Origin of the sequence: Sphingopyxis granuli NBRC 100800, from assembly GCF_001591045.1 — a bacterium.
In the GTDB taxonomy this organism is placed as follows: domain Bacteria; phylum Pseudomonadota; class Alphaproteobacteria; order Sphingomonadales; family Sphingomonadaceae; genus Sphingopyxis; species Sphingopyxis granuli.
Window position 1 is genome coordinate 112460 of record NZ_BCUA01000001.1, and the last position, 57354, is coordinate 169813.

The following is a 57354-nucleotide window of genomic DNA, read 5'->3' on the forward strand; positions in this document are numbered from 1 at the left end:
CAGGAAATTTATTAGCTTTCTTGCTGGGATCGGATCAATAATATCCCGATCGGGTAAATTGTGGGTTGAAATTGCATCCAGGACTTAATATTTCCCGACCGGGAAAGTGAGGGGTCGTGCTGGACGCAACAACGATCGGGCAGATCGTCCGGAATGAGCGCAAGGAGCTTGGACTTCGCCAGGATGAGCTGGCAGCCGCTAGCGGAGTTGGACTGCGCTTCGTCGTCGATCTCGAGCGGGGCAAGGCGACTGCGCAGATCGGCAAGGTCATCACAGTCCTCGCCGCGCTGGGATGTGAGCTGCAGATCCGGCGGCCGGACGGGGTCGTGCTTGTAGGCCGGCCGGCATGACCCCCGATATCGTCGATCGCCTTGTCATCTGGTCGGATCAGCGCATTGCCGGGGAGCTTGCGCTCGATCGCGGCGGTGCGATGCATTTTACCTATGCTTCCGAATGGCTGGCGGATCAGATAGCAAAACCGCTCTCGCACGCTCTACCGAAGCAGGCGGAGTCGTTCGGCGACGCGCTATGCAAGGCTGTTTTTGGGGGACTGTTACCCGAGGAAGGGCAGCGAACCGCCATCGCGCGGGTGCTCGGCGTATCGCCTGACAATCCGTTTCGTCTGTTGGCGGCGCTTGGCGGTGATGTTGCCGGGGCACTTGCATTTCTCCCGGAAGGCGAGACGCCGCCCGCTGCACCCGCAGGTGAGCCCGCCCATCCGCTGGATGAGGTTGAGCTTGCGGCCTTGCTTGTTCGCTTGCCTCGTGTGCCGATGCTGGCTGGGGAAGGGGGCGCCCGGCTCAGCCTGGCCGGCGCCCAGGGTAAGTTGCCCGTCGTTCTGATCGATCGTGCCATCGCTATCCCCCGCATCGGCGAGCCATCGACCCATCTCATCAAACCAGAGCCTGACCGCTTTCCCGGCCTGGCAGCCAATGAGGCCTTCTGTCTGGCGCTGGCGCGGGCGGTGGGTCTCGACGCAGCCATGGCGGAATGGCGGGCCATCGCTGGCCAGCCCTATTTGCTCGTGACGCGCTATGATCGCCTTGAGGCCGATGTCGGCACCACTCGGTTGCATCAGGAAGATTTTGCCCAGGCGCTCGGCGTGCCGTCGAACCGCAAATATGCGAGTGAAGGCGGGCCAACTTTTCGCGATGGCTTCGCATTGGTGCGTCGGGCCACCACGCGGCCCGCACGCGAGGTGCTTAAGCTCGCCGATGCGGCGATCTTCAATCTGGTCATCGGCAATGCCGACGCCCATGCCAAGAATTACAGCCTGCTGCGCCGGGATAATGGCGAGGTGGTGCTGGCACCGCTTTATGATCTCGTGGCGACCCATATGTGGCCGGAGCTCTCAGCGAAGCTCGCCATGCGGTTCGGCCGTGCGGCGACCCTTGAGGACGTAGGGGCAGAGAGTTTCGAGCGCTTCGCCGAAGATGCGGGCCTGGCTCTTCCGTTCCTGCGCCGGCGTGCCGCGGCGATGGCCGCGGCTATCCGCGGCGCCATCGCCGATGGGATCGAGGTGCCAGGGCTTGAGGATGCGTCTCGTCTTGGTGAACTGCCGACGATTGTACGCGACCGTGCGGATCGGTTCGCGCTCAAGACCAAGCCGTGAAGGGCGAAAAATATAAGATATTGATATACAAGGATAAAAGATTGATAATATATCTTATGTTAAATTTTAGACGTGCGGCATGGTGGATGGCGGATGCATTAGTGTCCGCCATCCAAGTTTGCGCTGTTATGCCGTTGAAACAGCTCCGATACTTTTTAACATCTTGCTCAAATACTTCTCGGAGCCATCGTCCATGAAAAGCACATTGCGCGTCTCCAGATCCTCCTTTGAACCTGCAGTCCCGACGTTCAAGAGGTCGCTGTACTGAGTGTAAGACAGGATGAAGGCATTCAGGATTAGGTCCGGATCGTCTAGTTCCTTCTGACGTTCCTTGATCTCGGAATAGAGCCCTAGCTTCGGGTCGTTGAGGTCGAGGTTCCGGATGCCTTTCGGATCAACAAAGCTGAGCCACTGCTGGCCCGTCGCATCATCGACCAGCCATAGCAGAAAGTCGGGATAGAAATTACCGGCTCTTGCGAAGCCTAGGCCTTTCGCCTGAGTGTCTGCATTGCGCAGCAGATACAGGCTCCGCCCAGCAAGCAGCTCTTTGGCGACCGATGAATTGTAGAACGCTTCTAGATCGCGAACGAATTGAACCTCGCTGGGGGAATCGAAGGCCAGAGGACGCATCTTCAGAGGCAAGTTACCGGTCACGTCAGGTGCCATCAGCGGATAATATAGGTGGCGAGCAAAGCTGATCGCGACCATGTGAGGCGCATTCCACTTGCTCGCTTCGCCGATCTTGCTAGCGGCAACTAGGTCCTTGAGAACCTTTAGCTTGGCCTCGTATTCCCGACCATCGTCCGTGGCGTCAATCTCGAACTGATAGAGCTTTAGCATCGAGCCGTGATCGTCGGTGATGTAGGCGACGTCGTAGAACTGCCCCTCGTACCCGGCTTTCAATGCCTGATAGAAGCGATCGGTATATTCGGTCAGTAGCTGAACGAGAATGTCCTGCTGCTTGTTGACGTCGGCAAAGCCGTTTATGGCCAACTCTGCCTGGGGAATGAACAACGTGTACCAAGCGTCGCTGCCAGCGCAGAAGTCGATCAGGCGCTGCCGGTCTAGCCGAAGGTTGCTCCAGGCCTTCAATAGCTTGTATTCCTGCAATGCGAGAAACACCGCGTCCCAGTCGAACATGGCCATGGCGGCGTGATCAATCTTGCCCTTGTAACGCGCATCGGGCGCAACCTTGACGGCAGAATTGTCCTTCGTGCTGAGCGCTTCGATCCTCGGATAAAGGTCTAGCGTGGCATGCGGCAGCTTGATCTTGCCGACGAAATCCGCTGGCACTTCATACAGCCAAGGGAAGTGCGTGCGCTTGAAGCCCTTGATCTGATTGTCCTTGTAGCCGTCCTTCAGCTTGAGCGTCTTGAGGCGCTTGTCAGCCGGCAGGTTGGACCTCGTGGGGAAGTTCAGCTCGATTATCTCGTCGCTGGGCGTGATGCCCTCTTCCTTTAGGTAATCCTTGAAGGCGGCCATGTAGTTGGCCCGAACGCCGAAGATGTTGAGCGTTTCCAGCCGCTCCAGATGCACACCTTTGGGCCGTTCGTTCGGAAGCGAGCGTTTGAGTGACATGCCCCTGCCCTTCAGGCGCACGCCGCGCCCGAACAGCTGGATGATCTGCGAGCCTTCGCCTTGGCCCATGTTGAGCAGGCCCATGGTCGAGACGCGCCAGCTGGACCAGCCTTCGGTGAACTTGCGCGAACCGATCAAGACGTTGAGCTTGCTGCCCTCCTGATTGATCGTGCCGAACAGGCCGTCGCCGAAGTCGTCGGATTCGGTATCGAAGGCGTCGACATCCTCCGCCGTTTTGAAGAACCCGGCATCGTCGCCGATGTTGATGACGCCAAAGTGGGGCGCATTGCCGATGCGCAAGGCTAGTTCGCCCTTGCTGCCCTTGAGATTGACCAGCTTTAGCCGCTGGCGCGCTTCGGCGTTGAACAGGCGGCGCAGTACGTCGGCATATATCGTTTCGGCATCGCGCTGCATGAGGGGCGAGAATCGCCCGGCAAAAACGTCGTTACCCTTTGGATCCAGCAATCGCGCCTTGTCTGCGATCAGGTCGGCGATCCATTCGATGGACTGGGCGTCATCGTTCAGGAACGAGGCCAGGAACTCGAGCACCGACAGAACATCGCTGTCTTCGCCCGACACGGTATTGCCGACGAATACCCACAGCGGCTTGTCGATGTTGAATTCGGCAATCTGGTCACGGTGCGTGTCCCACAGCCAGAGCTGCTGGTAAAAGCTGAGCAGGCAGGCTGTGAAATAAAGCGCACCATGCTTGTCGTACCCGGCATCGTCCAGGTTCAGGATCAGCGACTCCTTCCCGTAGCCGTCGGCGTAGAAGTACTTGTAGCTGTAATCGATCAGCACGGCCTTGGCGTAAGCCTCGCGAACGCCTTCGATCCGCGCGCGGGCATGGTCGGCCGAAGTGAGCGCGACCTGCGCCTTCTCGCTCTCGTCGAGCTGCCGATAGGTCCTTGCAAACTGGCGCCGGGCCTTGGCGTTCAGAATGTCCTGCTCGGCCTTTTCGACCGTTGCGCCCTTGGCGACCGACTGACTGAAGGTGGCGCTGTATTCGAAGGCGAAGCCGCCGCGTACCAGCGCCGCGCGCCGTGCCATCCAAACGCCACCCGCCGTGCCGGCGCCGCGATGCCCTTCGTCGACTAGGACAAGGTTGTTGCCTTCGAAGGCACCCGTGGCGACGGTCTTGTCACCCATTTCCTCGGCCAGCTTTGTTACTTCGATGACATCGATCCAACCCTTGTAGAGGCTGTCAGACTGGTTCTTGTCGAACAGGTGGGCGTTGATACCGGAGAGCCGGAATTCCTCCAGATGCTGGCGCGACAGGCCTTCGTTCGGCGTCAGCAGGATGATCCGGTCGGGCCAGACGTTGCTTCGGCCGTTCTGGAAATAGTGCAGGTACTGGTGGATGTTGACGTGCAGCAGCAGCGTCTTGCCGCTGCCGGTGGCGTTCCAGAAAGCCAGCTTGTTTAGGTCGTCCGCCGTGTAGTCACGGAAATTCTCGGCGCCCGGCTCCAGCCGGTAGGCCGCCATCTGCTCGTTCAGGCCATCGAGCAATTGCTGGGGCCGGTTAAAATACCAGTCGAGATAGATTTCAGCAAAAAGCAGCGACAGGTACTGGAAGTACTTCAGCGTCAGGATCACACCATCGGTGGCGTTGCGGCGGTGGGTGATGGCCTGCCAGTGACGCACGATGTTGAGGTCATAGCGCCGCAGATCCGCCTCGCTGATCCGGTCCATGTTGAACAGGTTGCGGGTCAGCTCGTGGAAGAAGCGGGTCTGGCCGTCGTCGTCGATGCCTTCGTGCCGGTCTTCGCCCAGCCGTTCTTTAAGCGCGGAAAGCGATCCGCCCTTGAAATGGCTGAGCATCCAGCGGTTGAGCACCAGCTCCTGGTGGAACGTGCGCCGGGCACGCGCGGCGCGGGGAGTGCGAGCCATCAGAAACCACACGCCTTATCGATAATCGGCAGTGCCTCCCTTGAAACGAAAGAGAAGCTCTGTGGCGCGAAGTATTCAAGCATCTCGGTCAGCTCGGATATCTTCGCGGCCTTAGGAGCAATTTCGATACTTTCGAATTTGAAGAGGCCAATTGTGGGAGCATTGCCTACATAAGACAGGATGTCGCTCTTAGTCATTTCGAGATATTGGTGGTGCTCCGCAGCAAAAGTGGCAGAAACTCTCCCAATGGTACCGACTCTGCCCCGAGCGATTATCGCACTAACAGGGGCATTCACGTGGAAATAGACAAATTCAGGCTTCGTCACCAATGGCACACGCTTTCTGATAACCCACGTTGTCGCGCCACGTTTGATCGGATCAGCCCATTTCGCTCCGAACGACAAAATAACGGCATTAGACCTGTCGTCGGGATTGGCTGGTCGAACCGGGATCTGGTCCATATCAGGCCCCCTCTGCATTAGAGAACATGGCCTCCAGAAAAGCCGGTTCAATCTGGCGTAGCTTCAAGGCCTTAGTGACCTCCCCTTCAGCCTCGCTGGCGGTCAGCACCGATGGGATGTTGTGGTCGCCGTTGAGGTAGACAATCTCGTATTCACTGTCCGCCGGGTTGATCGCCAGCTTGTCGCACAAGCGGGTCAGGCCTTCGTAATCGAGCACTTCGCAATCGCGCCACAGGATCAGCGTCTTCTCGCCAGTCGGCAATGTCCCCTCGACCGTCACAAAGCCCTGCTTGTGCTGAATGTCGATGTGCCGAACGGTGAGGCCGATCAGGTAGTTGAAGGTCTCGACCAAATCGACCTTGCGCGGTTCATAGGCGCCCGCGCTGTCGACCGCGATGTTGAGCGTATAGTCGAACGGCTTGCGGAAATCCTCTACTGACAGCAGCGACCCGCGCGCTTCTACATTGAGCATGTAGCGCATCAGATAATCGTCGCGCGCCTGGTCGCTCATGGCATCGAGCAATGCACCCTGCCGGTCGTCGCGCCGTAGGTTCAGGTTGTTCAGCGTGTCCTCGTAGCTCTCGACCCTAAGGACCTTGAAGGTGTGGCTAACGCCGGTCTGGGGAGTCGTCGGATGCCCGTTATCCCATTCTTTCGAATAGACAGTCTTTTGAACACGAGGCTTCAGAACAGGGTCGAAGTACTCTCCTTGCTCAACAATTATATATTTGCGCCGACCACCATCTGACCGATTGAGTTCTATAATCGCGTGAGCTGTCGTGCCGGATCCTCCAAAATAATCCAGAGCAATTGCGTCCGACTTATTGCATCCGGAAATATAAATTGCGTCACGAACAGCATGAATAGATTTTGGATAAGAAAATACAGAGGTTCCAAATAGATCTTTAATTAGAGCGGTTCCATGCTCTGTTGCGGAGTACTTTGCATCATTCCAAGTCGAAACTGATACAACGCCGAGCTCGTGCGGTCGACGCTTCAAATAAGGATACAAGCGTCCAGATCGATCAGCGCGGACTTGGATTTGGTTGCCGGCTGCGCGGACTGTCTCAGACTCCCACCGCCACCTCTTTTCGTGACCGTCATCGTTCGTCGGCCACGCCACCTGCTCATCGTCGTTGGGTTGTTCTAGAATGGTCCACTCGTTGCGATCCGCGTTCCATTCCATTTGAGGTACGCGATAAGAATCGGACGTGAGATATATGGGGTAATACATGCGTGGGCGATCTCGACGGTTTGAGTCCGATCCCTCACGCCGCAAGTTTCGCCATTCGAATGGACCATCCGCATCAATTTGATTGAAGCGAGCCGTTTGGTCTGGCGTCGGTGGCAGTCGGCCAATCGTTGCCTGATCTGAAGCGCCAGCGGCGATCAAGTACTCATGAGAGATCGAGTAACCTGTTTGAGTTGGTCGGCCAGATGGATTTGCCCGAATGGAGAAGGTGCCAAGCAGGTTACCGGCAAAGACATCCTGGCAAATAAAGGAAAGCTCTCGGAATTGCACATCATCGATAGCGGCCATGAGGACGCCGTCACTGCGCATAAGCGGCGCACCTGCGGCTAGGCGACTTTGCAACAAGCACGCCCATGAAGAGGACTTGTAGCCATTCTTGTAGTTAATGGCCGACGCGTCGGTGTTGTAAGGCGGGTCAATGTAAGTGGCTTTGACGCATCCCCTGTATCGCTCGGTCAACAGCGTCAGTGCCTGGAAATTATCCCCATGTACCAATAGCCCGTCGGTGCTGGCATCCAAATCAGGAATGGCTTTCAGTAGATCGGCCCGGAACGCTGACTCGAACAATGCTGTGTCCACCATCAGATAAGGCGATGCCTTGAGGTCACTTATGCTGCCAGCCTCCGCGCTGTCGCGCATTCCCAGGTCATGCCACTGCGCCCATTGCGCCGGGTTTGCGGCAATTGCCGGATAAAGGTCCTCTGGCGTCCGGTCGAGCGTGACGCAGTAGTGCGCCGACACGACGAACTTCTTTTTCAGCCACAGCTTTTTTTGGAAATCCTCGATGCTGGCGAGGAACGTGATCAGGTGCAGTGCGATCGCGCGCAGGCACTGGATCATGCGCAGGTTCTTCTCGATCGCGCCGAACGCCGCTGCGTTTTGCACATCGTCGAGCTTCATGACCTCGTTCTTGATGTAGAAGTCCAGCTCCCGCCGCAGGAATCCGCCGAGATCCTTGTGAATGAAATAGTCGGCGGTGTTCTTCTGGGTGTAGTTGGTGAGGCACTTATCCAGAATGGTGCGCTGCGGGTTGCTTTCCGTCGGCGCACGCTCGGTCAGGCCCAGCCACTTTGCCTTGACTGTTTCGTCCGCCAGCACGGAGGCAACCGCCTGGCTGACCAGTGCGTCCTGTTTCGTGCCCTTTGGCATGGCCTTGTAATCGAAGCGGATCACCAGCGTGCCGTCTTCCTCGCTGACGGGGACGATGGTCTCGTCGTATTCCTCGCCGTCCTCGTCGATCCGGGTGACGGTGCGGGATTCGGCCAGGACGAACCGGCGCTCCTTGTCATTGTCCTTGCGATTGTCCTTCGCGGTGTCGGCCGCGACGAGCCTGAATTGCACCGACCGCCCGTCTTCGAGCTTGAAGCCGTAGTTGCTGAACGCTTCGCCGGACTTGGTGTAATACTGATCCTTGTTGGCCCAGTGCAGCACCACCTCTTCCCCGGAATAGGGGATGGCATAGGTATCGCCCTTGTACCGGCGCTGGCTGATGAAATCGCCCTTGTCGTAGTAGCGCGAGAAGAAGGTCAGCAGGTGGGAAAACACCTGATTTTCATGTTCTGACGCACCGGTGATGGCGGCAGCGATGGCCTCGCGGAGCTTCTGCACGGCAGGCACGGTGTCCGGATTGACGCCGTCGGCTTCATATTGAGCAATCTTGTCGGTCAGCTCCTTCGCCAGCGAGTCGGTGTTGGCGGCGGCACCTGAGGTAAACGCCTCTGCCACTTGCTCCTTGAGCCGGGTGGTCAGATAGGCATCGATCTCGCCGGCGCGGGCGTTGAGGATGCGATAGACGCCGAAATCCAGCTCGGGCCGGTCAATCTGGAAAATCTCACGTAGTTTGGTGACCAGCGCGTCGAAATTGTTCATTCTTTTGGTACTTCCCGGATTCTCTCAATGCATCCGCAGTCCTATACGACGGACCAGCGGATCGTGAACAAGGTTTCACTGGCTTGCGCACGCTGCATGCGTTTCTGTAGCCCGGCAATCAGCTCATCGCGTTTCTCGGCAATCTCGTCTTCCTGGACGAAGATATCCTGTCGCTGCTTGCGCTGGCGGCGCTCCAGCTCCTGGATCCGTGACTGGAAGCCGTGCTCCTCCTCGAGGGTGGTCGCCTGACGGGCCTCTCGGCGGAGCATTTTGATCTGCTCCTTGGTGTCCTTCAACGCCTTTTCCGCCGCGAAGATCTTGTCCTCCGCCCAGTGCTCCAGCCGATCGCGGGCGACTGCAAAATGCTTGTTGTTGGCCTCCAGCGAGCGATTGAGCGTGGCGCGAACGTGCTGATCGGCTTCGGCATTCAGCCGAGCGGACAAGTCTGGCGGCAGGATGGAACATTCGTGAACCGTCGCGGCGACGCCGAACAGTTTTGTGCAGGCCTCCTGGTCGATGGATCGCCCGGCATCGTCGATAGCGGAGAACAGCAGATATTCTTCAGTTTCGAACGCGGACACCGTCAGGCGCCGCAGGGTTAGCCAGCCGCTCCGTCCCTTCAGCGCTTCGACAACCGCGACCCGTCCCGGATGCGAGGAAATTTCAAAGCGCAACTCGGCTATGGGTGTTTCGGCTGCTTTGGCCTGCTCTATCACGCATTCGCCCAGCGGGTGCGAGAGACGGTAGAGGAAATAACCATGCTCGGCCGCGGGGCGGTGACCGGCGGCATTCCGGGATATCAGATGGTACCGGCCCTTGGGAATGTCCGCGGCGGGAGGTGACGTCAGTTCGAACGTCAGCGCCTCTTCATCAAAGCTGGCGCGGTCCTGCAGCACAAATTCGGTCAGGTTCCAGAAGGCGCGGCCTACCCGATCAAGCTGCTGGCGCGCATTTTCCAGCCGAAGTCGCAGCCTTGCGTGAACGTCCTCGTCGAAGTGCTCCAGCAGGGCCTTGCGGGTATCTTCCATGCGGGCGTTGATCTGTTCGTCGAGCTCGGCCTGCAGGGCATCGAACGCCGCAACGATTTCGTCTGGTGTACGGCAGTCCTGGTAGATCGCCAGGATCCGCTTCTCGAAATCAACGCCAGATTCGATCGAGCCAAGCACGTCGTCGGATGCACCGAAGACACCGTCGAACAGGTTGAACTTCTCGGTCAGCAGGGCGTGAACCCGCTGATCGGCATCGTTACGTTCGTTCAGGAAATTGATGACGATGACATCGTGGGTCTGTCCGTAGCGGTGGCAGCGGCCGATGCGCTGCTCGATCCGCTGCGGGTTCCAGGGCAAATCGTAATTGATGACCTGTGAGCAGAACTGCAGGTTCACACCTTCGGCCGCAGCCTCGGTGGCGATCATGATCGAGGCATGGTCTCGGAATTCGTCGATCAGGGCGCTGCGAAGGTCGATAGCGCGAGATCCCGTGACCCGGCCACTGTTGGCATTGGCCTTGACCCACTGGTCATAAATTTCGGCTGTGCGCGGACCGTTGTTGGTGCCGCTGAATGTGACGACCTGCCCGGCATATCCATGGGATTCGAGGAAAGCGTAGAGGTAATCCTGGGTGCGGCGGGATTCCGTGAAGATCAGAGCCTTGCGGGCGGCTCCCATCCGGCCCTGTTCGGCAAAACCGATGTCGAGTGCGGTAAGCAGGGCCTTGGACTTTGTGTCGGTGCCGATCGAGCGTGCCATTGCTGCCAGCGCGGCAATCTCGTCAATTTCGGAACGAAGCCGAGCTGGCTCGATGACGGTGGGTGACTGGTCGGCTTCATCTTCATCGGCAAGCCATTCGTCGAGCAATTCCTCCTCGATCTCCTCGGCTGTGATGATTTCATCAGTCCAGTTGTCATCTGGCTCGGCACCGTCGCGAAGATCGACCAGCCGCTGTTGCAACGTGGCCAGCGTGCCCGCGATGGCGTGGGAAGACGATGCCAGTAACTTGCGCAGGATCAGGACGGTCAGATGCCGCTGCCGCGTCGGGATCGCGTAGCTGTCCTCACGCTGCAGAAATTTGGAAATGGCGTCGTAAAGCGCCTGCTCGGCGTCCGTCGGGCAGAACGGCTGCGTGACGGCCCGGCGCTGGGTGTAGCGGACGTATTCCAAAACCTGCTTGCGCAGGGTGCGCTTGCAGAATGTCGCCAGCCGTTGGCGCAGACCAGGGATGTCGCCGCCAGCGTTTACGTATTTGGCGCGGAAGGCATTCGGGTCACCGAAAATGTTCTCGTCAATGAACGATGTCAGCCCGTAGAGTTCCATCAGGCTGTTTTGAAGCGGCGTGGCCGTGAGTAGGAGCTTTTTGCGGCCTTCAGTCCCCCAGCGCAGAGCCTGGCCAATACGATTGCTCGGGCGGTAGGCGTTGCGGAGCTTGTGGGCCTCGTCGATAACAACGAGGTCCCAGGCGATGTGACGAAGCTCGTCCTGCAGCTTGGCCGCGTAATGGTACGACAGGATGACCACGGCCTTTTGCTCCAGCGGCAAAGCGTGGCCTTCGCGTCGAAGTGATCGGTGCGTTTTGGCATCAATAACGACTGCCGGAAGGTTAAATTTCTCCGTCAGCTCGTTGGCCCATTGCTGCCGGATTGATGCTGGGCAAATGATTAGAAGTCGTCTTTTGCGCTCTGCCCATTTTTGGCAAAGTACGATCCCCGCTTCGATCGTCTTTCCTAGGCCGACTTCATCGGCAAGAATGGCCCCTTCTGAGATTGGTGATTGTAAAGCAAACATCGCTGCTTCGATCTGATGGGGATTAAGATCGACCGATGCATCGAATAGGGACATCGAGAGTTGGTCGGCATCGCCCGGGGGCGCCTGCCTTGTAAGATCGTAAGCGATGTATTTGCTGTGGTATGCGGTTGACATGTGATTCGTGTAGGCAATCGATCGTGCGCCTGTCGAGTGTGGAGGTCGTGCAGCTTTGAAGGGGGCCGGCGATTGCCCTGAGAGCGCCGCGGCGTTCAGAGTTGCACGCGGTTTGCGGACAAATGCCGGAACGCCCGGTCCCGGCAGGTGAGCAGGATCACCTGCATGCGTTGGGAGGCTTCCTCCAGGATTTCCGTCATAAGATCGAGCCGCCCATCGTCGGAATAGACCAGCGGATCGTCGAGGATCAGCGAGACCGGCAGGCCCTGCTCCAGCAGCATGTCGGCAAAGGCGAGGCGGGTCAGGACCGCCAGCTGCTCCTGCGTCCCCTTTGAGAGCGTTCCGCAGGCTTCGCTCAGACCGGATCGCGTGACCGAGGCCAGGCCGAGCTCTTCATCGAAGCTGAGGTCGGCACCGGGAAACAGGCGCTCGACATGCACGCGAGCGCGCTGGGCCACTGGGCCGACAAAGGTCCGAGATGCCTCCCCGCGCGCCTCGTCCAGCACATCCTTGAGCAGTTTGATCGTGGCCGCCTCTTCGTCGAGCCGCGCCAGCGCCTGTGTTGCGGCATCGGCTTCTTCGGCTGCGGCTGCGGCCAGGCTCGCCAGGCCCTTGCCGCCCTCGCTCTCAATGATCGCCTCAAGGCGGGCGATATCCTTTTCGAGGTCGCTCCGCCGGATTTGCCCGGCCCTTGCCCGGCTATCGATCGTTTCGATCTTGCGGTTGATCGCCTGCACATCATGCGCGGTGGCGTCGCGCGTTGCTTCGGCCAGCTTGACAGCGGCCTGGGCAGCATCCTCCCGGGCTTTGGCGATGGCGTCGGCGAGCCCGGCAAAATCGGGCTTCCGTTCGATCTGAGTGATGCGATCCGACGCATGGCTCTGATCGCGCTCCGCGCCCGCCTGCTCAGCGGCAAGCGGGCGGTCCCTATCCTCTATTTCTCGCAGATCCTGAACGGCTTGGTCATACAGGGTTTCAGCGCGCACCGCGGCAGTTTCCGCCTCTTCCACGCTGCGGGTAAGCAGATCGATCGAGATCTCGTCTTCATCGGATGCCGGCGATTCCGTTGGAACACCGGCCACGAACAGCTTGAGCGCATCAGGGCCTGCCGCAAGATCCAACAGCGGCTGTGCCGGCGTGAGGGCGGTAATCTTGGTTTCGAGCAGTTGGACGGTCCCCTGCGCATCGCGGGCCGTATCGTTTCGCGTCCGCGCCGCGACAAGATCGACGACGTTCCACTCGGCCAGCTCTAGAGCTTGCCGCTCGAGCAATTCGGCCAGACTGGCTTCCGCACTGGCTGCCGTTGCCGGTGGGCGGATGACGAGGATGCCCCCGCCCAAGGCAATCTGCGTCTCACCGGTCAAGGTGCGCGGGCTATTTGGTGTCAGGGGCTCGCCGCCTATGGTGATGCCCGTAGCGTCGCCCGTAAGCTCGATAGTGGTAGCGCCGGCATTGACGGCTGCCCGCGCCTCCGCGATCGCACGGTCATTGGCATCTAGTCGAGCGAGCGTCTCAGCCGGAATGACCTGTGCGGCCTGATTGCGGGCATCCGCCAGCTGCTTTTCGAGATCGAGGAGTTTGGTGTGCCGCTGGCGTGCATCGGTGATGGCCGCGTGGCGCTGACGCTTAGCGAGACGTTCCTCCCCTTCGCTAAGCGCCTGGCGGGCTGCGGCGCGATCATCGCGCGCCTTGTCGAGTGCCGCCTTCGCCTCAGCCACCTTCGTGCGTCCCGCTTTCAGCTGACTAGCAAGCTGCTCGCGATCGGCGGTGATTGCGGTCAAAGATTCGCCAGCGACCCTCAGCGCTTCCCTCGCGGCCTCGTGCTGAGCCTGCAGATCCTCGATGCGATCGAGGTTGGCAGAGACATTCTCATGTTCGGCCTTACGGGTCTCCAGGATCTGCGCGGCGGCCTTGGCGACATCTAGAGCCTGAACAAGACCGGCGCGCTGTTCTTGCTCGGTCTCGTCTGCCAGCTCCCGCTCAATAACTTTCAGTCGGCCGCTTGCCGCTTCCAGCTCGCCGAAACTCTTTTCGAGTGCATCGAGTCGCATTGTCGCGTCCGCCGCGGCTTGCCGTGCCTGCTGGTCACGATCCCGCGCCGCTTGCCAACGCCCCTTCGACTGCGCCTTTCCAGTGGGCGTCCAGTAAATGTCATATTGCTCATCGATCCGCTTTTGGACGCGCTCATAGGCAGCGCCGCCGACGATCGTCCCGACTTCCGCCTCCAGCGTCGCCTGGATGCTACTGCGCACGATACTGCCGGGCGCGGTCACTTCAAGCGCCTGTGCCTGCGGAACCCAAAGCAGACCGAGCGCGCCATAGGTGGCCGGGTCACCGCGCTGGCTGCTGTCCTTGACGAACCCAAGAAGCGCCTGCAGCCGATTTTCGGCCTCCTCGCCCTGCGCTCGGCCCTGCGGCCCCGTGACTTCGACCTGTGGGCTTTTGAGAAAGCGCTTGGCGATTTTCCAGCTGTCGGCGCCAATATTGAAACTGACTTCGATCTCTGGCGCGACCGCCTCGCCATAAGGCGCAAAACTTTGGGCGAGCTGATTCTTCGTGGCATGGCGGACGAAGAAAGCCGCACGCAGGGCCTCAAGGATCGTGGATTTCCCACTCTCGTTGGGCTCGATGATGATGTTGAGCCCCTCGCCCAGCCCTTCGATCGTCAGGGGCTCGCGGAACTTGCGGAAATTGTTGAGGCTGATCCGCCGGAGTTGCAGGCTCATGCTTGGCTCCCCCGATGATATTCGACAAAGAGCCGCTCTATCGCGCGCCGCGCCAATATGGCTTCAGTCCCGCCGGCCGCGATCGTCTCGGTGAGTTTCTCAGCCGCTATGCCGAGCAATCCCTCGACCTTAAGATCCGCCAAATCCTGCTCGCCCGGCCGGCCAACAAGATCGTCCGCCCGGACATCAAGGTAACGAAGGCGATGCCGCAGGTCCTCTTCGAGCCGTGACAGAATCTCGACGCGGTCGGCAAGGCCCGTGATGCCCGCCAGCGAAAGGCGCAGCAACGTTGCCGCAGGATCGATAGCCGAGAGCAGCACGTCGCATTCCGCCGAAAAGGCGGCCGAGTCCTGCAAAGTCCAATCCCTGAGCAGCCATTGGAAGCGGCCGGTGCGCACGGGTTCCACCTTCGGTTCCACTCCCGGCGCAAGCTCGACTATCAGAGCATGACCCGGCTCATCGCGCTGAAAACCGTCGGTTTCGGGGGTGCCGGCATACCATGTGCGCGGCTCGACCTTGAGCGTGCCATGCCAATCACCGAGCGCAAGATAGTCGAGATTGGACCGCTTCGCGCGATCGGGTGCGATCTGGTTCTTGGTCTCGCCGCGCGCGGTAAAATCGCGGATGGAGCCATGTGCAAGGCCGATACGCAGCTTCGCGCCTGGCGTTTCCATGCTGTCGAACAACTCGGTCGGATCGTCGAGATGGTGACGATGGAGGAGCGGTGCGGGTAGCAGCCAGACCCCTGCTTCCATCTCCTGCGCGATGGGTTCGGCGAGCAGGATGATATTGTCCGACGCTTTGTGACGGACGCGGTCCCACAAACCGCCGTTGCGGGCATAGTCATGATTACCCGGGAGCAGCCACCAGCGGCAGGGATAGCGCTGCATCCGCGAGACTGCCTGGACGATGACCCTATCTTCGGGACCTTCGGTATCGAAGATGTCGCCCGCGACGATCACATGCCCCACCTGCTGGGCTGCAGCGACCTCGCCGATCCGGTCGATGGCGTCGAAGCGCGCTTCGCCAAGCGCCGCGCGCACCTCGGGCTCGAACCGGCCGAAGGGTTTGCCGAGCTGCCAGTCAGCGGTGTGGAGGAAACGCATGGATCAAGATCCCGTACTGAGAGGCGCAGAAAATGGCGGAAGGGCACAGAGCGTGTTGACGAGCCGCATCTGCTCGATGCTGGTGCAGTTGGCCTCGCGTAGGCGGTCGCTGCCAAAAACGAGCGCAAGCGCTTTAGCTCGTGAGACCGCGACATTGATGCGGTTGAGCGAAAAAAGAAACTCCATGCCGCGGGCCGTCTCGTCGGCCGAGGATGCCGTCATGGAGACAAGGCATATAGGGGCCTCCTGGCCCTGGAACTTGTCGACCGTGCCGACGCGGATGCTGCTCGGCAGCCCTGCCCGCAGCGCGTTGACCTGTGCGTTATAGGGGGCGACGACGATGATGTCGCCGGGGCCGATAGGGCGCGTGGCGCCGTTCTTGTCGGTCCAGCTCCCTTGCAGGAGATTCTCGATTGCCGCTCCGATCGCCGCAACTTCCTCGGCGGCAATCTGGGCATTACCGTCATGAGCAACCGAAACCCAATATGCGCCGGCCGTGGGCCAGGCCGTTCCGGTAACGCTCTGGCGCTCGGTATCGCTATGGCTGGCTAGCCGCCCCTCATAGACCTGGTCTGAAATGAAGTCACAAACCGCGGGATGCATCCGCCGGGTCTCGGCAAGGAATATGCCCCGATCGGGAGAGACGGTGGCATGCTCGCCCAGCATCCATTCCAGGCATGACAGGTTGGCGGGCGCAGGATGCGCGCCCTGGATGACCTGAGGCAGCTGACGCGGATCGCCGACCAGCACGATATTGCGCGCGGCACGACCCATGGCGACCATGTTGGCGAGGCCCACTTGTCCCGCCTCATCGACAAACAACCAATCGAAGCCCTGCACATTCTCATCGCGCGCGAAGAAGAAGGCCGTGCCGCCGACCACATTGGCGCGGGCGAGGATCAGGTCATCATTGGCCGTGGCGCGGTGAACCGGACAATCGCTGGCATAGCCATCATCGCCTCCGGAAACCTTGTGGGCAAACGACACGGGAAAGGTGCCACCTTCTTCCTCGCGAGCACGCAGGCAGCCGAGCAGGACATTGCGGATCGCTTCATGGCTGTTCGAGGCGACGGCGACCCGATGTCCCGCTCTGACCAGCGCCAGGATCACCCGGGCCGTGACGTGCGTCTTTCCCGTTCCCGGCGGCCCCTGGATCGGGAGCAATGTCTGATCCATGGCTCGCGCCGCGGCGATGGCGCCCCCCACCGGCTCCCCGCCGCCGAGGATGTCGCCGTCAATGCCGTTCAGACGCGGGGCCGCACCCGACAGCAGATCATCGACGGCAGACAAGCGCCGCGGCCCGCATTGATCCTCGATGACGTCGCGCACCGCTGCGGCCAACACCTTGGTATCGAGCGGCCAATCCGGATGCAGGGTCAGACGATCGGCGAGCAGTTCGGCCCTTGCCACACCGACCTTCAAGGTGATCGTGCACGCATCGCGATCCAGCGCCTCAATCGCGACGGTTGACGGCGGCCCGTCAATCCCGGGCACAGTGGCCTTGCCGCCTTCGCGCAATTTGGTTTCCTGAGACGGAAAGCGATAGGTGCGCATCACCGAGCGCTTGATGGGTTCGATACCGGATATCGCCTCGAGTCCCGCCAAGGCGTCGAGATCGTCGACAAGCTCTTCCTCATCGCGCGCCGCACTGTCGAAAACCGTCCACTGGGCAGGCTTGGCTTCACGCTTGTGGAACAGCCCCAGATTAAACAGCAATTCCTGACGTTCTGGGGCCAAAGTGGACGCAGCCAGGCGATCGCGCAGCGCCGTCGTTTCCTCGTCCTCGACGGCCTCCTGCTCGGCCGCGTCCTGTGCAAGCACGGGCCACGGACCATCGGGCCGGATGCTGACTAGCCAATCGCGCAGAAGCTGGGTCGACTGGCAGTCGATCCGATTATAGTCCTCGATCTCGTCGAGGATTTGCTGATCGCCCGTCTCGCGCCAATTTTCATAAGCGACGACCGACCCGCCCGCTGTTTTGACCTCGCCTTCGCGCTTCAAGCCATAAAAGGCCTCCAGCGCCTTGATGGAGTAGCTCGGTTCGGAAGCAATGAGCGCGCCGCGCACGACCGCATAGAGGTCGACAAAGCGGCGTTCGCGCATGAGCCGGTCGAGAAAGGCCTCGCCGATACCATAGCGCGTGGTGAGACGCCGCAGCGCGGTGATCTCATAGGGCGCATAATGATAGATGCGGGCCTCCGGATAAGCCGTGAGGCGATCGCGAAAAAACGCAAGCAGCCGTGCGAGCGCTTGTGCTTCGGCGGCATGGTCATGGGCCCAGAAGGCGTGGAAACTACCATCGGCCCAAACGCCGTGCAGATACTCAAGGCCTCCCTCATAATGGGGGTCGCCCTCGATATCGTAGAAGAGATCGCCCACCTGCGGCCGAGGGAGCAGGTCAAAGCCTTTGCCTGCCTGTGCCGGGCGCAACTCGAAGGTGGGTTCGCCGGTTTTGCGCGCGTGCTGCAATCGTGCTTGGCCGACAAGCTTCTCCGCTGTTGCACTCGCAACGCCGCGCACCGGGCCGTCATGCCGAGCGAGCGCGGCCATAGTTTCGATGCCGGATGCCTCGAGCTTCTTCACTTGGCCGCGGGTAATATTGGCGACCTGGAACAGGCTGTCCTGGCTGGTGAGGACAGCGTCGCAATGATCGGCCCACCGGCACAGCGAACAATCCGCGCAAGGGATCGGCCGCGTCGGTTGGGGGGACGCAACAAAGGCCTCGAGCTTCGCCCGCGCACCGCGTGCATAATGAGCATAGTCGGCCAAACGCAGCGTCGCGCGCGTGCCATTACCGAGCTGCACATGCGCGTGCTCCGGCATCACCCCCTGGATCTCCGCCAAAAGGTCGGAATAGAGCACGAGCTGCAGCACATGCTTGGGGTGGGCTTTGCGCTTTTGCTTGGTGTCCGTCACTTCGTAGCTGAACGGCCCCAGCAATGATGGTCGCTCGACCCGCTCGAGAAAATCGGACCAGCCACCCCACCGCTCAGCCAGAAAAGCCCCTTGGAAGATGATCTGCGAGCCCAGCGCCAGGGCCGCTCGCGTCTCGTCCGCGTTCTGTGCAAGGTCGCCACGCGCGATCTCGACTACTCCATGGCCCGCGTCCTTCAGCGTCACCAAATGGGCGGCCTCATGGGCATCGCCCTGTTTCTGAAGCAGCGCGGCATCCTCGGTATCTTCCCGGGGGGTGAGCGGCTCGCCGCGCATATAGGCAAGGTCGAGCACCGTCGCATGCGCGCAGCCGACGAACCGCATAAGGTCCGTCGCTGAAAACAGGATGGTGTTCCCGATCGTCCTCACTTGGCCCCCTTCGATTTGCCCTGTGCCCCCACGAGGGAATCACCTCGACAGGCGTTACCCTGATCCTTAGCATGCGAGGGTGTCAATCTGTGACATGGACATGCAATGACTTTCGCCAAGGCTAACGATCTTCTGCGCCTCGCCCAGCTCGCCGCCTCCCGGCGTTTGGGCATCAGTCTTGAGGAAATCTCTCAGGAATTCGGTATTTCGCACCGCACAGCGCAGCGCATGACAAGTGCGCTGGAGGATAATTTCGCGAATGTCGTTGTCGTGGAGGATGACGATCGCCGTCGGCGCTGGCGCATCCAAAGTCCCATCCCCGAGCGGCTGCAACCACGCCAGGAAAACACCATCGAGGCGCTGGAAATCGCCGCTCGCGCGGCCCGCGATCAGAACCGGCTTCGCCACGCCCGCGCGCTGGAAGATCTAAGAGACAGCCTGATCACGCGCCTCTCCCCGCGCGACGCGCTGCGCTCGGAAGCCGATGCGGAGGCGGTGCTATCGGCTTTGGGCCAAGTGGCGCGGCCAGGCCCGAAGGTCGCGATGAGACCTGAGGTCACCGACGTTCTGATCGAGGCGCTGCGCGGACCGTTCAAGATGCGCATTGTCTATGGCGACACCGACGCGGAAACCCGGACGGTCGAGCCGCATGGGCTCTTGCTGGGATTGCGCAGCTATCTCGTTGCGCGCCAGGCTGATCGAGGTGAGAATCTCCGCCATTTTCGCCTGGACCGCATTCACAGCGCCGAATGTCTCGATGAGAGTTTTCCCATCCAGTCCGGCTTTTCCTTGAACGATCATGCGGCGCAGGCCTTCGGCGCCTATCAGGACCCCGCCCAATATAGTGAGGTCGTCTGGCGTTTTCTTCCCGAAGCAGCTCCGCGCGCGGCGGAATTCCAGTTCCATCCCAACCAATCGGCCGAATATCGGGACGACGGCAGTCTGATTGTTCGGTTCAAGGCCGCAGGCTGGCTGGAAATGGCCTGGCATCTCTATCAGTGGGGCGACAAGGTCGAGGTGCTGGAACCGGCGGGGTTGCGGGCGCTGGTCGAGGGTCATGCGCGTCCGGACTTCCCGGCCCTGCCCTGATTGATCGATTTGTGTCGCCCTCGGTGGCGGCGGGTTTCAGTTGAGTTCGGCGAGGAAGTTGGTCGAGATAGACTTGGACCGGCGGCGCATAGGCAATGCCGTCGATCCTCTTGCCCACCGCGATGTCGTGCTTGCTGGCATCTTCGATGACGCCGAGATTCCAGCCTTTCGATACGAGTCGAGCATTGGGCGCGAGAGGACCTCGCTGTGCAGCCGCCCGCCCTGCATCCGGCATTTGAGCTGCGAGATCGCGGAGAGGTACGGCGCATATGCCTGCGCTGCGGCCTCCGTCGTCACGACATATTGCGCGCCGACACGCTCATCTCCGTCGCGCTGATGCACGGAAGCGCCCGGCAACGCTGCTACGGCGCCGCACAGCTCCTCCAGCAATTCGCGCTCCTCAAGCTCAAAGATTCGCATATTCGGCGGTATGGCAATATTCACTGTCCAGCGAATTTTGTAGAAACGGATCTTTGTTTCGGAATTGCGGGCAATCGGAGAGGCATTCAACGTCGATGGTGTTTCAGCATTTCGCTGAAACCGGCATTCCGGTAAAATGGAAGCCAGCCACCCTTGAAGGCGGCGGAGCGCTATCCGTTTGGCAGCCCCTGCCTAAGAATGTCTCGAAGAATTCGGCACGGACAAAGCCAAGCAGTCGCAACGGCACAAGCATTCCTTCTGGCCCCTGCAATCCAACTGCGTCAATTCCGGTCCCAAGCAGCTAGTGCATCTTCGGGATCGAGCAACGACAGGGCAGCCCCCTCCCTTGTCGCTGTTTCGGCCTCTGCCCCGGCATCGTGCCACTTCCACAAGACAAGGTTCGTGCCACCCTTGTTCTGGACAGACGGAACCAACGCACCCTCGGCACCCGCAAGGGTCAATTCCTCTGCGAGCTTCCAACTGGGAGGAATGCCCTTCTCCACCATGAATATCTGTCGCCATAAGCATTCGGTGATCGCCGGATCTGTCCCGCGCAGATCGGCAATGGCGTTGGCGGTAACATCATAGGCGGCCAGCGTGCCGGGGCGCACGAGCTCCTGATGCATCTCGACTATCGCAGTCACATAGTCCGCGGAGAGGTAGAGTGCGGGCATGCCCATGGGGTTCCAGCGGCCGCCAGTCCGGTGTGATCCGCTTTCGAGTGGGCGGCGCTGCCAGCGCACGCCAAGCATTCGCCAGTAGCGACCCTGCAGCGGCGCCAGCGATGTCATCAGGAATAAACGCCCTCGTCCATGCTATCGAGCGTCCACAATACCGCATCGGCCTTGCCCTCTTCTACCAGTTCCTCGGCCGTCTTGCCAAAGCCGGGGATAGGCTGGTGGCGGAACCAGATGATCGCCCTGCCCTCATCGCCTGCAAGCTCGGCGGCGCGAGTGATGATGCGCGCAATTTCTCCCAGCTTGGCCTGCACGGCAGGACTGTCAGGATGCGCCGTCATCGTGTTGCGATTGAGGTGGGCAATCCGCGACAGGCGCGTCATCGGCAGTCGCAAGCGCTCCGCCATGCGGCGCGGTGCGATCAGGTCGCCGTCACGAATGTCATCTAGAAAAGCAGCAAGCATGAGTGCACTCCTTGCTTGATATATGCACCTATCTGCATTTCATTTCAATGATTCTGACGATCAAATGGGTATTTTCAGGCCCAATGCCGATCGAGCAGGCCTTCAAAGCCGTCTCTGCCTCCTCACGAGTGCCGCCCCACTCGGCCGGGTTTGCGAAAGTGAGGTCTGGATCTGCTGGAAGTTCCGTTGTGCCATGCCCAGGATCAGCTCAAACACGCGCCTGACCCTGCCTCCGGCGCCGCCTAGAACCTGCCCATATCAGAACAACGCGGACATGACTGGAAATTCCTTTGGCGTTGGCACCATCAGCGGAGGGGTTGGCTGCGGAATTTCATCTAGCATATCGCACATATGAGAGGTAGGATTGCAATTAGATGTTTCATACATCACGAGGACTCAATGATCACATCACAGCAAATGCGCGCGGCGCGTGCTCTTCTCGGTATCGACCAACGCCAACTGGCTGCTCTGGCCAACGTCTCGCTTCCGACGATCCAGAGAATGGAGGCGTCGGACGGGCAGGTGCGCAGCGTGGTCGATACGCTGGTGAAGGTGATCAACGCACTGGAAACCGCCGGAATCGAGATCATCGGTGAGAATGCGACCAGCAACGGCGCCGGGCGCGGGGTCCGGCTGAAGGATACCGCAGCGGGAAGTCAGCCGAAGCGCGTGCCATCGATGCTCTACGATCAGGCTGGCGAACCGCAGGCCGAAAATGAAGCCATATGATGCGCGGCTGACCGCGTTCACGCCGAAACTGGTAACGGTTCTCGGCGAGGGATATACGTTCGATCGGCTGCGGCGGGACAGCATTGCGGGGCTGACGGTCGCGATCGTCGCCCTCCCCCTCGCCATGGCTTTGGCGATCGCGAGCGGCGCGACCCCGGACAAGGGATTGATCACGGCCGTCATCGCCGGGTTCCTCATTTCGGCGCTTGGCGGTTCGCGCGTCCAGGTGGGCGGGCCGACAGGCGCGTTCGTCGTCGTCGTCTTCAACGTGATCGCCCAGCATGGCTATGACGGGCTCCTGCTGGCGACGCTGATGGCGGGCGTACTGCTCATTGTTGCGGGCTATTCCGGGCTCGGGAGCCTTGTGCGTTTCATCCCGCAGCCAGTGGTTACCGGCTTTACCGCCGGGATCGCGGTGATCATCGCTTCAAGCCAGGTGAAGGATTTCCTGGGCCTGTCAATGAAAACGGTGCCCGCGGACTTCATACCCAAGTGGTCGGCCTATTTCTCCGCGCTGGGGAGCCTGCAGCTCGCCACTCTTGCAATTGGCGCCGGCTCCCTCACGCTCATCATCGCTCTGCGAAAATGGGCCCCGCGCCTCCCCGGCTTCCTTATCGCCGTCGTGCTGGCGAGCGCCATCGTCGCCCTTCTGCATGTCCCGGTCGAGACGATCGGATCGCGCTTCCCCGAGCTTCCCACCGGCCTGCCCGCCCCTGCCCTGCCGGAGATCTCGTTTGCCCGGCTGCAAGCGGTGGCGCCGGCCGCCTTCACCATAGCGTTCCTCGCCGGGATCGAGGCGCTGCTCTCGGCCGTTGTGGCTGATGGCATGATCGGTTCCCGGCACCGCTCCAATCAGGAACTCGTCGGGCAGGGTGTCGCGAACATGGCCTCGGCCGTTTTCGGAGGGCTGCCCGCGACCGGAGCCATTGCACGGACCGCGACCAATATCCGCGCCGGCGCGGTGACGCCGATCGCCGGCATGCTGCACGCCGTCTTCCTGCTCCTGTTCATCCTGTTCGCCTCGAAGCTCATGGCCTTCGTACCGCTGGCCGCCCTGGCGGCGATCCTGTTCATGGTGGCTTGGGGGATGAGCGAACACCACCGTTTCCTTCAGCTCCTGCGCATGCCGAATGGCGACAGGAGCCTGCTGTTGCTGACTTTTGGACTCACGATTTTCATAGACCTGACGGTGGCGATCGCGGTCGGCGTGACGCTGGCATCGCTGCTGTTCATGATGCGGATGAGCCGGACCGTCGAGATCGCGAGCGATAGCGAAGGCGCCGCCTCCGATGCCGAAGAGGAAGAACTCGACCAGCGCACGGCCTTGCCGGCAGGTGTCGAGGTGTTCCGCATCGACGGTCCCATCTTTTTCGGGGTCGCCAACGACCTCATGGACACGCTGAGGCGCATCGGGTCCGCCCCCAAAATCATCATCCTGCGAATGCGCCGGGTCCCGTTGCTGGATGCAAGCGGTGTCGCGGCAATGGGCGACATTGTCGACCATGCCGAAGTGCTGGGCATCCGGGTCATCCTTTCGGGCGTGACGGCGCAGCCGATGGAGATGCTCGAAAGGGTATCGCTCGGCCCCTCGAGCAGTCGGGTTTTGCATAGTGCGAATTTCGCGGATGCCGTGCGGCTTGCTTCATCCCTCACCGTGGAGCCGGCCTCCACGGCGCCGACACTCCATTGATCACCTCTCTATTATCCGGAAGGAACCCAGGATGAGCGATGCAAACGACGAGTATGTCTATGATGACGCTTCAGGCGAATGGCTCCCCGCCGTCGAGGCTGCGGCGAAGGCCGCGGCAGCAGACTTGGTCGAGGTCCTGGATTCGGCAGGGAACATCCTCGCGGACGGGGACAGCGTCATCACGATCAAGGATTTGAAGGTCAAGGGGGCCGGGCAGACGCTGAGGAAGGGCACCGTGATCAAGGCGATCAGGCTGACCGGCGATCCGCAGGAAATCGACTGCCGCTACGAGGGTATCAAGGGCCTGGTCTTACGAGCCGAATTTGTGCGCAAACACTGAGGCAGTGAAGACGCGTTCTCACCGCCCCGACAGTCGCGCGGGATATACCGATCTTCGCAACACTCAGGGTATTTGCGGCGTCCGTTGGTAGAGGCGTTCGATGTCGTTTGGCCTGGCGAGATCATGGCCCGGGCTCATCACGGCGGCAGCGCCAGCGGCAATGCCGAAACGGAAGGCTTCGCCCATCTCCCAGCCAATCGAGATCGCAAACAGCATGGCGGACAGGAAGCTGTCACCGGCACCAACCGCGCTTTTCGCCTCGATGGGGGCAGCTGGCAGGAAAAGCGGTCCGGCGGCGCTGGCAAGGATCGCGCCTTCATGGCCCATGGTCACGGCGACATGAGCGGCTTGTCCGGATCGAACGATTTCGAGTGCCGCATGGGCGATTTCGTCGGGATCGCCGAGTTCGAGCCCGGTCAATTGCCGCAACTCGCCGATGCTGGGCTTCACGAGAAAGACGCCGCCTTCATCGAGGCCGCCCTTAAGTCCCGGTCCTGAACTGTCGAGGACGACGGGAATATTGCGCCGGCGCATCAGCGCTACGACCTGACCGTAGAAATCGTCGGGCATGCCGGGCGGCAGCGACCCGCTCAACACCATGAAATTGCACTGCGCGGTTTCAAGCTGGTCAAGGCAGGCCTGCCACTCGGCGGGCTGGATGGTCGGCCCCGGTGGAACGAAACGATATTCCTTGCCGCTTTCGAGTTCGAGCACGGCGGATGCGACGCGGGTATGGCCCGCGATATAGATGCGATTGTGGACGAGCTGATGGAGGTCGAGCAGGCCGTCGAGAGCATCGCCTGTGGCACCGCCCGCCATATAATAGCTTCGGGCATTGCCGCCGAGGCGAACAAAGACCCGGGCGACGTTGATACCGCCGCCGCCTGGGCTGTAGAATTCGGATTTGGTCCGCATCTTGCGCGTGTGGAACATGCGATCGACTTCATAGGCGACGTCGATCGTCGGGTTCAGGGTCAGCGTGGCAATGTTCGTCATCCCGCCATTTGAGCGGGCTGGATGTATTCCAGTCTATCCGCAATATCCCCAATTCGTGCCGCCGGTGCGGCATGCCAAGGTAGCCCTGTCGGGCGTCGCAATCCCGCTGTTGCTTGGCGTCGTTCTGTCCCTCCTCTCAAGGCGCAAAATGAGTTCGTCCGTTCCGCCATCATCACACTGGTCTCGCTATCCGTGATTGCTTGCGTTCTGGAACTGTCCGGGCTTCTCGATCGCGCTATTGCAGCAGACGCGAGGCCCCGCGAACGAGGCGATGCGAGGGGGATCTGGCTGCTACCCTCCGATACCACGGTAGCAGTGCTGATGTTTTTCCGTTTTGATGAACGATCCAGCAGGTGCATGTCGGTGTTCGCTAAGGAAAATCTCTCATAGCGGGAGCATAGCGCGTCACTAAGGTGTCACGGATCAGAACCCCGCCAATTTGGAGCATGTGCAGTGACGAATAACGAGCCCAGGATCACCTTCCACGGCGCCGCGGGGACAGTCACAGGCTCGTGCATGGAGCTTGAACATGACGGCCGCGCGATCCTGATCGATTGCGGCCTGTTCCAGGGGCCCCGGACGCTCGAAACGCTCAATCGCGAGCCGTTCTCGTTCGATGCCCGCAAGATCGCCGCGGTCGTCCTCACGCACGCGCACATCGACCATAGCGGTCTATTGCCAAAGCTTGTCGCCGAAGGCTTCAGGGGGCCGGTCTATGCGACGCCGCAAACACGCGACCTTCTCTACCACATGCTGCCCGATGCCGGGCGCATCCAGGAAAGCGAAGCGGAGCGCCGCAACCGCCGTCGGGACCGAAAGGACGAGGAGCCGATCGAGCCGATCTATACCGAGGCCGATTCCAAAGCGGCCTATGATCAGATCGAGACGGTCGCGCTCAACAAGTGGTTCCAACCTGCGCGGGGCTTCACGGCCCGGTTGTGGAATGCCGGCCACATCCTCGGCTCAACCTCCGTCGAGATGCAGGTAGGCGAAACGCGCCTGCTCTTTTCCGGCGATCTCGGCCCGGATCACAAGGCCTTCCACGCCGATCCCGAAGGGCCAGCGGGGCTTGATCATGTGATTTGCGAAAGCACCTATGGGGATCGGGCCCGCGAGGACCTGACGATCGAACAGCGGCGCACGCTCCTTGAAGCCGAAATCAAGGCTGCGTTGACGCGTGGCGGCAATCTCGTCATCCCGGTCTTCGCGCTGGAGCGGACGCAGGAACTGCTTCTCGACATCGCCATGCTCATCAACACCGGACGCCTGGCCCACCCCCAGGTATTCATCGACTCGCCCCTGGCGACGCGGGCGACCGAGGTGTTTGCAAAGCACGCCGGCGAGCTCGAGGACATGGGTTCGGGCGAGATCTTTCATCATCCGTCGTTCCACTATGTCCTGAACGCCACGGAATCGATGCGGCTCAACAGCCTGTCCGGCGCGATCATTCTGGCAGCTTCGGGGATGTGCGAAGCCGGGCGCATCCGTCATCATCTGCGGCATAATCTGGGACGGCGGGAATCGACGATCTTGTTCGTCGGCTTCCAGGCGGCCGGGTCGCTCGGCCGGACCATTCTCGATGGCGCCAACCGCGTGCGGATCTGGGGGCAGGACGTTGCCGTCCGTGCCCAGATCCGCCGGATCGACACCTATTCGGCGCATGCCGACCAGCAGGATCTTCAGCGATGGATCAAGGCGCGGCAGCCGATCGATGGCAGTCTTTTCCTGAGCCACGGCGAGTCCGGGTCGATCGAGACATTTCGCCGGCTGCTGCAATCGGACGGGGCGGCGGCATCGATCATCGCCCCGAAGCTGGGCGAAACCTATGCGCTACCGGCGCGCGCGCCAGCGCGGCGCCTCAAGACGGGCGACCCCGAACTGCAAGGCGCGGTCGGGCGCGACTGGCAGAATGACTACGCCGATTTCTCGATCCGCCTGAAAAAAGAGCTCCAGGGTATTGAGAGCGCCTCGGCGCGGCGCGAAGCCCTGGCGCGGATGTCGGAGGTCCTTCGCTCGTACCAGGACCATCGCGACAAGCGGAAAGCGAAGAACGGCTAGATTTTCCTAGCGGCGCGGCGACGGGGATAATCGGATCAGGCCTGGAACGGATTAGGGAACCTACTTATGGGCGCGCCTTGGCGTGTCTTCTATTACGTTCGCGTGGAAACCAACGGAGTAAGACATGTCGAATACACCACATACATTGGGCGAAGAATTCCCGGACCAGATGGACAAGATCCACGCGCTGAAGGTTTCGGACCCGATCTTTGCTCAGCTGCTCGCCACTTATGATGAGGTAAACGACGAGATTCATGTGGCCGAAACGAACGTTCAGCCGACGTCGCAGGATCGTGAAACCGAACTGCGCAAACGCCGCTTGGCGATCAAAGACCAGATCGCCGAAGCGATCTCGCAGATAGCCTGATTGGTTGAGAGGGGCCGGGTGCGCTGCGCCCGGCCTTCTTCCGCGCACGCGTTATGGAGAGGTGAGGGGGGAGCTGGAGAAAGACCCTACGCCCTCAACCTGACTGAAGTGCGGGCGACGTGTCTTGAGGTCGCGACCTGGCGGAGCGGCGATGCGCGAGTTGTCACGCCATCGGCGAAACCAATGCGAGCCCCAACCGGCTCGCACCGCCGTTTCGAAATCTCTACAGACAATATCCGGTCGATGCTTTGCAGCCGGCGTTCCTGAAGGGTCTTGAGGTCGGTCACCGTGATATGCCGCGTTTTATCCTGACGCCGCAGGAGGTCACGGACATCATCGCGTTCCTTCATGACCTCAACCCATGCCGCAAGCGGTCGTCGGATGACGCGGCCATGGCGCAGTGTTTCGCGCCCATGGAATGATGAGATATGCAGCGCCAGCACAGGAAAGCTGGATAATCCGGAATTGGGAGGGGGCCAGCGCATCACCGCTGCCCCCTCCTTGCCCAGAAGGACGCTTTGCGCCGCCCGCCCTCAGCGCGACATCAGGACGGGAAGGCTGACGTCGTCGATCAGGTCGCGCGTGACGCCGCCCAGCAGGATGTCGCGCACCCGCGAATGGGCGAAGGCGCCGATGGCGAGAAGGTCAGCTCCAGTTTCTTTTGCGAAATTCTGGAGGGCCACGGAAACACGCCGGCCGGTCGAACTCACCACATGAACGTCGACCTTGAAGCCGTGGCGGGCGAGGTGGCGGGCAATATCCGAGCCGGGAGCGGGACCGTGACCTGCGGCAGTCGGCTCCGGATCCACGCAGACGACGTCGATGACGGCGCCCGGATCTACAACATCGATAAGATCCCGGGCGGCGCGGCGCGCTTCGCTCGATGCATCCCATCCCAGAACGGCGCGTCCCACGCGCTCGAGCCTGGCCTCGTCCGGCAGGGTCAGGACCGGTCCGCCCGATCCCGTCACGGCGGCCTGCAGACACCGGCGGCGCAGTTTCTGGTTCTCGAAAGCCGAAGCACCACCGATCAGCAGCAGATCTGCATAACGCCCTTCAATGCGTGACGCGCCGCCGAGATAGGCAAGGGCATCCGCGACCGGCCGGATCTCGACCGGGATCGGCCCGTTTTCAACCGCGGCCTTCACCGATTCCGTGCGGCGCTTCGCCTCATCATCGATGCGATCCAGGATCACCGGATAATAATCGAAAGGTGGCAACACAGCGGCATTATCGAAAATGTCCATCATCAAGGATATTGCGAGGTGCGCGTCCTGCGCGGCGGCGAACGCCGTGGCGTGCTTGATGAAACCGCGGGCGGCTTCTCCATTGTCGACGATTGCAACGAGGTCTTTCAGCATGTTTCCCTCCTTCTTGGTTGATCAAAATCTTCACTTGCTGGGCATAGTGGATGTCATGTGCGCTGGATGATGAGGTAGCTGAGATAGGCTGCGTAAGCGCTCACGAATAGGCCGCCTTCGAACCGCGAAATCTTGCGGCTGCTGACGAAAATCGGAATGCAGAGCAGCGCTACTCCCAGCATGACCGGTATATCGATGCGGATGAGATGGCTGCTGACATCGATACCATCGGCCGGAATGAGGCAGGTCACCCCAAGAATCACGAGGATATTGTAGACGCTACTGCCGATCAGATTGCCGATCGCGATGTCGCGCTCTCCCCGGATCGTTGATATGATCGTGGTCACGAGTTCGGGCGCCGAGGTACCAATGGCAACGATCGTCAGGCCGATGAAGGCGTCCGATACATTCCAGAGACGTGCGAGATCGACAGCACCTTCGACGAGCCAGTCGGCGCCGACAACGATGATGACGAGACCAATCGCGAGCATCAGCATCTCGGTTACCGCCTGACGGTTGGCGAGGCGCCGGGGTCCGAACTCACGGGCAAATTCCAGCTTGACCTTAAGGCTCTCTCGCCGGGCCGCGCGGATGACCGCCAGCGTGAATATCACGCCCATGGTGACGAGCACGAGGCCCTCCAGCCGCGACAGCGTGCCGTCCCAAGCAAAGGCGAGCAGCGTGGCCGCGGCAATGACGATCGCGGGGAGTTCCAGGCGCAGCGTCTGCATCTGGATCGCCAGCGGTTGCAGCGCAGCGCTGAGGCCAAGGATAAGGAGGATGTTGACCGTATTGGTGCCGGCGATGTTCCCGATCGCAAGTGAGCCGTTGCCCTGAATGGCGGCCTCGATACCGACGGCGAGCTCTGGCGTGCTCGTTCCAAGCGCGACCACGGTAAGACCGATCAGCAGCGGTGAAATGCCAAGGCGCGCTGCCAGTGCCGCGCCGCCTCTTACGAGCAGTTCGGCGCCGGCGATCAACGCGGCAAGCCCGACGCCAATCCAGACGATCGCATGAGTCATTGGCGGTTAGTCTGCCTTGCGCTTGGCGGGATCGGGTACGAGAAGCACGTCGCCGGGCACCGCATCGATGATCTTGCGCGCCGTGCTGCCGATCAGGGTTTCATAGACCATCCCGCCGCCATGGGTGCCCACCACAGTGAGATGGCGCCGGGAGTTCTCGGCATAGTCCCGCAACAGTGCCTCGGGCACGCCATGTTCGATCATGCGGCTGACCTTGCGGGCGGCATCAGGTGTGAGCCCTGCTTCGGCCAGGAACTTGTCGGCCGCGTCCTTGCCATATCCTTCGAACTGCTTCTCGATCTCTGCGCGGCCAAGATAGCCGGCAAAGGGCACGTCATAGGCGTGAAAAAGCGAGAGGCCTGTATCCGGGAAAAACTGGATGGCTGTCTCGAGCGCAACGCGGGAGGATTCCGAAAAGTCCGTCGCGACGAGCATGGTTTGATAAGGCTCGAAGGCACGGTCGCGCACGATGAGGACCGGAACAGTGGACTTGCGAATCAGCCGGTCGACCGTGTCGCCAAGGAACATGCGCGCCAGCAACTCGTCGCGGGCGACCCCGGTGATGATCAGTTCCGCATGGGAAGTCCGGGCGCCTTCCAGGACCACCTCGGCCGGCGAGCCCGTCTCGACATGAACGGCGATGTCGATATTTGGATCCTCGCGCACCAGATCCCTGTAGATGCGGTCGCGAGCCTTGCGAACCGGGTCGGACGGACGGCGCCAGGACGGCAGGTCGCGCAGACTTCCGGACAGGGTCATAGTCTCGGGCGGAGCAAGTGCGTGAATGACGGTGAGTTCGGCCTGCCACGCCCTGGCGACGAGTAGGGCACGGTCGAGCGCCCGGTCGCAACGATGGCTGAGGTCGGTTGCCAGCGCCAGATGCTTGGGGAAGATGCCCTGGGTCATTTTTCGTCCTCCTAAGTGTTGAGTTCCTTGAACCAGCCCAGTCGCCGCATGATGTGCTTTTCGACCTCGAGCAGGAGCATGAGAGCCGCGCCGGCAAGAACGAGCAGTGCAAGGTCGGTGATGGTGAGCGGTCGCGAGTTGAAGATCGCGTTCATGAACGGAGCGTAGGTGAAGAGTGCCTGGCCCAGGACGAGGACAGTGATCGCGATCAGCACGGCGGGGGTGCCTACTGCGCCGCGCCATGTCAGCGACGTTGTGTGGAGATAGCGGACGTTGAAGAGGTAGAAGATCTCCGCGACGATGAACATATTGACGACCATCGTGCGCGCGACTTCGAGGCCGCGCCCCTGATCGAGCGTGTAGAAGAAGATGCCGAGCGTGACGGCGGCGAACAGCACCGACACCAGCACGACGCGCCAGAGGAGGAAGGGTGAAAGGAGCGGCGCGCCGCGCTCGCGCGGGCGGCGCTGCATCGCGCCGGGCTCGGTGGGTTCGAAGGCGAGCACCAGGCCAAGGGTCGCGGCGAGGATGAGATTGACCCACAGGATCTGGGTGGCCGACATCGGCAGGGCAAATCCGAGGAGGATCGCCAGAACGACCGCCAGCGTCTCACCGCCGTTCGTGGGGATCTCCCAGGAAATGACCTTCCTGATGTTGTCGTAGACGGTCCGGCCCTCGCGTACGGCGCTGACGATCGAGGCGAAATTGTCATCGAGGAGCACCATGGAAGCGGCTTCCTTCGACGCCTCGGTCCCCTTGATACCCATCGCCACGCCGACATCGGCCTGCTTGAGCGATGGCGCATCGTTGACGCCGTCGCCGGTCATGGCGACAATCTTGCCTTGCGCCTGCAGAGCGCGGACGATGCGAAGTTTGTGCTCTGGACTGGTCCGGGCGAAGACAGAGACGCGGCTGACGACCTGTTCGAGATCCTCGTCCGAAAGCTTCTCGATCTCCAGGCCAGTCATCACCTGCGGGTCGTCCGCCAGGTCGAGCTGGCGCGCGATCGCCAGCGCCGTTGCGGCATGGTCGCCGGTGATCATCTTGACGGCGATCCCGGCTGAGCGACACTCCGCGATCGCTTCCTTCGCTTCAAGGCGCGGTGGATCGATGAAGCCGACAAGTCCGAGCAGCTGGACGCCCGCCATGACGTCGTCGAACGAGATCCGCACTGTATCCGATGGCATCTCCTTCGCGCCAAATGCGAGGACGCGCTCGCCCTCGTTTCCAGCGTCAGAGATGGTATTCTCCCAATAGCCGATGTCTTCGGGCAAGGTCATTGCGAAGAGGGCTTCGGGCGCGCCCTTGACGAAGAGGATCATCGTTCCGTCAGGTCCGCGGCAGAGCGTCGCCATGAAGCGGTGCGCGGCATCGAATGGAATTTCGTCGAGCCGTTCCCATTCGGAGCGCTCCAGTTCCGGATCGACGGCCGCCTTCATGGCCAGGGCGAACAGCGCTCCCTCCATGGGATCGCCTTCGACGCGCCATTCCTCGCCGACTTTGCGCAGCGACGCATCGTTGCACAGGAGGCCGCAGCGGATCAGCGGCATGGAAGCGGCCATGGCCTCGGCCTGGTCGCCGACGCCCGCAATCTGGATATGGCCCTCCGGGACATAGCCTGAGCCGCTGGCGAGCATGGTGCATCGCGCCGTGATGATCCGGCGGGCCGTCATTTCGTTGCGCGTCAGTGTACCCGTCTTATCCGAGCAGATCACGGACGTGGCGCCGAGTGTTTCGACGGCCGGAAGCTTGCGGATGACGGCATTGCGAGCCGCCATCCGGCGCACGCCGATGGCAAGGGTGATGGTGATGACCGCGGGCAGGCCTTCCGGCACGATGCCCACGGCCAGGGCGACGACGGCGATCAGGGCATCGACCCAGTCGTAGCTCCGCACGAGGACAGCGAAAGCGAACAGCGCCAACCCCCCTGCCAGCACGAACCAGGTGAAGCGGCGGGCAAACTGGTCGATCTGCGTCAGGAGGGGCGTCGCCATCACCTCGACCGACTGGATCAGCGTGCTGATCCGTCCGATCTGCGTATGCACGCCTGTCGCCACGACGATGCCGTTCGCTTGCCCGGCGGCGACCAGAGTGCCGGAGAAAACCATGTTCTGTCGGTCTGCAAGAACCGTTTCCTCGGGCAGCACCGCATCATGCTTTTCGGCCGCGACCGACTCCCCGGTCAGCAGAGCCTCGTCGATCAGGAGGCGGCGGGCGTGGAGAAGCCTGAGATCGGCCGGGACACGGTCGCCCGCTTCGATGAGAACAAGGTCGCCCGGGACGATGTCGGAAACCGGGATGGTCTGCCGGACGCCCCCCCGGATGACGCTCGCCTTCGGTGCGATCATCTGCTGGATCGCTTCGAGCGCCTGTTCGGCCTTCCCTTCCTGGATATAGCCGATGATCGCATTCACGATGACGACGGCCACGATGACCGCGGCATCGATCATATGGTCGAGCAGCGCGGCTGCGAGCGCGCCGGCGAGCAGGACGTAGATCAGGGTATTGTTGAACTGGGCCAAAAAGCGCAGCAGCGGATTGCGCCGGGATGCCTTGGGCAGCGTATTGGGACCGAAACGGGCAGCTTGCCGGTTGACGTCCTGAGCTGAGAGGCCGGCCAGTTCCACGTCGAGGATCCTGGCGATCTCATTGCTCGGTAACGCATGCCAGCGCATTTCTTCCAAATCGACGGGCGCCGACATCAAGCTTCCTTCAGATAGGTTCAGGCTATGGGAATTGGGCACAGGGAAGCACGGTTCTGACGTCGCTTCTTTATGTTTCTGAGCTGCGCTCCGATGCCCTCCAGTTCGATCCACAATCGGGGTCACCTAGCTGGAGGGGCCGGGTGGTTCGCAATCCGGTTATATCCGTAGCGACGTCACCGTCCTCGGCCGATAAGTAAGTTTGGATTAGACAAGTGCGTATCGTCCGCAAAGGCTATGCAACCCCTCATGAACCGCCGTCTGGCAATCCTCCGTCTGCAGGCGCATGGTGGCCGTTTGATGACGCGCCTGATCGCGAAGGCCACCGGGCTTGATGTCAAAGCAGCCCAGGAATCGGCTAGCTGCGTCGCGAACGGCCCCCACGGGATGCTTCTGGATGCGAATTGGGTCGGCATGGGATTTCCGCGGATGACGCGCGATGCCGGGCCCGCTAGGAGCGACCATAACTACGACCGCATTTCAACACAGGAAGGCCAAGTCCATGAACAACACTGATCTTGCCGAAAAGATCGCCGCCGAACAGGGGATCACCAAGGCTGACGCGCGCAAGATTGTCGATGCGGTGTTCGCAGGGATTGGCGAGGCTGCGGCCAAGGGCGAGGAAATTGCGCTCAACGGGTTCGGCAAGTTCAAGATCAAGGACAGCCCCGCACGGGAAGGCCGGAACCCGGCCACTGGCGAGCCCATGACCATCAAGGCATCGCGGAAGCTTGGCTTTTCGGCCGCGAAGGCCCTGAAAGACAAACTCAACCCCTAAGCCGGCCCGGCCACTGCCCTGTTCAGCCGAAGGCGAGCGAGCCTTGCCGTTGCTGCGGAGGAGATGGCCGGACCTCACCTGCCCGGAGAAGTTTTCGAGCGGCCGGCGAAAGCGTGTAGACCGCCTGGCGTTGACCGCCTCGATTGTGGTGATCGACGCGGTAGCCCTGATAATGCCTGTGCAGGATTCCTGCGCGCACGAGGTCGGATACCGCGCGGCTCACGTTCGTCTTCCCGGATGCGCGAACCCGCGTCCGAACTTCCGCATCGATTTCGCGTTCGGCGTCTGCGGGGTTCTGAGGCAGGGTTCCCGCCGCCTCCATCTCCTGGCGAACACGATTGGCCAGAGCCATCCTGCGCGGGTAGCTGCTGCCCATCGGGACGAGGGCGTCACACAACCACTCCCGGATGGGGATGGCGCTCCCGCCTTCGACGACGAGCGGGCCGGCGCTGCCATTAGGCCCAGCGATCTTCGCAATCAGATCGAGGATCATGTAGGCGTAGCGCGGCCGCGAGGAGCTTTGCGAAAGCAGTTCGACAAGACCGGGCATATCGAGCGGCCTGGCATCACGATCAGATGTGAGGCGGGTCTGGAGCATGCGAGAATCATGCACAGGTAGAACGAAAAGTGAATCCCTCCATTGGCTCTAAGTAACATTTGTCGGCTGTGACACTTTGCCCGCCGGTAAAGTGTCACAGATGCCGGTTTGCAATCAGAATTAGCCTGACGCTCCCTCAGTGCTGAGGCGGCAGCAGTGTTGGCCCAATGCGACGAACCCAGCGCAGCAATCATCTTTATCCCGAGGCCGCCGTCCCGGCGACGCGATCTCCTGCCATTGCGACCACACGGCTCTCAGCTTTCAGCCGGGAAACCACCGCGCTTTTCTCGTCCTGCAGAACATCGCCGTCGACTTCCTCAATTGTTCAGGATGGTATCGGACATGGGCTATCGCCTTCTTTCCGCAGCCATAGCCCGGCGCCCCGCGGAACCGCGGGAGCCGAACGCAGCCGTCAGTGTGAAAATAGTAAGGGGAGCGGCGCCCCACCAAGCAGGTCGCGGGTGACGCCGCCAAGGATCATCTCGCGCAGGCGCGAGTGTCCGTAGGCGCCGAGCGCAAGCACGGTTGCGCCGCCGTTCCGGGCGGCCGTCACGAGCGCGTCGCCATCTGCCTCATCGCCACCACGGACCGGCACCACGGTCGATACGAAGCCGTGCCGGGCGAGGTGGCGGGCTATGTCGGCACCGGGCTCCGATCCGTGACCGTTCACGGTGGGTTTCGCGTCGAGAACAAGGATGTCGATTTTGGCTCTTGGAGAAGCAAATGCCGTCGCATCGCGAAGTGCATGCGTCGATTCCCGAGTGGCGTTCCAACCGATCGCGAGATGCTCTATCGCTCGCGCCTTATACCCGCCCGGAACGATCAGGACGGGACGTCCCGATGAAAACAGGATGCTCTCGGCGGTTTCGCGACGGATCGGTGGGTGATCATAGCTGTTGGCCGGCCCGAAGAGAATGACGTCGGCATAGCGGGCATAGACCGCCGTCTTGACGAAGATCACTGAGGGTTGGTCCGAAATCGTGCGAACCTCGACATTGGTGGAACCTGCGAGCGCGGCGATGCGCTGCTGCTTGGCCTCCACCGCTTCGGTGTAGTCCTGCAGGAAGGCATAGGGCCGCGCGATCGTCAGGGCGTAGTCAGCCGATGGAAGGGCCGAGAGTATTACCAGAGAAAGGCTGGCGTTGTGAAACTCGGCGAAGCCAAGAGCGTCTCGTAAGAACTGTTCGTCCTTGTCGCCGGTATCCACAACCGCGAGGACATCCTTGATGGCCATATTTTCCTCCAGCTTGTGGAAATTTTCTACCCAGTGCCGCCGCTCGGTTCATTTGGGTCTATTACGTAATCGCTTCGCATCGATGGCCGCGACCTGGCCTCCCAGCGCGTTACCGAGTATCGCCGCAAGCGCGATCGCATTGCTGGAATGCGGGATGCTGTCGGTTGTCACCAGGCGGCAGCCGAGGCCTCGCAGCATCGCTTCGGCATCAGATGCAAAGAGGCCATGGACCGCGAGGCCGATCGGCGCGGGGAACCCCTGCTCGAGGATTTCCCGCGCGGCGTTCGCAAGGGTGTGTCCCGATGAGATGACATCATCGACGAGGATCGGCATTCGACCTTTCCAGGCCGAGAGGTTCGCCGCCGCAATGAGGACATCTCGGTCGCCCCGGCGCGACTTGGTGAACACGGCATGCGGCGCGTCGATCAGCCCGGCGATGGCGCCTGCCCATTGTTCACTCTCGCTGTCGGGGCCGATGATGAGCGGCGCCTCGACATGATCGCAGATCCATTGCGCCAGAAGCGGTGACGCGGTGAGCGCCTCGGTTTCGATCGAATAGATCTCCTGCAGGTTGCTGTATCGATGCAGATGGGGATCAACCGTGACGAGCCCGTCAAATTCGGCAGAGATCAGCTGGGCGAATTGGCGCGAGGTGAGCGCTTCGCCGTCATGGAACCGGCGATCCTGCCGCATATAAGCAAGATAGGGCGCCACGAGATGGACGGATCGTGCACCGCTCTCGCGCAGCAGCCGCGCCGCGAAGAGCAACTGCAGAAACTGGTCATCGGGGCGTGCGAGCGTGCACACCACCGCAACGGCGCACCCCGCAACGGCTGAATGGAGGCGAATATAGCTCTCGCCATCGGGGAAACGGCGCAACTCAAGCTTTCCGACCGAGCATCCGACGCGCTCGGCGATGGCGTAGGTCATGCGCTCGTTCCCGGGCATCGGAAACAGCATCATTGTCATGGCACGATCACGATCATGTCCGGATTGGAAGCGGCGTAGGTCAGGGCGTAGGCCATCTCACCCCGCGACTGGGCATGAAGGGTCAGCAGAGGTTGGCCGGCGATAATATCGTCGCCGAGGCTGACATGTAGGCGCATGCCCGCCGCCGGCACGTCCGGAGCGCCGGCAAGCTTTGCCAGACGGGCAATCCGGCGATTATCGATGTGCGTGACCCGGCCACTGTGGGTTGCCATGATCGGGTGGGTCAGTCTGGCCGTGGGCGGCGTTCGCATTCCGCCCTGTGCTTCGCATATGCGCTGGAATTTCTTCCAGGCGCTGCCATCGGCCAGCGTCTGTTCGGCGAGCGCCCTTCCCGTCCCTGCCAAAGCCACCTCGCCGATTTCGAGGATGACGCCCGCAAGAATGCAGGCGCGATCGCGCAGATCCATGGGCGCGTCCGGGTCTCCCGTCAGAACGGCGAGGACATCGCGCGCCTCGAGCGCGGGGCCGATAGCCCTGCCGACCGGCTGTGTTCCATCGGTCTGGACACAGCGCGTGATAAGGCCGAACCGGCCAGCGACGGTGGTCAGCGTCGCGGCAAGACGTTCGGCGGCGTCTGCGCTGCGAACCTTGGCGGTTGGTCCGACCGGGATGTCGAGCACGACATGGGTAGCTCCCGCCGCAATCTTCTTCGACAGGACCGAAGCGATCAATTGTCCTTCGGTGTCGATGTCGAGCGCGCGCTCCACGCCGATGAAGATGTCATCGGCAGGGCTCAGGCGTACCGCCCCGCCCCAGGCAAGGCATCCGCCTTCGGAGGCCACCACACGTTGCATGGCGTCGAGGTCAAGGTCGACCCGGGTGAGCGTCTCCATGGTATCGGCGGTCCCGGCCGGGGACGTAATCGCGCGCGACGATGTCTTGGGCATGGTGAGGCCGCAGGCGGCCGCAATGGCGACAATGATCGGCGTCGTCCGGTTGCCGGGCAGTCCCCCGACACTATGCTTGTCGACGACGATCTCGCTCGGCCAGCGCAAACGGTCGCCGGCGTCGACCATGGCCTTGGTGAGAGAGTAGGTCTCGTCCTCGTCAAAAGGCAGCGCCGCCGTCGCGGTAAGGAAAGCGGCAAGATGCACATCCGAATAGCGGCCGGCGACAACATCTTCAACGATGCTCCGCAGGGCGGCGGTATTCAGTCTGTGCCCATAGATACGCTGCCGGACGCAGGTGATCGATTCGAGTGGTGGCGCATGGCCGACCTGGACGATGGTCCCTTCGTCGACACCAAGCGCTTGCCAGGCGGCTTCAGAGAGACCGATCTCGTCCCCCGCGAGGAACTCGCCATCGACCTGGAAGAGCGTCGCGGCGATCGGCCGACCACCGTTGCGGATATAAATCTGGGTGTGCGCAGCAAGGCCTTCAGCATGACAGACCGGACTGTCGCTCCGCATGACAGCGATCAGCTCATGATGCGTGTGAAGGCGCAAACGGCGTGCGCGCGCGAAGGACGGTTCGACCTGGCCTGGGACATCGAGAAAGTGTTGCGCCTGCAACGGAGCGGAGAAGCCGCCGGTAGAAACCTCCTTCACGTGGCGATGACCACCTTCAGGGCCTGGGAAGCGGCCGCGTTCGAGAAGGTCTCATAGGCGACGAGGATGTCATCGAGCGCAAAACGGTGGGTAACGAGCTGCTCCGGCTGCAACCGCTTCGCTTCAACCGTCTTGAGAAGCATCGGTGTGCTGACCGTATCGACAAGACGCGTCGTGATCGTGACGTTGCGTGACCAGAGCTGTTCCAGATGGAGGTCGACTTTCGTGCCGTGCACGCCGACATTGGCGATCACCCCGCCGGGCGCGACGAGTTCCTCGCACAGACCGAAGGTCGCAGGCACGCCGACCGCCTCGATCGCGGCATCGACGCCCTTGCTATCCGTGAGATCGCGAACCAGGCGCACGACGTCTTCACGCGAGCTGTTGAACGTATGCGTGGCGCCGAACCGGCGCGCGACAGCAAGGCGGTTGTCGTCGAGATCGATCATGATGATGCGAGCCGGCGCATAGAACTGCGCGGTGAGCAGGGTCGCAAGACCGATCGGACCTGCGCCCACGATCGCCACGCTGCTTCCCGGCGCGACCTTCCCGTTGAGAACCCCGCATTCATAGCCGGTGGGCAGGATGTCGCTGAGCATGACGAGCGCTTCCTCGTCCGCTCCGGCGGGTATCGGATGGAGGCTGTTGTCGGCATGAGGAATGCGGACGAATTCCGCCTGCGTCCCGTCGATGGTATTGCCCAGGATCCACCCGCCGTCGGCACAGTGCGAATACATCCCGCGACGGCAATATTCGCAGCGCGCGCAGGAGGTGATGCAGGAGATCAGGACATGATCACCAGCCTTGAAGCTGCCCACCGCAGTGCCCACCTTTTCGACGATCCCGACACCTTCATGGCCGAGAATCCGGCCCGGCTCGCAAGTGGTGACATCGCCCTTGAGAATGTGCAGGTCGGTGCCGCAAATCGTCGTTTTCGTGACCCGCACAATCGCGTCGGTCGGCGCCTGCAGGTCGGGCTTGGGGCGTTCGTCGAGGCTTTTCTGGCCAGGACCGTGATAAACCAGGGCTTTCATGGCATCCTCCATTCGCAATCTTTCACGATTGCCGATCGTCAGTGTACGAAGACGATCGGCAATCGCTGGCGCGCGAGGAGTTCGCGCGTCACGCCGCCCAGCACAAATTCCACGGCTCGCGAGCGCCCATAGCCCCCGATGACGAGCACGTCAGCGCGCTGCTCGAACGCGAAGTTCTGCAGAGCATCTGACGTTCCATGCTCCGCTGAAGCAATGGCGTGCACGGCAGCATTGTGGCCATGGCGGGTGAGATGGCGGGCGATCTGAACTCCCGGCACGGGCTGGTCGGATTTATAGCCGTCAAGTGCATCTACGATGACGACATCGACCGCCGCGCCAGGTTCGGCCAGATCGAGGATCGCCCGTGCAGCCCGAAAAGCTTCAAGCGACGCGTTCCATCCAAGCGCGGCATGGGTGATGGGCGCCGGCTTCCAGGTCCCCGGCATCACCATTGTCGGCACGCCCGCGAACATGAGCGCCTCGGTGATGTGGCGGCGCAGACCATCGCTCTGCCAGCCACCAAGTCCGGGGATGAGGGCGATATCGGCATGCTGCCCTTCCGCCTTGGCAAGGCCGGGGAGAAGGCCGGGTGCTTCGAACAGCGCGTGAACCTCGACGTGAACCGGCGCGCCTTCCGCACGCTTGCGAACCGCCGCGACATGCTCTTTGCGTTGGGCGTCCGACACCTCCATGGCTGTGGCATAGGCCATCGGATCGACTGCTGCCGCCCAGGCGAGGTTTTCGGTCACGACGACGATCGTCAGCGCCGCGTCATAGAGACCCGCATAAGCGACCGCCTGATCGACCCCTGTCAGCGAGGAAGCTGTGCCGTCGACAACGGCGAGCACGTCCCTGATCGATGTGTTCTTGCTCATGGTCGCATCATCGTTCCGAACGATCGGCGTCGCACTCCGTAACATTACCAAGGGCCGCCCAGACGCCGGCCAGACCGCGAACTGTGCTAGAATCGTTCCTGGCGTTGATAATCTCCCGGTTCTCCGGGGAGGAGAACGGCCGCGCCGACCAACGCCCCTGCGCGAAGGCGCTCAAGGGCAATGTTGGCGTCGACGAGGGGGAAAGCGGTCGTGACCGACTTAACCCGAGCCTTTTGTACAACCTTGAAAAAACTCGTCCCGTCGTCGCGGGTGAGATTTGCAACCGAGGCGATCGTACGTTCGCCCCAAAGATCAGCATAAGGGAACGCAGGGATGTCGCTCATGTGGATACCGGCGCAGATGACCCGCCCGCCCTTGCGGGTAGCGCGGAGCGCGGCAGGGACCAACGCGCCGACCGGCGCGAAGATGAGCGCGGCATCGAGCTCCGCAGGGGCCGGTTCGTCCGATGATCCAGCCCACATGCAGCCAAGCGACCGCGCAAAGTCCTGACCTTCGCTATCGCCCGCTTTGGTGAAGGCGTAGACGTCCCTGCCCTGCCAGATGGCGATCTGCGCGATGAGATGCGCCGCGGCGCCAAAACCATAGAGTCCGATGCGCCGCCCGTCGTCGGCGGCGCGCAGCGAGCGCCAGCCGATGAGGCCGGCGCAAAGCAGCGGCGCAGCCTCCTCGTCCGCGTATGAAGCGGGAATATGGAAGCAGAAATGAGCGTCGGCAACGGCATGGGTCGCATAGCCTCCGTCTCGCGTACATCCGGTAAAGCCGGGCGTGTCGCACAGATTCTCACGCCCGGAGCGGCAATAGTCACAGCGCCCGCAGCTATGCCCCAGCCACGGAACGCCCACCCGGTCGCCCGGCAGGAAGCCGGTCACCCCTTCCCCCAACGCGGCGACGATCCCGACAATCTCATGGCCCGGGATAATCGGAAGCGCGGCGGTCACTTCACCGTCGACAATGTGGAGGTCAGTCCGGCAGACACCGCAGGCGGTCACCTTGATAAGCAGTTCCCCTGGTCCCGGGTCTGGAAGCGCGCGGGCGACAAGTCGAAGCGGGCCGCCCACTGCACCGAGTTCCATCGCCCACATATCCGTCATCGCAAGGCATCCTTTCGAAGGTGCCATAATCAGTCCATCATTGAAGCTGCTTTGATACAATGACGAGGGTGGCATCATCCGGATAGGCCTTCACCGTGAAACCTGAATCCCGCTCCACTTCGATCGCCTTCTGGTTCAGCCGGCTTTCGACAGCCTCCAGCGTGCGGCAGCCCCGCGTCTTCGCATGATCCGCGGCGCGGTTGAGAAGCGTCCAGCCTACGCCTTGATGCTTGTAGTCCGCGCGAACCGCGATCGCGACTTCAGCACGCTCCCCCGCTGGTTCGATCGCGATCATGGCTGATCCAACTAGCGCCCCGTCATCGACGAAGGCCAGGAAATCCTCCGTCTGCTTGTGGTCGACATCGATCATGGAGGCGATCTGGTCGTCGGAGACCCTGAGCATTGCCGTGAGGAAACGGAAGCGCAGATCTTCGGGGGTGACCTTGTCGAAAAAATCTCTGAGCAAAGGTCCGTCGTCGCGCGTGACCGGCCGCAAGGACAGGCTCAGCCCCGATCGGGTCACCACCTCGGTGAAGGACGGGATATCGGACATACGATCACCTCATCTTCGATGTTGGTCCATGCGGAAAGGACGATACGCTTCCGGCACCATCGGGCGCGTCGTTGCGCTTACGAGCGCAATTCCGCAGCATGGTCAGCCAGGCTGACGAATCCTTTGCTGGCGACGCGATCGGGAGGATAGCCGAGCGTTGAACTCAATGGGCTTGGGAAGTTTACGTAACCGAATCCGCAGCTCGCCGCCTGCAGTGAAGTGACAACGGTGATGGCCCATCCACCGGATCCATCTTACACCATTGCTCGCTTAGGCTCATGAGGAGTACAGCTTGATCAATCCGTCATTCGTCCAGAAGGGTCCGGAGAATGTCGGCCCGGCTGATGAGTCCGACCAGCTTGCCGTTCGAAATCACCGGCAGTCGCTTGACGCCGTGCCGCTCCATCAGGCCGATCGCATCGGTGAGCGAAACATCGCCGTCGACCGTCACCAGCTCGGTCGACATGAGCTCTCCAACCCGCGTTGAATCCAGTGCATCCCTGCGGACTTCCCGCCCAGCATCGAACAACGAGTCCAGCCGAAACGAATCCGTTGCCTTCCGGAAGAAATCGCCTTCGGAAATGAGGCCATGAAGTTCGCCGTCCCGATCCACCACCGGCAACGCGCTGATGTTGTGGTTACCCATGCATCGGATTGCTTCCGCCAGGGAACTTTCTGGGGTGACGGTGGCCGCCCCGAGTGTCATGATGTCGCTCGCTTTCATGCCCTTGGTCCTTCCGCTTTCAAATCCTGATCATCACTGAAGTCCTGCAACCTGACGATCGGTCTCGTATAGGTTCCGTTGCTGGTCAGGTTCACTCCTGAGGGCGACGGTCCTTTTCATGACAAAGGTTTTCCCGCGTCCCGCGCACTCGGAAAATGACGGTTCGTGTCCCTTTCGGCTCAGGCATTGGTCTCGACATTGTTCGCAGCCGGCACAGCAGCAGCGCCGGCGGCAGTATTGGCGAAGGCCTGGAGCGGCGACAGGAAGAAGGCGCGCAGAGGCTCAAAGGCGACGGACAACTGCGCCGTCTCGCTTTCCGGCGAGAAGAGATCCCCGGCGGTCTCCTGCCATTCTTCGAACGCCGCCTTTGTGTCGGTGGCGAGAGCCAAACGGTTCTGCTCCACCTCCTGAGCAACTTCAGAAAATTTTCCCGGCTCGAAGAAGGCGCCCAGCGCATGCGCCCCGATCGCGGCCTGCCGCGCCCCGGTCGTGCGGGCGATGTCAAAGAACCTCAGCGCGAGTTGACGGTTGGCGCCGGCGATGGCCACGACCTGATCGAGTGGGAATGTCATCGTTGGATCCTTTTCATCATGATATCCGCGAGACGCGCCTGTCATCGGGCCGCAACCATCGGTTGCGATCATATGCAGGCCCTCTCCCACGGAAACGCAGTCTCTTTACCCTGATTGGTTCCATGCGAAGAATTGGGATGTATACGTATCGGTCGGCCGCTGCCGATCGGATAGGTGCACAACAGGCTAAAGCATGACCCACGCGCGGCAGGTTGATGATGAATGACATACAGCATGTTGCCGCCGACCCGCTCGACGGCATCAGCCAGACCCTCGATCGTGCGGCTGCGGTTGGCATCGCGCAGCTGACGCACGGGCTATCGCCGGTGACGATGGTCCTCGCGGCAACCGACTGGATGTTGCACCTCGCCAGCGCCCCCGGCAAGCAATTGCAACTGGGCGCCAAGGCCGCAAGAAAATGCTGGCGCTTGTCCGATTATATCGGACGAAGCCTCAGCGATCCTGCTGCCGCCCCCGCGATCGAACCTCTGCCCCAGGACCGCCGGTTCACCGATCCGGCATGGAAGGAGCCGCCCTTCAATCTGATTGTCCAGGCTTTCTTGCTGAACCAGCAGTGGTGGCACGCCGCGACCACCGGGATCGGCGGGGTGAGCAGGCACCACGAAGACATCGCCGAGTTCGCGGCCCGGCAAATCCTCGATGTCTTCGCGCCAACCAATTTCCTTGCCACCAATCCGGTCCTGCAGCGCAAGATCGTCGAAACCGGCGGGCGGTGCGTCGTCGATGGCTTCCGCAACCTCATGGAGGACATGCAGCGCCTGGCGCGCGGCGAGCCGCCCGTGGGCGCGGAGGACTTCCCGGTGGGCGAGAAAGTCGCGACCGCCAAAGGGAAAGTCGTCTATCGCAACGCGCTCATCGAACTCATCCAGTATGAGCCCACGACGGAGACAGTGCGGCCCGAACCGATCCTGGTCATCCCCGCCTGGATCATGAAATACTATATCCTCGACCTCTCGCCCGAGAATTCGCTGGTGCGCTGGCTGACAGGTCAGGGCTTCACCGTCTTCATGATCTCCTGGCGTAATCCCGGAAAACAGGATCGCGACCTCGATCTCGAAGCCTATCGCCGGCTTGGGCCGATGGCCGCGCTGGACGCGATCGACACGATCACGGGCGGTCAGAAGGTGCACGCCGCCGGCTACTGTCTTGGTGGCACGCTGCTGTCGATCGCCGCGGCAGCAATGGCACGAGACGGTGACGAGCGGCTCGCCAGCGTCACCCTGCTGGCGGCCCAGACCGAGTTCAGCGAACCGGGCGAACTCGGCCTGTTTATCGACGAAGCCCAACTCAACATACTCGACAACATGATGTGGGGCCGCGGCTATCTCGACGGCGCGCAGATGGGTGGCGCGTTTCAGATCTTGCGGTCGAACGATCTCGTCTGGTCGCGCGTGCTCGGCACTTACCTCATGGGTGAACGTGAACCGATGAGCGACCTTATGGCCTGGAACGCCGACGCAACGCGCATGCCCTATCGCATGCACAGCGAATATCTGAACCGCCTGTTCCTGAACGACGATCTGGCCGAAGGGAAATACAAGGTCGATGACCGCACGATCACGCTGTCGGCGATCGATAAACCCATGTTCGTGGTCGGCACCGAGCGCGACCACGTCGCTCCATGGCGTTCGGTTCACAAGATTCACCTGCTGACCGGCGCGGAGATTACTTTCGTGCTCACCAGCGGCGGGCATAACGCCGGGATCGTTTCCGAACCGGGTCACAAGGGCCGCTCCTATCGTGTGATGACGCGTGAGGCGTGCGGACCATCCTATGATCCCGAGGCGTGGCTGGAACGAACGGAGGACAAGACGGGGTCCTGGTGGACCGAGTGGGGCGCCTGGCTCACGGCTCGCTCGGGAACGCTGAGCGCGCCCCCGGCCATGGGCGCGCCCGACAAGGGCTTCACGCCCCTTGCCGACGCGCCCGGCCTATATGTCCTGGAGAAATAAGCGAATGACCGACGACGCGTTCATCGAGAACCGGACGTTTGAAGAGATCCGGATCGGCGACACGGCGAGCGTGTCGCGAACCTTGTCGGAGAAGGATATCCAACTGTTCGCGCTTGTCTCGGGCGACGTGAACCCGGCGCATCTCGATGCCGATTTTGCGCAGACGGATTTCTTTCAGCGGATCATCGCCCATGGCATGTGGGGCGGCGGCCTCATCTCCGCGGTGCTCGGGACCGAGTTGCCCGGGCCGGGGACGATCTATCTCGGCCAATCGCTGCGCTTCATCCGTCCGGTGGGCATCGGTGACGTGATCACCGCATCCGTCACGGTGACGGAAAAGAAGCCCGAGGGCTGCGTCCTCGTCCTCGACTGCCGCTGCGTGAACCAGAAGGGTGAGACCGTCATCACCGGGCAGGCCGAGGTCCGCGCGCCATGCGAAAAAGTGCGTCGCCCGCGCCTGGCGCTCCCCGACGTGCGGGTAGCGACACATGACGGATACCGGCGTTTGATCGAACAGACGCAGGACGGAGAGCCCATCGCCACCGCGGTCGCGCATCCGTGCAGCGCGGTGGCGCTCGCGGCGGCGGTGGATGCCGCCGAAGCGCGCCTGATCGCGCCGATTCTCGTCGGCCCGGAAAAACGCATCCGCGCCGCTGCCGAGGAAGCGGGAAGAGACATTTCCGGCTTCCGCCTTGTGCCTGCCGATCACAGCCATGATGCTGCCGCGAAGGCCGTCGCACTCGTGCGGGCTGGCGATGCGAAGCTGCTGATGAAAGGCTCGCTGCATACCGACGAACTCATGGGCGCGGTTGTGTCAGCCGCAACCGGTCTCAGGACCGAGCGGCGGATCAGTCATGCCTATGTGATGGACGTGCCGGGGCATCCGACACCGCTCATCATCACCGATGCGGCCATCAACATAACGCCGACCCTGAAGGACAAAGCCGACATCATTCGCAACGCGATCGACCTCGCGCATGTCATCGGCATCGCCGCGCCCAAGGTCGCCATCCTCTCCGCGGTCGAGACGGTCAATCCCGACCTGCCCTCGACGCTCGACGCGGCCGCTCTTTGCAAGATGGCCGACCGGGGCCAGATCAGCGGCGGCATCCTCGACGGTCCCCTCGCCTTCGACAACGCGATCAGCGAGGCCGCGGCCCGGGAGAAAGGGATCGTCTCGCCGGTCGCCGGGAAGGCTGAAGTTCTGGTCGTTCCCAATCTCGAAGCCGGCAATATGCTCGCCAAGCAGCTCACCTTCCTCGGCGGCGCCGACGCCGCCGGTGTCGTTCTCGGCGCGCGGGTGCCCATCATCCTCACCAGCCGCGCGGACAGCGAACGGACGCGCCTTGCGTCCTGCGCGATTGCGGCGCTGCTCGCGCGCGCCGCCCCGAAAGCAGCGCCCGGGCTTCCACAGGCTTCCGCATGAAGGCGGTCGTCAGTCTCAATTCGGGCTCGTCGAGCATCAAGTTTGCGTTCTTCACCCTGGATGACGCGGGCCACCCGGAGCATTCGGCCGGCGGCAAGATCGAGAAGATCGGGATCGCACCGTCACTGGTCGCGCGCCGGGTCGATGGCAGTATCCTTGCCGAGCGCACATGGAAACAGGGCGCTGGCCTGACGCACGCGGAACTCCTCAAGGATCTGTTCGATTGGGCCATCGATCACCTCGAAGGCCGGGAAGTGATCGCGATCGGGCACCGCGTCGTTCATGGCGGGATGCGTTTCGCTACGCCGCGGCGCGTCGATGCGGGCCTTCTCGACGAACTCGACGCGCTTTGCCCGCTCGCACCGCTCCATCAGCCGCACAATCTGGCCGCGATCCACGCAATTGCAGTCATGGCGCCAGACCTTCCCCAGATCGCCTGTTTCGATACCGCGTTTCACCACGACAAGCCCGAGGTCGCCGCGCGGCTCGCGCTCCCCCGCACGCTGCATGAGCAGGGAATCCGCCGCTATGGATTTCATGGACTGTCCTACGAATATATCGCCGGGCAGTTGCGAACCATCGACAGGGCGCTTGCCGATGGGCGGGTGATCGCGGCGCATCTCGGAAACGGCGCGAGCCTGTGCGCGATGCGGGACGGGAAGAGCATCGACACGACCATGGGGTTCTCGACCCTCGATGGGTTGATGATGGGAACGCGTTGCGGGACGCTCGATCCGGGCGTCGTGCTTCACCTTCAGACGCAACTGGGCATGGGCGCGGACGAGGTCGACGACCTGCTCTACCGGAAATCTGGCCTGCTTGGTGTTTCAGGCATATCCAGTGACATGCGTGTCCTGACGGCAGACCCGAACAGGCAGGCCCAGGAGGCTGTCGAGCTTTTCGTCTGGCGGGCTGTCCGCGAATTCGGCGCGCTCGCCGCATCGCTCGGCGGCGTTGATGGTATCGTCTTCACCGCCGGGATCGGCGAGAACCACGCGGAGATCCGCAGGCGTATTTGCGAACGGCTCGGCTGGCTGGGACTGTCGATCGATGACGATGCGAATGCCGCCAATGCCCTTTGCATCTCCGGCGGGGAGAGCCGCGTGAAAGTCCTTGTCATTCCGACCGACGAGGAACGGATGATTGCCGATCATACACTGGCCGTTCTGCGGTCGGAATCGTGATCCGGGTGTTACCGGTTCGCCCATCACCGCATCGTCACCCTCCCGGCCTGACCTTCGCGACCAAGTCTATCGGTCACCGTCCTCGGACAGCCAGGCCCGCGCCGCATCCTCGCCATCCAATGGGAAATGGCGCAACTCCATCTTGAGCAGAGGATCGAAAAGCTTCACCAGCGTCGCCAGCCAATCCGATCCACCGATGATCGCATAGCGCGACACGCGATGCAGCAGGGAGAACTTGCGTTCGATAGTTTTCGGGTCAGCCAGGATTGCCGGTTCGAAGCCGTCATAGCGCTTCATCCGGACCAGTATTTTCAGCGGCGAATCCGACTGGGCGACCTCGAAAAGATGGGCGTACAGGCCATCGAGTTCATCCGCCGTAATCCGACCGTCTACCTCGAACGCCTGGATGTCGTCGTCGCCAGAAATGCGGTGGACGGCCTGAGGGTGCGGGGTATCGCACTCACCCTTCACCCAGGCGAGCGCGCGGTCACGCTGGGCGACCGGATAGACCTCGTAAGACACGTAAGGCAGTAGCGCGCTTTCGATGCGTGACGCAATGCGGACCCAGGACTGATCCGTGACGATAGCGATTCGGCCGAACTGCTTGAGCCGCGCCAGATAATGAAGAACATGGCGAAGATCGTAAAACAGCGCATCGGGCGCAATGGATTGAAGGTCCAGTACTTCAACGAAGATATGAACCTTGCTTTCGCGCGCGAACGCTTCGTCCAGGAGCCGAAAGGCGAGTTCCATTTCGTCCTTTTCGATCCGTTCGCCTACCGAGAGGGCAATGATATCCTTCTCGCCGTTCAGTTGCGTGAGCATGGTTATGTCCTTCAGTGTTCGAGCCGAAGCCAAGTTGAGTGGTAAGATTTGGCTACGCTGCCGATCGACGTGACCCTCTGCGGTCACCGACCGACCAGCTTATTGCCAGCGGCAAATCCCACCGGAGATTACTGGATCGGAGGCCGGTAATCGGCATTCTTGAGAGTCAGCATGTAAGCCGCAAGCGCATCGATCTGCTCCGGCGCGATTTCGAAGTTCATGATCTCGGGGAAATTATGTGAATTCCGGAGCCATGGGTTCAAGGTGCGGGCGGTCAGTCCGGGGGTGTTGATGATCGCCTCAAACGATGGCGCCTCCGGTTTGGGCGAGATACCGGTATCGATCGCATGACAGGCCGAGCAATGCTTTTGGGCAAACGCCAGTCCCTGCCGCTGGACCGCCAATTCGGTTCGGTTGCTTTCCTTTGCAGGCCTAGCCTGTCCGGTCGCGATTGCTCCGCTGACAACCACGACGGCAATCAGGATCTTCAAGCGCATCGCAAGTTCCAGTAGCGGCTGTCATGGGCGGCGTCCGCGACCGCACGTTCATGATCGATGAAGCAGGTCACATCGCTTGTCCCGGGTTCCGAGCCATGCCCTGCGCCATGGCACTGAGCGCTTCGGCCATCTTGCCGGCAATCCCGGGCTCTACTGGCGAGGCCGTGATCGCGCGGCGCATGGCATCCACCCACTGGTCTGCCGTTTCCCGAGTGATGGGCAGACGTGCATGCGCGGACATCATGCAGACGCCCGGATGTTCGACGAACCAATCGCGCGGGCCGCCTAACCAGGCGTTGAGGAAGCCGGCAAGAGACACGCGCATGGATGCGAGGTCCTCAGCGTGAAGGTCGCGCAATTGTGCGTAGGCGGGGTCAGCTTCCATCAGGTCGTAGAAGTGATCGGTAATCTGGCGAACGATCCTTGCTCCACCGATAAGATCGAAAGACGTCTGCGATTGCTCGGCTACGGTCATCTGGTCTTCCTTTGCCTGATGGGCCTATGCGGATATCAATGTATTCAGGCGTGTCACGGTTCTGACGGTGATTGTGCCTTGATTGCGTGCGTGGCTATCCAGGCACGCAGAAATGTCACAGATTCTGTCAGATCACGGAGGCCAGCGACCACGCACGCCGCAAAGCTCCTCCAGGGCTGATCGCAACCGCGCCAGCGTATAGGGCTTTTGAATCACGTCGCGGACCCCGCGCTGCATGATCTCCACCACCAGGCGGACGGGTGGTGCGGCGATCTGCAGAATGATCGGCTTTTTCCTAATAAAATCGGCATTCTGATCGAGTGTGGCGATTAATTGCGGCAATGGGAGACCATCAAGAAGAACGACGTAGGGAGAGGTAAGCGGTGGTCGGCCCAGAAATGTCTCGAAATTTTCAACACTGCCAAGCCAGGTGACCGGACCGCTCGTCAACTGCTTGGCGATGGCAAACTCCTCGTCCGGACCAATGCCTATGAGATGCGTGGGACACGCGTCAGCCACGGCGCCTTCTGCGCGGGCAAAGCCATCATTCATTGGGCGCCCTGCGACCAAGTCCGCGCGGGCTGAGGCTCAGCAAATGAGGGAAATCTCGAAGCATCAGACCATCATCTCCAGCCGTCTGTTGGCACAAAGGCAAGCGCGATCAGGAATGGGCGGTTGCCTCGCCCGCACCTGTCAATCGAGCAACGGTCGCGCCGAGCACATGTTCGCGAAAGGGCTTCTCGAGGACCTGGCTGAAACCATGCGCGAGGGCTCGCTCGGTGAGATCAGCCGATGGAAAGGCGGTGATGAGCACCGCTGGACCGGACCAACCTCTTTCCCTCAGATGGCAGAGCACCTCGATCCCATCGGTTTCCTCCAGCCTGTAGTCCGCGATAAAGCAGCAGGCGTCGCGGGCGGCCGGATCGGCAAGCAGCGCGGCCCCGGCTGCGTAGGCCCGAACATCGAAACCCCGGGCACGAAACAGAAGCTGTAACGATCGGCGAACCCCGGCATCATCCTCCACCAGGAGGAGCCGTGGACGTTCCTGCATCTGGGATGCAATTCTCTCACTTGTCATGACACACCATCAAATCCAGCGACCATGCTGATTGATTGGGAATGTCAGGAAATCGGCGACGGGTCGCTACGTAAGTGTCCGAACCCTTAGCCGGTCACGCCCGCGGAAAATGCGATGCGAAGGGCTTCCGACAGGCTGCGAACACCGAGCTTGGTCATCAAATTGGCGCGATGGACTTCTACCGTGCGCGGCGAAATGCCGAGATCAAAAGCGATGGATTTGTTCGGCAAGCCCTGGGCCAGGCCCTTGAGGACGTCCTGCTCGCGCGCAGAGAGTCCCGCGATGAGGATAGTCGCATCGGCCGCCCGGCCCGCCCTGCCTTCGGCATCGGCAAGGCGCTCAAAGGCGGTTTCGATGGCCGTGATCAGCACTGCCTTCTCGAACGGCTTTTCCAGGAAATCGACCGCCCCGGCCTTCATCGCTTGAACGGCGATCGTGACATCGCCATGACCGGTCAGAACGATGACGGGCATGGATATGCCACGCGCGTTCAATTCCTGCTGGACTTCCAGGCCATCCATCTCGGGCATGCGGACATCAAGCAGGATACAACCCTGCTCGGCTTGCTTGAGTTTCTTGAGAAATTCCACGCCGGAAACCCACGGCGTCACCGAAAAACCCGATTTCTTCAGCATGAAACCAGTCGAGCGGCGGATCGAGTCCTCGTCATCGACTATGTGAACAACACGCTTTTCATCCATCCAGCTTCTCCGCCTCCGTCCTTATCAAAGTAAAATGGAACTGTGTACCGCCCCCTTGTGCTGGCTCCATCCAAATGCGGCCGCCATTGGCCTCGACGATAGTTCGACAAATCGAAAGACCAAGCCCCATGCCTTCCGCTTTCGTGCTCACGAACGCCTTGAAGAGCTGGGCTGCGACGTCAGGCGCCACGCCAGGCCCGGTGTCAGCCACCGTCACGCGAACAAATCCCGGCTGATCGGGCGCCGTCCGGATCGTGAGAAGACGGCAGGTCGCCGTGCTCATCGCGTCCACCGCGTTACGGATGAGGTTGACCAGGACTTGCTGGATCTGGATCTTGTCGACCAGCACGCTCGCTGCGTCGTGATCAATATCGATCCGGGTTCCGATCGACTTCTCCCCGGCGCCCATCAACCCGAAAGCCGCGGACTCGTTGATCAGGTCCGGCAAGCTCTCGACAGTCTTTTCGACCTCGCCGCGAGAAACGAAATCCCGCAGGCGACGAACAATGTTGCCGGCCCGCATGGCTTCTGCGGCGGCATCCTCCAGCGCCTCGATGATTTCGGGCAGTTCGTCGGGATCCGGCTCGGCCAGCAAATCGCGCACGGCTTCAACATAGTTCGCAACCGCTGTGATCGGCTGGTTGAGTTCGTGAGCAAGGGTCGACGCCATGGTTCCCATCGCGCTGACCCGGGCGACGTGGATAAGCTCAGATTGAAGCTCCTCAAGCCGCTCCTGCGTCCGGTGACGGTCCGTCAGGTCGCGGATGAAGCCGGTGAAGACGCGTTCGCCGTCGCCGGTTGCCTCGCCCACCGACAGTTCCATCGGGAATGTGGTCCCGTCCTTGCGCATCGCGAAGACCACCCGGCCGATGCCGATGATCCGGCGTTCACCCGTCGTGAGGTAGCGCTCGAGATAGCCGTCATGGCGCTCGCGATAAGGCGAGGGCATGAGCATGCTGACATTGGCTCCCAGGACTTCGGTCTGTGTGTAACCGAAGAGACGCTCGGCCGCAGCGCTGAAGGACAACATTTTTCCCCGTTCGTCGATGACGATCATCGCATCGGGAACAGTCGACAGGATGGAGCGAAGATGCGACTCGCTGTTGCGCAGGGCGCTTTCGGCAGCGCGCTGGTCGCTAATGTCGCGGACGACGATGGCAAAGCCGCGGACCGTTCCGTCCGGGTTCTTCAACGCCGTAATCGCAATGTGAGCGAGAAATTCGCTGCCGTCCTTGCGGACGCGCCAGTCGTCCATCTCTATCTTGCCGCGCGTAACCGCCTCTGCACGGATCGCTGCCGGCTTGCCGGCGGCCACGGCGTCATCGGGATAGAAGAGGTCCGCCGGTTTGCCGATCATTTCCGCGGCGGTCCAGCCCTTCAGTCGCTGGGCACCCTCGTTCCAGATCGTAACGTTCCCGTCCGGATCGAGCATGTAGATGGCGTAGTCCTGCGCGCCGTCGATCAGGAGGTTCAGCTCTTCGGCGAGGATAACCGCGCTGTCGGCGAGTTCGCGCGTGACCGTGACGGTACGGTGGTGATTGCGCCACAGGAGGAACATCACGAAGAGAAAAATCACGACAGCCATCTGCTGGCTGGCTGTGGTGGGCCAGCCGTCGATGACGACTAGCGACGCAAGGGTTATCAGCGTGACGCTCGAGATCACGAACAGGTGAGGTCGGAGCGCCACGAGCACCATACCCGCAACGCCCAGAGTCACAAAATAGTGAACGCGCTCATCAACGTGCTCGGCGAGCTGCTCGCGGGTCACGAAAGCGATGATGACGATCGCGAGACCTGCGAGAGCCGCCGTTATGAGCTGGGTGCGGATAGGGCGGTTGGCGAGCAGCGTTGCAGCGGCCAATGCCCGCGAAAAGGCGCCCTTCCGCTCCGATGACCGGCTGATGTCCGGGATTGCTTCATCTCCTTGCCTTGGTGAAAGGAACCGCACCGCGCTGATCTCCCCCCTTTTTTCGTCCCTTTTTCTATCAATCGAGCCCAAATTGAGCCATCGAAAGTTACGAGGTCCAGGGTCGGGGGAGTTGCGATGGGTCGTCGTCAGCTCTGCTGAGGTGCTGAATTCAGGTCCTCCACCGACAATTGGAACAAATGCGGATTCCCTTGGCCACCGCTGGTAGCTAGACCCCTTGCGTGGATCGTCGACGAATCCGAGCGATCAATAGACAAGGATACCCTGTGGCGCCGCATTGGTTCATTCGGCAAGTTTGGGAAGGGTTGGATGCGGAGGCATGCCAGTCCGTGCGCCGCGCCATGCGTCATTCGGTCAACCTGTGCCTGACACAGCAGGTCTGTGAACATGCCTGACACGGAATTGCTGCGCACCCTGGCGGCTTCTCTTGCAATCGGGATCCTGATCGGCATCGAGCGGGGCTGGCGGCAGCGGGATGCGAACGACGGAAGCCGTGTGAGCGGACTCAGGACATTTGGTCTGCTTGGCCTCACTGGCGGGCTCGCCGGGCACGTCCCGGATCTTCTGGCCGCCGCCATTGCGCTCGCTGCGCTGTCGAGCCTGGTCCTCGGCTATCGCAGCGCCCTCGCACGCGAGGGGAGCCTTTCGGTGACCAATACCCTGGTCGGCATCGTCACCTTCGCGCTGGGTTACATGGCCGCCAAGGGCCAGGTCAGCGAGGCGCTGGCGGTCGCAGCCGTGACGACGCTGCTTCTCACGCTGCGAGCGCAGGCCCACGCCATCCTCAAAGGCATGACGGCACAGGAAGTCGATTCGATCGCGCGCTTTGCACTGGTGGCGCTTGTGATCCTGCCGTTGCTCCCGGACCGAAATCTCGGTCCCTATGATGCCTGGAACCCCCGCCAGATCTGGATGGTGGTGGTCGTGGTCCTCGGCCTCTCCTTCGCCGGCTATGTCGCGACCCGTCGGCTGGGGTCTGGAAAGGGCATCATGATAACCGCGTTGTGTGGATCTCTTGTGTCCTCAACGGCCGTGACCGTGACTTATGCACAGCGATTGCGCCAGAAGGACGGACCGGAAGCGCCACTTATAGCAGGTATCGCGCTTGCATCGCTGGTGATGTTTGTCCGTGTCCAGTTGCTGTCGATCACCCTCATTCCCTACGCAGCCCGTTCGCTGGCTCTGGCCATGGTCCCCGCGTTCATTGTCGGCGGATTGACGACATTGCTTGCGCTTCGCGCGCGCAATGCAGAGGCAAGCGCCGGCGAGGTGAAGCTCGGCAACCCGCTCGATTTTGGGCCGGCGCTGTTGCTCGCGGGGCTGGTGGCGGTGATGGCCATCCCGGCCCGCTGGGCGCTCGAACAGTTCGGCGACCAGGGCATCATCGTCGTGTTGGGTCTGACCGGCATGTGGGATGTCGACGCGGCGGTCCTCACCTTGGCGGGGATGCCCAAGGATATTCTCGACGAGAGCACGGCAGGCCTGGTGTTGGCGGTCCCCGTACTCGCAAACACAGCATTCAAGGGCTTTTTGGCGCTCGGGATTGCCGGACCGCGCCAACAGGGCTGGAAAGCATCCGCCCCCTTGTTCGCCTCGGTGCTCGCCTCTGGCATCGGCATCGCGGCGCTTCTCTCGCTCAGATAGAATTAGGCGCTGGCAGGATATTCCTCCGGCCGCACACCCGGCACGAAATCAGGCTGGCTTGGGATGATTTCAGGGACATTCGGCATGGGCGTTTCCCGAGGCTGTGGAGGCACGGGGGTCTCGGGCGGGGCCGAAGGCTCGATAATGTCGGGCTTGGGTTCACCAGGTTGCGTATCCATGCGGGCGTTGCTCCTTGTTGGCTGACCACGCTGCGCATTTCCACGCCGTCCACGGCGCACATGCACCGGAACTTGCCTTCCTGCGGGCGCTGGCAATCCCACCTGACGAGTGAAGCCGATGTTGAGGACAAGCGGTATCATGAGCACGGCAACCGTACCCCGACCGGCTGCGCTACGAAGCCGAAACCTGGCGTGACAGGATTGTGCGAAATGGCGAACTCGGTCGAGGCCAATACCGTGCGTGCCATCCAGAACGGCTGCGCGTTCCTGCTGGCTCATCCCTTTTCCCGTGTCGGCAACGGTAACCCATAACCGGCGTCCGGCGCGCTTGGCCCGCACAATGATGCGCCCCCCGGTTGCGAGGGCGGTGCGCGCATTGGCGACAAGCTCGACAAGCGCTGCATCAAGGGCCGACGCATCAAACCTGACGAGAGGCTTCGCCGCTGAGTCCCTTATTACAACCTGCGCTCCGTCGCCGGTTTGAGCGTCGAGAAGCAATTGTAGCGCCTCGAGATGCTGGTAGAGGTCGAACGGACGAACCATCGGAATGATTTCCCTGGCAGGCAGAGCGGTCATCAAAGCACCTCTGCGGCGCGCTGTTCCCGAGGTCGTATCGAGGAGCATACGATGCTTCTCGGGAGAAGCACTGTCCTCAAGCACATGGCGTGCCGAACTGACGATTCCGAATAATCGCTGAGGTCATGGATATTCTCTCGCTCCGCGATCGCGGAGCGCGCCCCTTGAGCGTGCGCCCTTCGATCCTTGTGACTTTGTCACTGAGGGCAGGCTCGCGTGAATTGGGAAAGTTACGTAGCGGGTTGCATGAGCAAGCAGGCATGTGGCGTTACCATGCGCGGCCTCCGTAGATTTCCGAATAGAGGCGCCGTGGCCAAGGATATTATTTTCGCTACACTCGAGAGCCGGTTGATGGAGCAACGGTTCGTGTCGTTCTACGGCAAACTTGTTTCTGCCGATCGCTGGCCTTCGGGTTCCCGTTCGAAGGAGATGCGCAATGACTAATCAGGTTCCAATTTCCGGGTCAAAAGGAACTCCTGTCAGCCAGCCTCGGGACCGTCCGATGGATTGGCTACGTGGCGAGATAGACCGGCTGTTCGAGGATTTCGGCCGACCCGCATCGAGCATTTTCAGCTTCGGCAATCGATCGCCGGCAGCGCCCGTTCCAGCCGTCGAACTGGTGGATGACGACAAGGCCTATCGCTTAACCGCCGAGCTGCCTGGCCTCAGCGAGCAGGATATCGCGGTCAGCATCGCCGACGGCGTGCTCGATATCTCTGGCGAGAAGAAGGAGGAGAGCGAACGCAAGGACAAGGGTTACCTGTACAGCGAGCGCCGCTATGGTTCATTCCACCGGCAGGTCTCACTGCCGAGTGATGTCGATCAGAACGGGATCACCGCCCAGTTCAAGGATGGTGTCCTGACCGTGACCCTGGCCAAGGACGAGAACGTGCCTGCACGCAGTCGCAAGATCGAGATCGGCAAGGCATAGACCGCAGATGACGGCGTCGGCAGGACCGATCGGCGAGACCGAACAGCAGGCCGATGTCGTCACCTTCCTGGAGACGCCGGGCGCCCTCGCGCCTGGCGAAACCGCGCGCCGGATCGATACACATGCGGCGCACATATTCCTGGCCGGCAATCGCGCCTGGAAGCTCAAGCGAGCCGTCCATTACGACTATCTCGACTTTTCGAGTCCGGACAAACGTCATGCCGCGCTGGACACAGAACTGACGCTCAACCGCAGGACGGCGCCATCGCTCTATCTTGCGGTTCGCCCCATTTCCCGGGATGGCACTGGCAAGCTGAACCTGAACGGGCAGGGAGACACCGTCGACTGGCTCCTCGAAATGGTACGCTTTGCTGACGGGGCCCTGCTC

50 protein-coding genes (1 of these 50 running past the window's edge) are annotated in these 57354 nt (G+C 61.6%); 16 read left to right on the top strand and 34 right to left on the bottom strand.

Translation table 11 applies throughout. The annotated features are described in order from the left end of the window. Positions 1-116: 116 nt before the first annotated feature. Both SGR02S_RS00515 and SGR02S_RS00520 read left to right on the top strand, forming a co-directional pair. Entirely contained in the window at positions 117-350 is a 234-nt protein-coding gene (locus SGR02S_RS00515; RefSeq protein WP_174521634.1) for a type II toxin-antitoxin system Y4mF family antitoxin, read from the top strand. After that, entirely contained in the window at positions 347-1612 is a 1266-nt protein-coding gene (locus SGR02S_RS00520) for a type II toxin-antitoxin system HipA family toxin (RefSeq protein WP_067105040.1), read from the top strand. The genes SGR02S_RS00515 and SGR02S_RS00520 overlap by 4 nt, the downstream gene beginning before the upstream one ends. A 126-nt stretch (positions 1613-1738) precedes the next feature. On the opposite strand, the gene SGR02S_RS00525 is transcribed toward SGR02S_RS00520, so the two are convergent. From SGR02S_RS00525 to SGR02S_RS00555, 7 genes are all read right to left on the bottom strand, one after another. Beyond that, positions 1739-5080: a DEAD/DEAH box helicase family protein gene (locus SGR02S_RS00525; RefSeq protein WP_067105042.1), complete on the bottom strand. Its 3342-nt coding sequence runs from the start codon at positions 5078-5080 to the stop codon at positions 1739-1741. Then, positions 5080-5541, bottom strand: coding sequence for a hypothetical protein (locus SGR02S_RS19795; RefSeq protein ID WP_156482900.1), 462 nt, complete (start codon positions 5539-5541; stop codon positions 5080-5082). Before SGR02S_RS19795 ends, SGR02S_RS00525 begins: the two co-directional genes overlap by 1 nt. 1 nt (position 5542) lies before the next feature. Continuing rightward, entirely contained in the window at positions 5543-8662 is a 3120-nt protein-coding gene (locus SGR02S_RS00535) for a site-specific DNA-methyltransferase (protein ID WP_067105046.1), read from the bottom strand. Between the two features lie 41 nt (positions 8663-8703). After that, a complete protein-coding gene (locus SGR02S_RS00540; RefSeq protein WP_067105047.1) occupies positions 8704-11577 on the bottom strand; it encodes an SNF2-related protein in 2874 nt (957 codons plus the stop codon). Positions 11578-11672: 95 nt separating this feature from the next. Then, positions 11673-14303, bottom strand: a complete 2631-nt coding sequence (locus SGR02S_RS00545; protein ID WP_067105051.1) for an AAA family ATPase — start codon at positions 14301-14303, stop codon at positions 11673-11675. After that, entirely contained in the window at positions 14300-15409 is a 1110-nt protein-coding gene (locus SGR02S_RS00550; RefSeq protein ID WP_067105053.1) for a metallophosphoesterase family protein, read from the bottom strand. Before SGR02S_RS00550 ends, SGR02S_RS00545 begins: the two co-directional genes overlap by 4 nt. 3 nt (positions 15410-15412) lie before the next feature. Next, positions 15413-18712 (bottom strand): TM0106 family RecB-like putative nuclease, encoded by a 3300-nt coding sequence (locus SGR02S_RS00555; RefSeq protein WP_082796850.1) that lies wholly within the window; start codon positions 18710-18712, stop codon positions 15413-15415. A gap of 105 nt (positions 18713-18817) precedes the next feature. Between SGR02S_RS00555 and SGR02S_RS00560 the strand changes: the two genes are divergently transcribed. Next, a complete protein-coding gene (locus SGR02S_RS00560) occupies positions 18818-19801 on the top strand; it encodes a helix-turn-helix transcriptional regulator (RefSeq protein WP_067105057.1) in 984 nt (327 codons plus the stop codon). 36 nt (positions 19802-19837) lie between these two features. Here the strand turns inward: SGR02S_RS00560 and SGR02S_RS00565 are convergent, their stop codons facing one another. The 3 genes from SGR02S_RS00565 to SGR02S_RS00575 form a co-directional block, all read right to left on the bottom strand. After that, positions 19838-20311, bottom strand: a complete 474-nt coding sequence (locus SGR02S_RS00565) for a hypothetical protein (RefSeq protein ID WP_156482901.1) — start codon at positions 20309-20311, stop codon at positions 19838-19840. Between the two features lie 191 nt (positions 20312-20502). Then, on the bottom strand, positions 20503-21012 hold the full coding sequence (locus tag SGR02S_RS00570; RefSeq protein WP_067105064.1) for an RES family NAD+ phosphorylase: 510 nt from the start codon (positions 21010-21012) through the stop codon (positions 20503-20505). Next, on the bottom strand, positions 21012-21362 hold the full coding sequence (locus SGR02S_RS00575; RefSeq protein WP_067105066.1) for an antitoxin Xre/MbcA/ParS toxin-binding domain-containing protein: 351 nt from the start codon (positions 21360-21362) through the stop codon (positions 21012-21014). The genes SGR02S_RS00570 and SGR02S_RS00575 overlap by 1 nt, the downstream gene beginning before the upstream one ends. A 399-nt stretch (positions 21363-21761) precedes the next feature. On the opposite strand from SGR02S_RS00575, the gene SGR02S_RS00580 reads away from it, so the two are divergent. From SGR02S_RS00580 to SGR02S_RS00590, 3 genes are read left to right on the top strand one after another with little or no spacing between them, the layout of a single operon-like run. Further along, on the top strand, positions 21762-22091 hold the full coding sequence (locus SGR02S_RS00580) for a helix-turn-helix domain-containing protein (RefSeq protein ID WP_065846061.1): 330 nt from the start codon (positions 21762-21764) through the stop codon (positions 22089-22091). Continuing rightward, positions 22078-23781 (top strand): SulP family inorganic anion transporter, encoded by a 1704-nt coding sequence (locus tag SGR02S_RS00585; RefSeq protein WP_067105068.1) that lies wholly within the window; start codon positions 22078-22080, stop codon positions 23779-23781. The genes SGR02S_RS00580 and SGR02S_RS00585 overlap by 14 nt, the downstream gene beginning before the upstream one ends. 31 nt (positions 23782-23812) lie before the next feature. After that, on the top strand, positions 23813-24121 hold the full coding sequence (locus SGR02S_RS00590) for an alkylphosphonate utilization protein (RefSeq protein ID WP_065846063.1): 309 nt from the start codon (positions 23813-23815) through the stop codon (positions 24119-24121). Positions 24122-24184: 63 nt separating this feature from the next. On the opposite strand, the gene SGR02S_RS00595 is transcribed toward SGR02S_RS00590, so the two are convergent. Continuing rightward, positions 24185-25117 carry a 1-phosphofructokinase family hexose kinase gene (locus tag SGR02S_RS00595; RefSeq protein ID WP_067105070.1) on the bottom strand — a complete coding sequence of 311 codons (933 nt, stop codon included), beginning with the start codon at positions 25115-25117 and terminating at the stop codon, positions 24185-24187. Between the two features lie 474 nt (positions 25118-25591). Between SGR02S_RS00595 and SGR02S_RS00600 the strand changes: the two genes are divergently transcribed. After that, positions 25592-27175 carry an MBL fold metallo-hydrolase gene (locus SGR02S_RS00600; RefSeq protein ID WP_255211352.1) on the top strand — a complete coding sequence of 528 codons (1584 nt, stop codon included), beginning with the start codon at positions 25592-25594 and terminating at the stop codon, positions 27173-27175. A 124-nt stretch (positions 27176-27299) separates the two neighbouring features. Further along, complete coding sequence (locus SGR02S_RS00605) at positions 27300-27542, top strand: HP1242/YdcH family protein (protein ID WP_067105074.1); 243 nt, start codon at positions 27300-27302, stop codon at positions 27540-27542. An 86-nt stretch (positions 27543-27628) separates the two neighbouring features. Here SGR02S_RS00605 and SGR02S_RS20750 read toward each other — a convergent pair whose 3' ends face one another. The 5 genes from SGR02S_RS20750 to SGR02S_RS00630 are packed head-to-tail and all read right to left on the bottom strand — an operon-like array spanning position 27629 to position 33533. Continuing rightward, complete coding sequence (locus tag SGR02S_RS20750) at positions 27629-28030, bottom strand: hypothetical protein (protein ID WP_439951045.1); 402 nt, start codon at positions 28028-28030, stop codon at positions 27629-27631. 45 nt (positions 28031-28075) lie between these two features. Further along, on the bottom strand, positions 28076-28903 hold the full coding sequence (locus SGR02S_RS00615) for a universal stress protein (RefSeq protein ID WP_067105076.1): 828 nt from the start codon (positions 28901-28903) through the stop codon (positions 28076-28078). A 53-nt stretch (positions 28904-28956) separates the two neighbouring features. Further along, the gene (locus SGR02S_RS00620; protein WP_067105078.1) at positions 28957-29925 is read right to left on the bottom strand and encodes a calcium/sodium antiporter; all 969 of its coding nucleotides are present in this window, start codon (positions 29923-29925) and stop codon (positions 28957-28959) included. 6 nt (positions 29926-29931) lie between these two features. After that, on the bottom strand, positions 29932-30831 hold the full coding sequence (locus SGR02S_RS00625) for a universal stress protein (RefSeq protein WP_067105080.1): 900 nt from the start codon (positions 30829-30831) through the stop codon (positions 29932-29934). 11 nt (positions 30832-30842) lie between these two features. Further along, positions 30843-33533 (bottom strand): HAD-IC family P-type ATPase, encoded by a 2691-nt coding sequence (locus tag SGR02S_RS00630; RefSeq protein ID WP_067105082.1) that lies wholly within the window; start codon positions 33531-33533, stop codon positions 30843-30845. A gap of 300 nt (positions 33534-33833) precedes the next feature. On the opposite strand from SGR02S_RS00630, the gene SGR02S_RS00635 reads away from it, so the two are divergent. Both SGR02S_RS00635 and SGR02S_RS00640 read left to right on the top strand, forming a co-directional pair. After that, positions 33834-34049 (top strand): hypothetical protein, encoded by a 216-nt coding sequence (locus tag SGR02S_RS00635; protein ID WP_218000073.1) that lies wholly within the window; start codon positions 33834-33836, stop codon positions 34047-34049. Then, positions 34036-34311, top strand: a complete 276-nt coding sequence (locus SGR02S_RS00640; protein ID WP_067105086.1) for an HU family DNA-binding protein — start codon at positions 34036-34038, stop codon at positions 34309-34311. The genes SGR02S_RS00635 and SGR02S_RS00640 overlap by 14 nt, the downstream gene beginning before the upstream one ends. A gap of 22 nt (positions 34312-34333) precedes the next feature. Here the strand turns inward: SGR02S_RS00640 and SGR02S_RS00645 are convergent, their stop codons facing one another. The 10 genes from SGR02S_RS00645 to SGR02S_RS00690 form a co-directional block, all read right to left on the bottom strand. Further along, complete coding sequence (locus SGR02S_RS00645) at positions 34334-34909, bottom strand: replication-relaxation family protein (RefSeq protein WP_067105087.1); 576 nt, start codon at positions 34907-34909, stop codon at positions 34334-34336. Between the two features lie 412 nt (positions 34910-35321). Continuing rightward, complete coding sequence (locus tag SGR02S_RS00650; protein ID WP_067105088.1) at positions 35322-36143, bottom strand: universal stress protein; 822 nt, start codon at positions 36141-36143, stop codon at positions 35322-35324. Positions 36144-36191: 48 nt separating this feature from the next. Continuing rightward, complete coding sequence (locus SGR02S_RS00655) at positions 36192-37112, bottom strand: ribose-phosphate diphosphokinase (RefSeq protein WP_067105089.1); 921 nt, start codon at positions 37110-37112, stop codon at positions 36192-36194. Next, complete coding sequence (locus SGR02S_RS00660; RefSeq protein ID WP_082796857.1) at positions 37109-38578, bottom strand: thymidine phosphorylase family protein; 1470 nt, start codon at positions 38576-38578, stop codon at positions 37109-37111. Before SGR02S_RS00660 ends, SGR02S_RS00655 begins: the two co-directional genes overlap by 4 nt. A 98-nt stretch (positions 38579-38676) precedes the next feature. Next, complete coding sequence (locus SGR02S_RS00665; protein WP_065846146.1) at positions 38677-39714, bottom strand: zinc-dependent alcohol dehydrogenase family protein; 1038 nt, start codon at positions 39712-39714, stop codon at positions 38677-38679. A 38-nt stretch (positions 39715-39752) separates the two neighbouring features. Continuing rightward, positions 39753-40589 carry a universal stress protein gene (locus SGR02S_RS00670; protein WP_067105091.1) on the bottom strand — a complete coding sequence of 279 codons (837 nt, stop codon included), beginning with the start codon at positions 40587-40589 and terminating at the stop codon, positions 39753-39755. An 86-nt stretch (positions 40590-40675) separates the two neighbouring features. Further along, positions 40676-41701, bottom strand: coding sequence for a zinc-dependent alcohol dehydrogenase family protein (locus SGR02S_RS00675; RefSeq protein WP_067105092.1), 1026 nt, complete (start codon positions 41699-41701; stop codon positions 40676-40678). A 37-nt stretch (positions 41702-41738) separates the two neighbouring features. Next, on the bottom strand, positions 41739-42254 hold the full coding sequence (locus SGR02S_RS00680; RefSeq protein ID WP_067105093.1) for a GNAT family N-acetyltransferase: 516 nt from the start codon (positions 42252-42254) through the stop codon (positions 41739-41741). Between the two features lie 304 nt (positions 42255-42558). Beyond that, positions 42559-42978: a CBS domain-containing protein gene (locus SGR02S_RS00685; RefSeq protein WP_067105094.1), complete on the bottom strand. Its 420-nt coding sequence runs from the start codon at positions 42976-42978 to the stop codon at positions 42559-42561. 179 nt (positions 42979-43157) lie between these two features. Next, on the bottom strand, positions 43158-43550 hold the full coding sequence (locus SGR02S_RS00690) for a hypothetical protein (RefSeq protein ID WP_139181308.1): 393 nt from the start codon (positions 43548-43550) through the stop codon (positions 43158-43160). 215 nt (positions 43551-43765) lie between these two features. Here SGR02S_RS00690 and SGR02S_RS00695 point away from each other — a divergent pair, with 215 nt between their 5' ends. The 3 genes from SGR02S_RS00695 to SGR02S_RS00705 are packed head-to-tail and all read left to right on the top strand — an operon-like array spanning position 43766 to position 48133. After that, complete coding sequence (locus tag SGR02S_RS00695) at positions 43766-45523, top strand: PHA/PHB synthase family protein (protein WP_067105096.1); 1758 nt, start codon at positions 43766-43768, stop codon at positions 45521-45523. A 4-nt stretch (positions 45524-45527) separates the two neighbouring features. Continuing rightward, complete coding sequence (locus tag SGR02S_RS00700) at positions 45528-46949, top strand: bifunctional enoyl-CoA hydratase/phosphate acetyltransferase (protein WP_067105097.1); 1422 nt, start codon at positions 45528-45530, stop codon at positions 46947-46949. Further along, positions 46946-48133 carry an acetate/propionate family kinase gene (locus tag SGR02S_RS00705; protein WP_067105098.1) on the top strand — a complete coding sequence of 396 codons (1188 nt, stop codon included), beginning with the start codon at positions 46946-46948 and terminating at the stop codon, positions 48131-48133. The genes SGR02S_RS00700 and SGR02S_RS00705 overlap by 4 nt, the downstream gene beginning before the upstream one ends. Before the next feature lie 66 nt (positions 48134-48199). On the opposite strand, the gene SGR02S_RS00710 is transcribed toward SGR02S_RS00705, so the two are convergent. The 7 genes from SGR02S_RS00710 to SGR02S_RS00740 form a co-directional block, all read right to left on the bottom strand. Beyond that, a complete protein-coding gene (locus tag SGR02S_RS00710; protein WP_067105099.1) occupies positions 48200-48958 on the bottom strand; it encodes a SpoIIAA family protein in 759 nt (252 codons plus the stop codon). Positions 48959-49086: 128 nt separating this feature from the next. Next, entirely contained in the window at positions 49087-49455 is a 369-nt protein-coding gene (locus tag SGR02S_RS00715; RefSeq protein WP_067105100.1) for a c-type cytochrome, read from the bottom strand. Between the two features lie 67 nt (positions 49456-49522). Continuing rightward, positions 49523-49930: a group II truncated hemoglobin gene (locus SGR02S_RS00720; protein WP_065846093.1), complete on the bottom strand. Its 408-nt coding sequence runs from the start codon at positions 49928-49930 to the stop codon at positions 49523-49525. 132 nt (positions 49931-50062) lie between these two features. Next, positions 50063-50482, bottom strand: a complete 420-nt coding sequence (locus SGR02S_RS00725) for a response regulator (RefSeq protein ID WP_065846094.1) — start codon at positions 50480-50482, stop codon at positions 50063-50065. Between the two features lie 109 nt (positions 50483-50591). After that, positions 50592-51008: a response regulator gene (locus SGR02S_RS00730; protein WP_067105101.1), complete on the bottom strand. Its 417-nt coding sequence runs from the start codon at positions 51006-51008 to the stop codon at positions 50592-50594. A gap of 86 nt (positions 51009-51094) precedes the next feature. Continuing rightward, the gene (locus SGR02S_RS00735; protein ID WP_065846096.1) at positions 51095-51709 is read right to left on the bottom strand and encodes a response regulator transcription factor; all 615 of its coding nucleotides are present in this window, start codon (positions 51707-51709) and stop codon (positions 51095-51097) included. Next, positions 51702-53570: a PAS domain-containing sensor histidine kinase gene (locus tag SGR02S_RS00740; protein ID WP_067105102.1), complete on the bottom strand. Its 1869-nt coding sequence runs from the start codon at positions 53568-53570 to the stop codon at positions 51702-51704. The genes SGR02S_RS00735 and SGR02S_RS00740 overlap by 8 nt, the downstream gene beginning before the upstream one ends. 453 nt (positions 53571-54023) lie before the next feature. Between SGR02S_RS00740 and SGR02S_RS00745 the strand changes: the two genes are divergently transcribed. Next, positions 54024-55280 (top strand): MgtC/SapB family protein, encoded by a 1257-nt coding sequence (locus SGR02S_RS00745; RefSeq protein WP_067105103.1) that lies wholly within the window; start codon positions 54024-54026, stop codon positions 55278-55280. A gap of 2 nt (positions 55281-55282) precedes the next feature. Here SGR02S_RS00745 and SGR02S_RS19380 read toward each other — a convergent pair whose 3' ends face one another. Beyond that, the gene (locus tag SGR02S_RS19380) at positions 55283-56035 is read right to left on the bottom strand and encodes an ATP-binding protein (protein WP_169799602.1); all 753 of its coding nucleotides are present in this window, start codon (positions 56033-56035) and stop codon (positions 55283-55285) included. Positions 56036-56471: 436 nt separating this feature from the next. On the opposite strand from SGR02S_RS19380, the gene SGR02S_RS00755 reads away from it, so the two are divergent. Beyond that, complete coding sequence (locus SGR02S_RS00755; RefSeq protein WP_067105105.1) at positions 56472-56966, top strand: Hsp20/alpha crystallin family protein; 495 nt, start codon at positions 56472-56474, stop codon at positions 56964-56966. A 7-nt stretch (positions 56967-56973) separates the two neighbouring features. Continuing rightward, a protein-coding gene (locus SGR02S_RS00760; protein ID WP_067105106.1) for a bifunctional aminoglycoside phosphotransferase/ATP-binding protein crosses the window boundary here: on the top strand, positions 56974-57354 show its 5' portion. The gene runs 1176 nt beyond the window's last position; only the first 381 of its 1557 coding nucleotides appear in the window; its start codon is at positions 56974-56976; its stop codon lies off the right edge, out of view.

Coding starts and splice junctions, on each gene's coding strand:
- SGR02S_RS00520 (WP_067105040.1), top strand. CDS start 347: ATGACCCCCGATATCGTCGATCGCCTTGTCATCTGGTCGGATCAGCGC.
- SGR02S_RS00525 (WP_067105042.1), bottom strand. CDS start 5,080: ATGGCTCGCACTCCCCGCGCCGCGCGTGCCCGGCGCACGTTCCACCAG.
- SGR02S_RS19795 (WP_156482900.1), bottom strand. CDS start 5,541: ATGGACCAGATCCCGGTTCGACCAGCCAATCCCGACGACAGGTCTAAT.
- SGR02S_RS00535 (WP_067105046.1), bottom strand. CDS start 8,662: ATGAACAATTTCGACGCGCTGGTCACCAAACTACGTGAGATTTTCCAG.
- SGR02S_RS00540 (WP_067105047.1), bottom strand. CDS start 11,577: ATGTCAACCGCATACCACAGCAAATACATCGCTTACGATCTTACAAGG.
- SGR02S_RS00545 (WP_067105051.1), bottom strand. CDS start 14,303: ATGAGCCTGCAACTCCGGCGGATCAGCCTCAACAATTTCCGCAAGTTC.
- SGR02S_RS00550 (WP_067105053.1), bottom strand. CDS start 15,409: ATGCGTTTCCTCCACACCGCTGACTGGCAGCTCGGCAAACCCTTCGGC.
- SGR02S_RS00560 (WP_067105057.1), top strand. CDS start 18,818: ATGACTTTCGCCAAGGCTAACGATCTTCTGCGCCTCGCCCAGCTCGCC.
- SGR02S_RS00570 (WP_067105064.1), bottom strand. CDS start 21,012: ATGACATCGCTGGCGCCGCTGCAGGGTCGCTACTGGCGAATGCTTGGC.
- SGR02S_RS00575 (WP_067105066.1), bottom strand. CDS start 21,362: ATGCTTGCTGCTTTTCTAGATGACATTCGTGACGGCGACCTGATCGCA.
- SGR02S_RS00580 (WP_065846061.1), top strand. CDS start 21,762: ATGATCACATCACAGCAAATGCGCGCGGCGCGTGCTCTTCTCGGTATC.
- SGR02S_RS00585 (WP_067105068.1), top strand. CDS start 22,078: ATGAAGCCATATGATGCGCGGCTGACCGCGTTCACGCCGAAACTGGTA.
- SGR02S_RS00590 (WP_065846063.1), top strand. CDS start 23,813: ATGAGCGATGCAAACGACGAGTATGTCTATGATGACGCTTCAGGCGAA.
- SGR02S_RS00595 (WP_067105070.1), bottom strand. CDS start 25,117: ATGACGAACATTGCCACGCTGACCCTGAACCCGACGATCGACGTCGCC.
- SGR02S_RS00605 (WP_067105074.1), top strand. CDS start 27,300: ATGTCGAATACACCACATACATTGGGCGAAGAATTCCCGGACCAGATG.
- SGR02S_RS00615 (WP_067105076.1), bottom strand. CDS start 28,903: ATGCTGAAAGACCTCGTTGCAATCGTCGACAATGGAGAAGCCGCCCGC.
- SGR02S_RS00620 (WP_067105078.1), bottom strand. CDS start 29,925: ATGACTCATGCGATCGTCTGGATTGGCGTCGGGCTTGCCGCGTTGATC.
- SGR02S_RS00625 (WP_067105080.1), bottom strand. CDS start 30,831: ATGACCCAGGGCATCTTCCCCAAGCATCTGGCGCTGGCAACCGACCTC.
- SGR02S_RS00630 (WP_067105082.1), bottom strand. CDS start 33,533: ATGTCGGCGCCCGTCGATTTGGAAGAAATGCGCTGGCATGCGTTACCG.
- SGR02S_RS00635 (WP_218000073.1), top strand. CDS start 33,834: ATGACGCGCCTGATCGCGAAGGCCACCGGGCTTGATGTCAAAGCAGCC.
- SGR02S_RS00640 (WP_067105086.1), top strand. CDS start 34,036: ATGAACAACACTGATCTTGCCGAAAAGATCGCCGCCGAACAGGGGATC.
- SGR02S_RS00645 (WP_067105087.1), bottom strand. CDS start 34,909: ATGCTCCAGACCCGCCTCACATCTGATCGTGATGCCAGGCCGCTCGAT.
- SGR02S_RS00650 (WP_067105088.1), bottom strand. CDS start 36,143: ATGGCCATCAAGGATGTCCTCGCGGTTGTGGATACCGGCGACAAGGAC.
- SGR02S_RS00655 (WP_067105089.1), bottom strand. CDS start 37,112: ATGACAATGATGCTGTTTCCGATGCCCGGGAACGAGCGCATGACCTAC.
- SGR02S_RS00665 (WP_065846146.1), bottom strand. CDS start 39,714: ATGAAAGCCCTGGTTTATCACGGTCCTGGCCAGAAAAGCCTCGACGAA.
- SGR02S_RS00670 (WP_067105091.1), bottom strand. CDS start 40,589: ATGAGCAAGAACACATCGATCAGGGACGTGCTCGCCGTTGTCGACGGC.
- SGR02S_RS00675 (WP_067105092.1), bottom strand. CDS start 41,701: ATGACGGATATGTGGGCGATGGAACTCGGTGCAGTGGGCGGCCCGCTT.
- SGR02S_RS00680 (WP_067105093.1), bottom strand. CDS start 42,254: ATGTCCGATATCCCGTCCTTCACCGAGGTGGTGACCCGATCGGGGCTG.
- SGR02S_RS00685 (WP_067105094.1), bottom strand. CDS start 42,978: ATGAAAGCGAGCGACATCATGACACTCGGGGCGGCCACCGTCACCCCA.
- SGR02S_RS00690 (WP_139181308.1), bottom strand. CDS start 43,550: ATGACATTCCCACTCGATCAGGTCGTGGCCATCGCCGGCGCCAACCGT.
- SGR02S_RS00695 (WP_067105096.1), top strand. CDS start 43,766: ATGATGAATGACATACAGCATGTTGCCGCCGACCCGCTCGACGGCATC.
- SGR02S_RS00700 (WP_067105097.1), top strand. CDS start 45,528: ATGACCGACGACGCGTTCATCGAGAACCGGACGTTTGAAGAGATCCGG.
- SGR02S_RS00705 (WP_067105098.1), top strand. CDS start 46,946: ATGAAGGCGGTCGTCAGTCTCAATTCGGGCTCGTCGAGCATCAAGTTT.
- SGR02S_RS00710 (WP_067105099.1), bottom strand. CDS start 48,958: ATGCTCACGCAACTGAACGGCGAGAAGGATATCATTGCCCTCTCGGTA.
- SGR02S_RS00715 (WP_067105100.1), bottom strand. CDS start 49,455: ATGCGCTTGAAGATCCTGATTGCCGTCGTGGTTGTCAGCGGAGCAATC.
- SGR02S_RS00720 (WP_065846093.1), bottom strand. CDS start 49,930: ATGACCGTAGCCGAGCAATCGCAGACGTCTTTCGATCTTATCGGTGGA.
- SGR02S_RS00725 (WP_065846094.1), bottom strand. CDS start 50,482: ATGAATGATGGCTTTGCCCGCGCAGAAGGCGCCGTGGCTGACGCGTGT.
- SGR02S_RS00730 (WP_067105101.1), bottom strand. CDS start 51,008: ATGACAAGTGAGAGAATTGCATCCCAGATGCAGGAACGTCCACGGCTC.
- SGR02S_RS00735 (WP_065846096.1), bottom strand. CDS start 51,709: ATGGATGAAAAGCGTGTTGTTCACATAGTCGATGACGAGGACTCGATC.
- SGR02S_RS00745 (WP_067105103.1), top strand. CDS start 54,024: ATGCCTGACACGGAATTGCTGCGCACCCTGGCGGCTTCTCTTGCAATC.
- SGR02S_RS19380 (WP_169799602.1), bottom strand. CDS start 56,035: ATGACCGCTCTGCCTGCCAGGGAAATCATTCCGATGGTTCGTCCGTTC.
- SGR02S_RS00755 (WP_067105105.1), top strand. CDS start 56,472: ATGACTAATCAGGTTCCAATTTCCGGGTCAAAAGGAACTCCTGTCAGC.